The sequence below is a fragment of the Brachybacterium sp. p3-SID1565 genome (assembly GCF_025143785.1).
Lineage (GTDB): Bacteria > Actinomycetota > Actinomycetes > Actinomycetales > Dermabacteraceae > Brachybacterium > Brachybacterium epidermidis.
Genome location: NZ_JAMBDS010000024.1, coordinates 1 through 42,607, shown reverse-complemented (window position 1 = coordinate 42,607; position 42,607 = coordinate 1). Strand labels below are relative to the sequence as shown.

Here is a 42,607-nt window from a genome sequence, read left to right as displayed (position 1 = left end):
GGCGCTCACTGGGGGACCATCCTTAGTGCGGCCTTGTTCGGTAGGGTCGTGACCACTCGGTCCCGGTGGGTGCATGGCCTATGGTGCGTGCCGTTCGACGGCCAGCATGAGTTCTGCCAGCCCTGCCGGGCCGAGGCCATCTGAACGGCATCAGGAACATGCCCCTTCGAGGGCCGAGCAGTGAGCTTCCGGCAGGTGTCCTCTACCAAGTGGTGCTCCTTCGAGAGACCTGGAGTGCATGCATGTTTGTCGGATGGGACTGGGGCAACACCACCCACGCGGTCGCTGTCATCGACGGCCAGGGCCAGACGGTCGACCGTTGGCTCTGCCCCCATAGCGAGGACGGGCTGCGCGCCACGTTCGCTCGCCTCGCGGGCCACGGCGCGCCAGCTGAGCTGCCGGTAGCGATCGAGACCACGCGCGGGCTGGTCGTGGACCGGATTCTGGCGGCCGGGCATCCAGTCGTGGCCGTCCACCCCAATGCGTTCAACGCCGTTCGTCCCCGCTGGGGCGCGGCCCGCGCGAAGGACGATCCCGGCGACGCGTTCAAGCTCGCCGACTACCTCCGCACCGACGGTCGTCGCCTGCGGACCCTGCGCCCCACCGAGCAGGTCACTCTTGAGCTGCAGGCACTCGTTCGTGCCCGTGAGGACCAGGTCACCGCCCGCGTGACGGCGACCAACCAGCTCGCCGCGCTGCTGGCCGAGCACTGGCCCGGCGCCGGGATGGTCTTCGCCCGCCTGGACTCCGATATCGCCCTGGCGTTCTGCGACCGCTTCCCCGCCCCTGCGACGGCCAGACGACTGGCACCGGCGAGAATGCGGGACTGGCTGGCCCGCCAGCACTACTCCGGACGCAACGACCCGACAGTTTTGGTGGCCAAGCTCCGCGACGCTCCCGCACCTGCCTCCAGGCTCGGCGAGGAGACGATCACCGCGCTGGTCCGTGCTCAGGTCGCGGTCATCCGCGCCCTGAAGACCGCGATCGACGAGCTCGAGGCCCAGATCGACACGGCCCTGGCCGCCCATCCCTGGGCAGCGCTGATCAAGGACTTGCCCCGAGTCGGGACCGTCAACCTCGCCCAGCTCATCGGTGAGATCGGCCCCCTGCTGGAGCACACCGCCAGCGCGGACCAGCTCGCCGCCGAGGCCGGCGTCGTGCCCGTCACGCGCGCCTCGGGCAAGTCTCGCGCGGTCGTGTTCCGCTACGCCACCAACCGGCGAGCTCGCCAAGCCCTCGTCCGCTGGGCCGATAACTCCCGCCACGCCTCGCCCTGGGCGAGGAACATCTACGACACCGCCCGCGAACAAGGCAAACGACACCCCCACGCCGTGCGGATCCTCGCCCGTTCCTGGCTGCGGATCATCTACGCCTGCTGGCGCGACGGAACCTGCTACGACCCTGCCGCCCACGAACGGCGCAGAACCGAGAAAACGGACCACATCACCGCTCTCGCGGCCTAGAGGTTGACTCAGGGAACTCATGCGGTGGCCTCCTTCGCACCGGCGCCGCCGGCCAGGGCGTCCTCACGCAGCGACTCCCAGATGTGGGAGCGCAGGCGGGTGAACTCAGGGGTGGCCTCCACGCCGATCGAGCGGGGGCGGGCGAACGGCACCTCGATGTCCTCCTTGAGGCGGCCGGGGCGGGGGGTCATCACGATCACCCGGTCGCCCAGGATGAGTGCCTCGTCGATGTCGTGGGTGACCATCAGGACCGTCTTGCGCTCCTGCTCCCACAGCGTGACCAGCTCCTCCTGCATCAGCATGCGGGTCTGGGCGTCCAGGGCGCCCAGCGGCTCGTCCATCAGCAGCAGGGGGCTGCCGGTGGCGAAGGCGCGGGCGATCGCCACGCGCTGGCACATGCCGCCGGAGAGCTGGTGGGGGTAGGAGCGGGCGAAGTCCTGCAGGCGCACACGCCGCAGCCAGTCCTCAGCGATCCGGTCGCGCTCGGCGCGGGACGTGCCCATCATGCGCAGGCCGAAGGTGACGTTCTCCCGCACCGTCATCCAGGGGAACACGCCGTGCTCCTGGAACACGAAGGCCGAGGGGATGGGGTGCTCGGCTCCGGTGACCTCCACGGTGCCGACGGTGCGCTCCTCGAGCCCGCCCACGATCCGCAGGAAGGTGGACTTGCCGCAGCCGGAGGGGCCCACGACGCAGGTGAAGGAGCCCGGCTCCAGGGTCAGGGAGAAGTCCTCGAGCGCCCACACCGGGTCGGAGCCGGAGAAGAAGACCTTGGAGACGTCCTCGGCGACGACGGTGGCCCGGGCGGCATCGGCCTGCCGGGCCGTGTCGGAGTCCCGGCCGGCGCGGGAGTCGTCGGTGGGCGACGGAGCGGCTGCCATCGGAACTCCTCGGCAGGTCGTGACGGGATGATCGGGAGGATGACCGGGCGGGTCGATCGCCCCACTGTAGATCCGGGAAACGCCCCTGACCGCACCTGACCAGTCTGTGGACAAATATCCCAATAACCGGACAGAGGGGGTGGGGACCAATGCGGCACCGGAGCCGCGCCCATCCATGACATCTCTCATCGCCGGGTCGTGAGAAACGCACATGAGCTGGTGAAACAGCTCCCTACTGGAGAGGTGCGCGGCTCGGAAGAGTAGGGGCCATGAACACGACGAAGATGAGCCTGACCACCTCGACCCCCACACCGGCCACCTCGACCACCACACCGACCGCCCGGGAGTCCGCTCGCCCCGCACGCACCAGTCCCACCGCCGATCGCGGCGTGCTGGGCGATGTCATCGGCTTCCGCCCCTCGGCGACGCTGGGCCGCGAACTGTTCGCGATCGCGATCAACATCGTGATCGTGCTGGCCGTCGCCATCGCAGTGCAGCCCCCCGTGCTGGCCTGCATCGTGGGCGGAGTGATCGTGGCCGCGATCCTGGCGGCCCGCCTCGCGGCCGGCTTCGCCACCGAAGGCTACGCCGAGCAGCTGAAGGGAGGGCGCTGACATGACTGCCACGACGACCGCACGGGACCTCACCACCGTGCAGGACGCCACTGTCCATGGCGTCCATGGCGCGACCTCCGGCGCCGCCGCACCGCAGGAGACGGTGATCCGCGTCGAGGGCCTCGAGCGCCGCTACGGCCGGGGCCGCGACAGCCATCTGGCCGTGGCCGGGATCGATCTCGAGATCCGCCGCGGCGAGCTGTTCGCCCTGCTGGGCACCAACGGCGCCGGCAAGACCTCGACCCTCGAGGTGCTGGAGGGCCTTGCCCGGCCCACCGGCGGCACCGTGAGTGTGTTCGGCCTGGACCCGTACCGGGACCGCCGCCATGTGCGCCCCCGCCAGGGCCTGATGCTGCAGACCGGCGGGTTCCCCACCGATCTCACCACGGCGGAGGCACTGCGGATGTGGACCTCCACGCTGTCGGCCCCGCGCCCGGTGAGCGAGGTGCTGGCGCAGGTGGACCTCGCCGACCGCGCCGGGACCCGCATCTCCTCCCTCTCCGGTGGTGAGGTGCGCCGCCTGGACCTGGCCTGCGCCATCGCCGGTGAACCCGAGCTGCTGTTCCTGGACGAGCCCACCACCGGGCTGGACCCCGAGTCACGCGCCCGCGCCTGGGAGCTGATCCGGGCACTCAAGGAGAACGGCACCACGATCGTGCTGACCACGCACTACCTCGATGAGGCCGAGACCCTCGCCGACGAGCTGGCGATCATGCATCGCGGACACATCGTGCGACGCGGCACCGTCGAGGAGGTGGTGGCCGGCCACCCTGCGACCATCCGCGCGACCCTGCCGATCGACGCCCCGGCCGACGTCCCCGCTCTGCCCGTGATCCATGGCTCCAGCACCCGCGACCGCAAGGGCCGGCTGGAGATCACCACCGACCGTCTCGAGGATGACCTGCTGGCCCTGCTCAGCTGGAGCCGCGAGCAGGGCGTGGAGCTGTCCGGTCTCGACGCCCGCGCCGCGAGCCTGGAGTCCGTGTTCCTCGAGATCGCCGGATCCGGCTTGGAACCCGGCGAGACCCCGGCCGCCTGACATCCCGCCGCCCCCACGCCTGTGCGGTCAGCGCACCCGCAGGCGGTCCCACCTCCAGAAGGAACAGTCCCCATGAGCACCCCCACCCTCGACCCCGCGACCACCCCGTCCACGCCGACGGCCCAGCAGGCCGCCACCGCCCGGTCCCGAGCGACGAGCCCCCGCCGGGCCCCCCGCCTGCTGGGCCTGGCCCGCGCGGAGCTGACGCTGCTGCTGCGCAATCGCATGCAGCTGGTCACCGCGCTGCTGCTGCCCCTGTCGGTGCCGTTCCTCTACCTGCCGCTGGCGCGCCAGGGCGGCACCCGAGAGGCGATGGCCTCGGGCCTGGGCACCATGTTCGTGGTGGCGCTGCTGTTCGTCGTCTACTACAACCTGCTCAGCTCGTACGTGGCCCGCCGGCAGGACCTGGTCCTGAAGCGCCTGCGCACCGGTGAGGCCTCCGATGCGACGGTGCTGATCGCCACGGCGGTGCCGGCCCTGCTGATCGCCTTCGTGATGATCGGTGTGATGGGTGCGATCGCCGCTCCGCTGCTGGACCTGCCCCTTCCCGCTCGTCCCGGGGTGCTTGCGATCGGCCTGGTGCTGGGGGCGGCGGTGATGGTGCCGCTGGCGCTGGCCACGGCGAACATGACGCGCACCGTGGAGGCCGCCCAGGTGACCTGCCTGCCCCTGATGGCGGTGCTGGTGATCGGGGCGGGGGCCGCGATCCCGCTGCAGATGATGCCGGACTGGTTCGGCCGACTGGTCGCGCTGGTGCCCTCGGCCCCGATCACCGCGTTGGTGCGCCTGGGCTGGCTGGGCATCGATGCCGAGGGCGCTGCGCTGAGCACCGCCGAGGTGTGGACGCAGACCACCCAGCAGACCGGGATCCTGCTGGTGTGGCTGGTCCTCGGCATCCTGTTCGTGCGCAGCCACTTCCGCTGGGAGCCCCGTGGCTGACCTCCGGGTGCACGGCGGCACGAGGATGCGGCCGGTGCGCACCCGCCGCTCAGAAGGGCGGCGGCGCGCAGGACCTCATCCCTGTGCCCTCGTGCGGATCGGTGCAGTCCGGCCCGCAGTCCTCCTCGGGTTCATCCAGCAGCCCGCTGCGGAGGGCGGCCGCCATCTGCAGATCGGTGCGGTACGCCTCCCAGGACTCCTGGAGCGCCTGGGCCATCACCGGGGTGAGCAGATCCCGATTCGGGCAGATCGACACCCGCAGGCCGCTGCCGCGCAGTTCCCAGTGGGTGGTGCCGTCGGGACCGCGAACCGGGTCGATCAGGCCTTCCGTCTTGAGGCGATGATGGGTGAAGCACAGCAGGTGCAGGTTCTCCACGCAGGTGGCCCCGCCGTTCTCAGGATCGGCGTGGTCGTACTCCTGGATGTGGTCGGCCTCGCTGGCATCGAGCGTGGGGCGGGTGCAGCCGGGAACGGCGCACACCGGGTGCTGCAGGCGCAGGTGTTCGAGCATTCCCGCGGCGGGACGGTACGTGGTCGCCTCGATGGGCAGGTACCGGCCGTCGACCGGATCGGTGAGGATGCGGTGCCAGACGGGCTCGCCCGCAGCCAGCCGCCTGGCCATCTCCGCCGGGATCGGGGTGAGGCCGTCCAGCACTGCCGGGGTGTCGGAGAGGCCGAGCAGTGTCAGGAACGGGACGGTCACCTGCATCCGGAATCGCGGCGCGGGGACCTCGACCCCGCCGGTGTCCAGCACGCTGCGGGTGAGGATCGCGTAGCGCAGCTGTGCCAGGCTCAGGGGGCTGCCGGATTCGTCGGCGGCGCCATCGATGTCGAAGGGGATCGGTGCACCGGCGGCCAGGGCCTTCCGCTGTGCGTTCTGCACGGCGCGGGCGCCGTTGTCCAGGCGGCGCGCGAGCGCGAGGATCTCCGGGACCGGGCCGGTGATGCGCAGGCAGGCGGTGCCATCGTCGATGGGGGACCGCTCCAGGGCGACATCCCGCAGATCCTGAGGGCGGGCGACCCCCTCGCCCTCGCGGACCAGCCATGCAGCCAGCAGTCGCAGCTCGCGACGGAACCGTGCGACGGGGATGGAGGCGAGGTCCCATTCAGAGACCCGCGCGTCGACCTGCGCCTTCTGCTGGGGTGTGAAGTCCCGGACGGTGCGCAGTATCCGATCGAACCATTCCACCGGGAGATCGCCGCTCTCCAGGCGAGCGAGCAGCCGGGGCAGCTGATCGACCGCGGTGCGGGCGGCGCGCAGCAGGGAACTGGCCTTGTCCGTGGTGGTGCGCAGGGCGATCCCCACCAGGAGGCCTGCTTCCTCGCGCTCCCCCGGTGGCTCGCCCGGCTCCGGCTCCGTCCACATCGGCGCGATCTCGCGCAGCAGCCGGGCGTGCTCGGCGGATCTCCGGCGCTCCTGCGCGATCAGGCGGCCCGCCGCCGATGCCTGCGCCGAATCAGGGTCGATGCCGAGCCTGTCGGCCAGGGAGTCGGTGGTCAGGGGCTGGCGCGCTGTCACCCTCGCGCGCGGGGCCCGGGGCTCGTCGGGGACGCCGCGGACCCGACGCCCACGTGGAGCGCGGCGCGGCTCCTCGACCAGTCGGCCATTCTCCCAGCGATGCACCGGCACTGCGCTCCCCTCCCTTCCGACGTCGACGTCGAGCGATGTGAACCACGCTACGGAGGGGGTATGACAAACGAACCTCGCCGACCCGCTCCCCACGACGCACGCCGTCACCGCCATGGAAGGATCGACCCATGACCACCGCCTCCCGCCCGTCTTCGGTGTTCTTCTGGTACACCGCGACCTCGGCGCTGGTCCTGGTGGCGGGCATGCCGGTGTTCGCGCTGTTCGTCAGCTGGGTGGAGCCCCCCGATCTGCCTGACCACCCCTTGTCCGCCGCCCTTTTCGTGCTGCAGACGGCCCTCTCCACCGCCGCGGCTGCGTGGTGGCTGGTGCGCTGGCGCGACGGTCTGCGCGATCGGCCGCTGCCCTGGCGGGCGCACGTGGCCGCGGCCGCGCCCGCAGTGGTGGCCCTGGTGATGCTGCTGGCGCGCGCGATCTCTCCCGCGGCGCCCGACGAGCAGGACCCCGTGGTGATGATCAACCTGATCACCGTTCTGTCGGGTCTGGTCACCGTGCACATGGTGCTGCGCTGGTGGACCGCGATCCTCTCCGCGGCAGCCTTGACCGGCATCGCCGTGCTGGCCGGGCTCCCCGTGCCCGTCGCCGCCCCGATCGGATCGTTCATGCTGGCGATCGTCATCGGTCTGCGCAGCTCCCTGTGGCTGCTGGAGCTGGTGGACGGCATCGACCGCGCCCGGCAGATGGAGGGCCGGCTCGCACTGGCCGAGGAGCGCCTGCGCTTCAGCCGCGACCTGCACGACGTGATGGGCAGGGACCTCTCCTCGATCGCGGTGACCGCGGAGCTGGTCACCCAGCTGGCCGAGCGAGGTGACCCGCGCGCCGCCGAGCACGCCAGGTCCATCTCCGCGATGGCCCGCTCCTCCCTGGCCGACGTGCGCGCCCTGGTGCGCGGCTACCGCGACGTGGACCTCGCCTCTGAGCTGCAGGGCACTCTGTCGCTGCTGCGCTCGGCGGGGATCCGCACCCATCTGCGCGGCGAGGCGCAGGACGTCCCCGCCCAGCATGCGGAGGCCGCCACCTGGGTGCTGCGGGAGGCCGGCACCAACCTGCTGCGCCATGCCGACGCCACCGCGGTCACCATCGAACTGGGGGCCGATGGGCTGACCGTCACCAACGACGGCGCTTTGGCCGTTGCGCCCGATGGGGGCCAGCCCGCCACGGCAGGTGCCCAGCCCGTCACGGCAGGTGCCCAGCCCGTCACGGAGAATGCCCGGCCCGTCACCGAGGGCACCGGCCTGCGCGGCCTGCGTGAGCGCATCGGCCCCGCGCGTGCCCTCAGCGCGCGTCGGGAGGGCGAGTCCTTCACGCTGGCCCTGCACTTCGCGCCCGGGACCGGCACCGCATCGACGCCCGGCCCCATCGACCCGGGCGAGACCGCACCCACCCCGTCCGATGGAGGACCCCGATGACTCCCAGCACCCCGACCACCCCCGGCAGCCCGCTGCGCGTGGTGCTGATCGACGACGAGAACCTGATCCGCTCGGCGCTGGCCACCATGCTGAGCCTGGAGGAGGACATCGACGTCGTCGCCCAGGCGTCCTCGGCCGCCGAGGGCGTCCGCGCCACCTCGGAGCACACCCCGGACGTCGCCGTGGTGGACCTGCAGCTGCCCGACGGGGACGGCCTGGAGATCTGCGCGGCCATCGCGGAGCACTCCCCCGCCACACGGTGCATGATCCTCACCTCCCACGCCCGCCCCGGCTACCTCAAGCGGGCCCTCGAGCAGGGGATCCTGGGGTTCCTGCCCAAGACCACCTCGGCGCCCCAGCTGGCGGAGGCGGTGCGGGCGGTCGCCGCGGGCAGGCGGGCTATCGATCCGGAGCTGGCCGCGGAGACCATCTCCTCCGGCGACTCCCCGCTCACACCGCGTGAATCGGACGTGCTGGAGTACGCGGCCGACGGCGCCAGCATCGACCAGATCGCCCGGCGTGCGCATCTGGCCGAGGGCACGGTGCGCAACTACCTCTCCAACGCGCAGGCGAAGCTGCAGGCCTCCAACCGTCATGAGGCTGTGGCGATCGCCCGCAGGCACGGCTGGATCTGAGCACCGGGGGCGGGGCGACCGGCGGCCTCCCCGCCTGCGGGATCAGCCACGTCCCGCCTGCGGGATCAGCCGATGAAGATGCCGTTGCCCGGCCCCAGCGGAATGTCCAGGTAGAAGAAGACCGCCAGGATCGCGGCCCAGAAGATCCAGAACGGCACCACGAAGGGCAGCATGCGGGCCATCAGGGTGCCGAAGCCCGCCTCGGGCTGGTAGCGGCGCAGCATGCCCAGCAGCACGATCATGTACGGGTTCATCGGGGTGATCACCTGGGTGGCGGAGTCGCCCACGCGGAACGCGGCCTGGGTGAAGGCGGGCTCGTAGCCGATCAGCGCGAACATCGGCACGAACACCGCGGCCATGATCGCCCACATCGAGGAGCCCGAGATGATGAACAGGTTCAGGAAGCTCGCCAGCAGCATGAAGCCGACGATCGCGGGGAAGCCGGTCAGGTTCGCGCTCTCCAGGCCCGCGGCGCCGGTGACGGCGATCCAGGAGCCGATGCCGGACCAGTTGAACAGGGCGATGAACTGGCCCAGGATGAACGCCAGCACGAGGAACGGGAGCATGTCCTTCAGCGCGTTGGTCATCATCGCGACGGCATCCTTGGTGGTGCGCAGGGTGCCCACCACCCAGCCGTAGATCGCGCCGACCACCACGAAGTAGATGAACACGATGAACACGATGGAGTCCAGCAGCGGGGACTTCGGCAGGAAGCCGCCCTCCTCGTTGCGCCACGGCGAGCCGGAGGGCAGCACCGCCACCAGCAGCACCGCGGTGAGCACCACGGCCGCCAGCACCGCGATCAGCAGGCCCCTGTTCTCCTTCGGGTCGAGCTCGGCGCGCATCTGCTCGGCGTCGGCACGATCGGTGGCGTCGGAGTCGGTGGCGATCTCGTCGCGCGGGATGCCCTCACGGACGATGCGCGGCTCCAGGATGCGGTCGATGATGAAGCCGGCCACGATGCCCAGCACGATCGAGGAGGCGATGTTGAACCACCAGTTCGAGACCGGGTTCACCGGATCGAACTCGTAGCCGGGCAGGGCGCCCATCACGGAGGTGGTGATGCCGGCGAACAGCGCGTCCAAGCTGGTGGGGAACAGGTTGGTGGAGTAGCCCGCACCGGCTGCGGCGAAGCCGCCCAGCAGGCCGGCCACGGGATGACGGCCGGCTGCCTTGAACACCAGCGCGGCCAGCGGGGGCACCACCACGAAGGCGGAGTCGGCCATGATCGAGCTGACAACGCCCACCAGGCCCACCACGTACGGCAGCAGCCAGGCCGGGGAGGAGCCGAACAGCTTGCGCACCGCGGCCGAGAGCATGCCGGAGTGCTCGGCGATGCCGATCGCCAGCAGGATCGGCAGCACGGTCTTCAGCGGCGGGAACCCGACGTAGTTCTCCCCCAGGCTCGAGGTGAGCCAGGTCAGGCCCTCCCCGGTGAACAGGCCCTTGATGACCGTAGGCTCATCCGTGCCGGGCACGGTGACCGAGACGTCGGCGAGCGCCATGCCGGTGGACACCAGGCCCGTGATCAGGAACAGCACGAGGAACAGCATGAAGGGCTCGGGCAGCTTGTTGCCGAGCCTCTCGACACCGTTGAGGAGCCGGTCGCCGAGCCCGCGGGGGCCGGACGGCTGGGTGGTCGCCGTGCTCATAGGTTCTCCTGGGGGATGGGATGGGTCGGGGATGGGGGGAACCGTCGGCCCGGGGTGGGCCGGCAGGGAATGGTACGACGCCGGCGGCACCGGCCGGGTGTGTTCAGTCGAAGTAGCCGGGCACGTCGATCGCGCCGCCGGCCTCCTCGAACTCCTCGGTGACGGCCTTCGAGAGAGCGGGGTCGTGCAGCACGTCCAGCAGGGTCGCGGCCAGGCCGTAGGCACCGTCGGCCGCGGCGCTGCGGGCCAGGTCCGAGGTGGCGGCCTTCGCGAACTCGCGGGTGTGCAGGGCCGTGTCGGGGTCGGCGATGCGGATCATCGGGTGGATGCCGGGCAGGCGGAAGCTGACGTTGCCGAAGTCGGTGGAGGCGGCGAGGGTCTCGGAGACCACGCCGCGGGGCAGCGGGTCGCGGCCGCGGCGCCGCTGGGCCTCCACCCAGCGCCCGGTGAGGGTGGTGTTGGTGCGCACCGGCAGGGACGGGGGCTGCTTGTCCCAGGTGACGGTGACGCCGCAGCTGGTCATCAGGGCGGCGCCGCGGGCCACGTCCTCGATGCGCCGGGACAGGTCGCGCAGCGTCTCGGGGGCCAGGGACCGCACGTACAGGTCCAGTCGGGCCAGGTCGGGAATCACGCTGGCCCGGTCGCCGCCCTCGCGGATCACGGCGTGCACGCGGTCCGACGGCGGGATCTGCTGGCGAAGTAGTCCGATCCCCTGGTACATCAGGCTCGCGGCGTCCAGCGCGTTGCGGCCCATGAAGGGCTGGGCGGAGGCGTGGGCGGTGCGGCCGTGGAACTCGACGGTGAGGGTGCGGCGGCCCAGCCAGGCGGTGTCGGCCACATCGTGGCTGAAGGGGTGGGCCATCACGGCCATGTCGATGTCGTCCCACGCGCCGCCGGCGGCCATGACCTCCTTGCCGGAGTGGCCCTCCTCAGCGGGGGTGCCCAGGTAGACGATGCGACCGGGCACGGCCGACGGGTCCTTCTTCGCCAGCGCCGCGAGGGCCAGGAACGCCCCCAGCCCCATCACGGCGATCACGTTGTGGCCGCAGCCGTGGCCGACGACCGGCAGGGCGTCGTACTCGGAGAGCACCGCGAGGGTGGGGGCGCCGGGCGCGGCAGCCGCGTCACTCTCGGCCCCGGTGGCGCCTTCCGCATCGGACGCGGCGGCCCCGCGGATCTCGGCGCGGATGGCGGTCTCGACGCCGTGGGCGCCCAGCTCGGCCTCGATGCCGTGCTTGCGCAGCACCTCGACGATGGCCCTGCTGGACCGCACCTCCGCGAAGGCGACCTCGGGGTGCTCGTACAGGTCCAGCATCAGCTCGACCAGTTCGCCGTGAACGGCCTCGACCTCTGCCTCGAGCGCGTCGTGCAGCTGGGCGGGGGCGCCGGTGTGCTCGGAGCCCGCGTGACGACGGGTGCGCATCGCCGTGCGGGTCTGCGCCTCGAGCTGATCCACGTAGTCGGAGGACGGCGGGATCGGCTCGGCAGCGGGGAAGGTCGAGAGGTCCAGGAGGTCGCGGGGGTCACGGTCGGTCATTGCCGCAGGATAACGACCGGCCGTTGCGATCCGTGCCGGATGTCCGGGATCGACCGCTTCTGCGCGGGCGGCTCGCCGCCCCCGCTCAGGCCTGCCGCGAGCGCGTCGGCCTCGGCCCGGCGCGGGACTGAGCAGGCCCATCATCCGAGGTCAGCGGCGACCCCGGCGATGACCCCGGCCAGCTGCCGGGGTGCGCTCGCCATCGGCCAGTGCCCGCTGTCGAGATCCACGAAGCGCAGGTCCCGCACTGGCTCGAGCTCGGGCAGATCGCCGGCGGCCAGCCACTGACGGGCATCCTCGGGCGAGTACTCGGGGCACACCATCGCCACCGGCACCTCGTGTCGACGCGGGTCGGTGTAGTGCACGGGGGCGCGGGTGACGGACTCGGGCAAAGGGTGCATGCGGGCCTCGAGCCAGGCGCGGGCCCCGGCGTCGAGGTCGTCGCTGTCCGGCCCCGCGAATGCCTCCCAGCCGGGGAAGACGCTGACGCCGTCCGAGACCGGGGCGAAGCCCGCGTAGGCCTCTCCTTCGGGAGCGGGCATGCCGCCGATCATCACCACCGCGGCGACGTCGTCCACACGGCGGTCCGCCACCATCCAGGCGAGGGTGGAGGCCGCGGAGTGCCCCACTACCAGCACCCGGTCGTCGGCGGCGTCGATCGGGGCGAGGGCAGCCTCGAGCTGGTCGTCGAGGCCGGCGGCTGCCGCCGCGGGGGCCGCGCCGGGTGTGGCGGCACCCTGGCCGGGCAGGGTGAGGGGGAAGGGCCGGTGCAGGGCTTCGCGCAGCGGTCCCAGCACGGGCTCCCAGACGGAGCCGTCGAGCCACAGCCCGGGCAGCAGGATGATGTCCATGGAGGAAGTGTGCACCCCTTGACCAGCGGACGCCAGGGGCTCACGCTGGCTCCGCCGGCCCGACCAGTCGCGCCCATCCACCAGGAGCGGCCATGAACGAGGACGGTCCCCTCGCCACCGGCGTTCGCGATGCCGACGGCATGCGCGATTCCGGCGGGTGCGCTGTGCTCCTGACCGTCATCGGCGTGCGCGTGCCCGCAGTCAGCGCTTGCGCCGCGCGCGGAAGAAATCCCGCAGCAGGTCACCGCACTCCTGCCCTCGCACGCCCACGGTGACCTCGGCGCGGTGGTTCAGCCGGGGCTCGCGCAGCAGGTCGTAGAGGGATCCGGCGGCCCCGGCCTTCGGGTCCATCGCCCCGATGACCACGCGCTGGATACGGGCGAGCACGATCGCACCCGCACACATGGTGCACGGCTCGAGGGTGACCACGAGTGTGCAGCCGGTGAGGTTCCATCGCCCGGTCGCCCGGGCGGCCTCCCGCAGGGCCAGGATCTCGGCGTGAGCCGTCGGGTCCTCATCGGCCTCCCGGCGGTTGCCGGCTGCGGCCAGCACCTCACCGCCCGGTCCCAGCACGAGCGCGCCGATGGGGACGTCGGCGGGCTCGCGTGCGGCAGCGGCGCGGGCCTCGTCGATCGCCAGGCCCATCAGGTCGTCGTCGGTCACGGGCTCATTGTCCCGGTTCGTGGAGCGCACTGTCGCTGCTAACCCGCATCGCGCACAGCGACCAGGGCACTCACCAGATCCGTCGCAGTCCGCTGACCTGGTCGAACATGCGGTCCGAGCTGACCAGAGGGCATCCCCTGCGCAGCGCTTGAGACGCGAGCATGCGGTCGAACGGATCACGGTGCGCCCACGCCATGGTGCCTGCCAGGAGGGAGTCTGCACTGCTCACGGGAAGCTCTCGCGCCAACCACCGTTCGAGGTTGCGGACGTAGTCCAGGACGAGGTGCTCACCGCCGGGCAGCTTGCCAATGCGCACCTTCGTGGCCAGCTCCCACGCCGTTGCCGCGCTGACCAGGACGACGACATCGGGGTCGGCAAGAACCTCCGTGGCCGCGGAGGAGAGTCGCTCCGGCTGCGACAACCCCCAAATCAGCACATGGGTATCGACCAGCAGCTCCACTCACGCCTCCCACGCCGTGAGCTCATCCTCCGGCAGCTCGTCGAAGAAGCTCTCGGGGAGTGTGTAGGAGATGAACCCGAAGGGACGGGCCTCCAGATCAGAGCGCAGCGGTGCCAGGCGGGCGACCTGCCGGTCCCCCCGGGCGATCGTCACCTCGGCACCGCTCTCCACCTCCCGCAGCAGTGCAGACAGCTGCGTCTTCGCGTCCTGCACCTTCACCACGCGAGGGGCATCGTGATCTGCCGTGGCACCGGAACTCTCCGTTGCCCCCTTCTGCACTGCCCCACCCTGGACCCTCATCCTCCAAGGCTAAAAGCTCGAACCACCCTGGTCAACCGATCTGGTCAACTGCGGAATGCACACCCGCGGGAACTGGGCGACGAAGGGCGGTGCCCCACCGGACGCATCCGATGGGGCACCGCAGCAGGAAGGGCACAGCAGGTCAGGGGCGCATGCCCAACTCGAGCTCGTTCACGATCATTCCCACATGGGTGTAGTAGTTCAGCGCACCGAACAGCAGCAGGAACAGGCCCGCCGTTACAAGGAGAGCCACCACGAGCTTGGCCAGGCCCGGCACGACGGCCTGCTCGGTCGCAGCCGCGGCACGCGCGGCCTCGGCGTCGGACTCACGATCCGCAGCGCCGTCGGCGTCGGTCGCATGGGCACCGGCGGCGCGCTTGCCCGTGGAGGAGGCCTGGGTCACCACATGGGGGTAGCGGTGCGCATTGGCGTCGACCACGCCGTGCATGGCGAAGGGGAACAGCGCCGCGGCGATGCCGATGATCCCGTACAGGCCGGAGATGATCGCGGCCTCGAACCAGGGCCACTTGGCGAAGTAGCCGGAGATCGGCTCCCACTCGGGGGCGGCGAACAGGGTGTAGATGTTACCCACGAACAGGATGGCGATGCAGGCCAGGCCCATGCCCACGATGAACGGGGTGAGCGGGCGCAGTGTCTCGAAGAAGTCCCGCAGGGGGTTGGTGGAGGCGCGCAGCTCGTCGCGGCGGCGCCACAGGAAGAAGGCCAGTGCGGCCATCAGCAGGCCGAAGGCCAGGGCGGGCTCGCCGAAGATGATGTTGTCGAAGGGGAGCTCCTCCAGCGGCCACACCAGGGTCATGTGCAGGCCGGTGGTGATGAGCACGGCGGCCAGCACGCCGAAGCTGAGGGCCCAGCCGTCGTAGGCGACGGGGCGGAGGGCGCCGTCGGCCGCGGGCCTGCGCATGCCCAGCAGTTCCCGCAGGAAGAGGACCAGAGTGAGCAGGCCGGCGCCCGCGGCGATGGCCATGATGGTGTTGTAGATGATCACTCAATCAACATACCCGCGGCGGGTTCTCGGTAGGTCCGACGGTGGTGTCTGATCGCTCAACAGCGCGGCGCGAGACCCCGCCGTCTGCAGGAGCCCCGCACCGCCAGCGACCGTCGGTCCCGATCAGCTGCGGATCGAGCGGGTCAGCGCCGCTCCGGCACCGAGGATCATCAGCACGCCCAGGGCGATCACCCAGCCGACGTTGTGGACGAGCAGATCCGGAAGCACGGCCGCACCGTAGAAGGAGGCCGGGATCGCATCGGTCACGGGCCCCTCACCGAGCTGCAGCATGCCGGAGCGAACGGCATCGACGGCGGTGGCGGCCATGATCAGCGCGGCCAGCACGATCGTGGTCAGCAGACCGGCGGTGCGCAGGCCGTCGAAGGCGGGGGCAGGGCGGGCGCTCGGGGCGGTCTTCGTGGTGGGGGTGGTCATCGTCTTCCCTTCCTCTCAGGGGGCGTCGTTCGTCCGTACGGGAATCACTCTTCCGCGACTGCGGCCGTCCGGGCAGAGCGCTCTGTCACCACTGTCCCCTCACATATGTCACCGGTACCTCGGATCCGCTGCCGCTTGAGGACCCTCCGCGTCCTCGCATCCCCCAGGCCTCCGGTAGATTCGGGGCCATGCGCGTCCTCGAGATCGACCACCCGCTCGTCGCCCACAAACTGACGGTGCTGCGCGACCGCTCCACGCACTCCTCCGTGTTCCGCCAGCTCGCCGACGAACTGGTGACGCTGCTGGCCTACGAGGCCACCCGCAACGTGGCCGTGGCCCCGGTGCAGATCGAGACCCCGGTGACCGAGATGACCGGCACCAAGCTGTCCCGTCCCAAGCCCATGGTGGTGCCGATCCTGCGCGCGGGCCTGGGCATGCTGGACGGGCTCACCCGCCTGCTGCCCACCGCCGAGGTGGGCTTCCTGGGCATGGTGCGCAACGAGCAGACCCTCGAGGTCACCACCTACGCCAACCGCCTGCCCGAGGACCTCTCCGGCCGCCAGTGCTTCGTGCTGGACCCGATGCTGGCCACCGGCCACACCCTGATCGCCGCGTGCGAGTACATCCACGAGCGGGGCGCCCGGGACATCACGTGCGTGACCCTGCTGGCCGCCCCGGAGGGGCTGAAGGCCATGCAGGAAGCGGTGGATCCGTCCATCGACCTCACCATCGTCACCGCCGCGATCGACGAGAAGCTCAACGAGAAGGGCTACATCGTCCCCGGTCTGGGCGATGCAGGCGACCGCCTCTTCGGCGTGGTCGACTGACACCCCCGCTCGGACCCAGCCCCTGTCCCGCTCCGCGATCCTGCGCCGCGCCGCCGGCGGTGTCGCGCCGGGCGGGCGCCTGGTGCTGCGCCGCTGCAGCTGATCCGCCTGGGCTCCGATTCGCCCTGCCTCCGTTTCGCACCGTCTCCGTTTCACAGTGTGAACACTGTCTTGCCCTTCAAGCGTCCCGGGTGCATGATCGCCGCATGACATCGATCGCCGTTCGCGTCGAGGCCGCCATCCGGGTGGCCTCCGCCATGATGCGCTCGATGATGATGATGATGCAGATGATGCAGCGTCAGCCGAGCCTCTGAGCGCTCGAGACACCTCCGGGGTCGGCTGACAGGAGCCGGCCGGAAGGCGCGGGTTCCAGGTGCCACCGGGAGCACACCCCACAGATCCGCCACCGTGCGTCGATCACCGGGATCCCGGGTCCACCATCCGCCGCGCCCACCGCGCCGCACCCCGGAGAACTTGCATCATGACCATCGCACTGGACCGCACCACCTCTCACCCCCTGCCCACCCGTGGGGCGACCGCCTCCCACGACCTGCGCCTGTCGACCCCCTCTTCCCCGCGCACCGACCGCGGCGGCCGGCCCTCCCCGGCGCCCGCCCACGCCCGGGCCCTGCCCTCCGGCGAGAACGGCGTGACCATCACCGTCTCGGTCACCCTGCCCTCCGGCACCGGTGACGTCGAGGCCGCCCTGCTGGCCGACAACCTGCGCGCTCAGGCCACCCGCCTCACCTCGGCCCGCCGCGGGCTCACCACGGTGACGGTGACCAGCCCGCGCCCCTTCGTGGCCGCGCCCCGCAGCGAGAAGGCGCTGCCTCCCACTCGTCAGCAGGCCGCGATCAGCCCGCTGCGCCCCCGCCGCACCGGCACCGTCTCCCCCACCTCCCCGGCCCGTCGGGATGCGGAGAACGCACGCCGACGCGCCTTCGCGGCGACCGCCGTCAGCCCCTCGAGCCCCTCCGCCCCGGGGGACAGCGCCCTGGTGCTGGACCTGTACGGCAGGCGCGTGCGGATCGACGGCCAGGACGTGGACCTCACCTACAAGGAGTTCGAGCTGCTGGCCCACCTGGCGCGCAATGCCCGTCGCACCGTCTCCCGCGAGGAGCTCATGACCACCGTGTGGTCCGACGCCCCCGCCGAGACCGGTGAGCGCACCGTGGACGTGCACGTACGGCGGCTGCGCACCAAGCTGGGCCGCTACCGCAAGCTGGTCTCCACCGTGCGCGGTACCGGGTACCGCCTGGACCCGGGCAGCGACGTGGCCATCCTGGGCTGAGGCTCAGGAGCGCCCCTGCTCAGCGGCTCTCCTGCTCAGGGGCCGTCCTGGCCGTCCAGCAGCACCGCGCCCCCGACGCGCGCCAGGTCACGGCCGGTGATGAGGAAGCGGTGGTACTCCTCGGTGGGTACGAAGTCGAAGAGGCCGGTGCGCTCGCTGCCGTCCCGCAGGGTGATGCTCCACCGCCCGCGGGTGCCCCCGACGTTCATCACGGTGGCGCGCGATCCCTCGGGCAGGGCGTCCAGCGGGGTCTCCGCCGCACGCAGCAGGTCGATGCGGTCGATCTGCTGCCAGGGGATCGTGGGCCCGTCGGCCGCGGTGGCCCCGGTGTGGTCCAGGCGCAGGTGCGGGTCGCCTGATCGCAGCGCCTTCTGGCCGCGGCGGGGGCGGGACCACAGTGCCCGCGTCCCGGCGGCCAGGACCACGGCGGGGATCAGCAGAAGCAGGCCCCAGCGGGTGCCGAACCAGCCGATGTACAGCGCGGCGAAGGCGAAGAACGCGCCGATCAGCAGCAGGAGCAGCGCTGGTCCGCGGGACAGCCGACGCACGGCGTCGACCCGACCGGCCTCGGGGCTCAGGGAGACGTTCACCCCGCCATGGTCTCAGGCGCAGCCGCCTCGCCTCAGGCGCGGCGCATCCCCCTGGAACGGGACGAGCGGCCCGGAGCTCTGCGCCGACAGTGTCGGGGGCTCACGGACCGCTCGTCATGCCTGTCGTCCGTCAGGGGTGGGTGCGGGCGAACAGGCTGGACGGGCTGCCAAAGGTGGGGGGAACCTGGCGTAGTGCCCATCCGGCCGCTCCCCGTGAGGGGGGTCTCGAGAAGCGGCACATCTATGAAGTTGTCAGGTGCATGAAACCCGCGGTTTCAGGAGCACGACGGGGACACTATCAGGCCCACCGGGAAGTTTCCCCTTCAAACACTGTCTACCCCACCACACCTCTGGATCCGGCTCTCAAGCATGCGGTGCGCACCCGTTCCCCAGCCGCAGCCACAGATCGCGCGAGGATCGTGCGAGCACTGCGCACACGGTCGAGTCTAGACCGCAGGACCCCGGCTGTAAACGCTCACGGGACGATTGTTCCCGCAGGTAGAAGCGGGGCTGACGATCCTGCACCGGGGTCTCGAATGCGGCAAGGGATGGTCAATTCTCCGCCAAGCACGGCGCGCCTTCCCCACCGCGCCGCCACATCCCCCGGGTAGAGGTCAGCGGATGCGCCACCTCTCCGCTCACCGGCGGTGCCGTGGCTCACCAGCGCAGGGTGAGCGCGGTCGCGTCGTCGTGGATCTTGCGGGGACGCCGCGCGGGGTCGAGAGCACGCTCAGCGGCCCGCAGCTGCTCGAGCAGTTCCTCCGGCGCGGTGAGCAGGGTCTCGCTGAGAGAAGCGGGCGTGTGCAGGCCCAGCCGGTCGATCGCACGCGTGATGCCATCGCTGACCAGGTGCACGGCCCGCAGGTCCGCGAGGGGCACGCTGCCGGTCAGGGCCTCGTCGGCGGCCTCCGGCTCGTGCCGGGCCAGCCAGAAGCCGCCGGGGGCGTTGCGCATCGCCTCGACGGAGGGCGCCGAGTGGTCGGCGAGGACCAGGTGGTCGACCCGGTCGTCGGTGATGCGGCGCACGGTGCCGTCGCAGTGGTGCAGCAGCAGGGAGGAGTCGCACAGCACCAGGTGCTCGAGCCGGTCCTCACGCCGGCGCACGGCCACCACGGTGGCCGACGGCGACCCGGCGTCCAGATCACACTGGTCGGCGTGCAGGTCCCGCACCGCGGTGATGGCATCGGCGAGGGCCTCGCGCAGGGTGCGTGCGGGATCGCAGGCGCGCAGCAGCAGGTGAGCGGCCAGGGTGTGGGAGTACCAGGCCACCGAGTGGTGACAGCCGGCACGGAACCGCTGCGGGACCCCGGCCCCGTCGAGCACCACGGCGACCTCGCCCAGCACACCGGCGGCGTCCTCGTCGGCGCCCGGGAGGGCCTCGTCGGTGAGCAGATGAGCGCGCACGCTGCCACTGTAGGTGCACGAATGCCGCAGGTCGACCGTAGAGTGGTGCGGTCACCGAGCACACCGCATCGGGGACGGATCCGGGCCCACGCGGGCCGCAGTCGTGGAAGGGACCGATCGATGATCGCGCAGGCGCGCATCACCTCCGACACCCGTGCGAGCGTGCACCTCGACAACGAGGTGGTGGAGGTCGAGGGAGCCGATCTGTCCGAGCTGCGGGCGAACGTGAAGCAGGTGTTCATCACCGCCTCGCAGATCGAGGACTCCGCCCTGGACGTGGTGATCCTCGAGCCCGGGGCGCGTCACTTCCTGCGGGTGGAGCCCAACGGGCAGATCTCCCCGCGCGAGGCGGGCCCTGAGGACGAGGACCTGCCTCCGCTCCCCACCGGCGAGCGCCCCTCCTCCTCCCTGCAGCCCTCCGGGGGCGCGGCCGCCACGCCCTCCGGTCGGCCCGGTGACCCCACGGCCTCCCCCTGGGACGCCCCGTCCTCGGCGCCCACGTACACCGGGGAACTGCCGGTGGCACGCACGCATCGCGCGGGCCGCCGTCGTGCGCACGGCGCCCACGCCTCGGCGCACTCCGCAGCGTCGGTCGCCTCCGCGCCGTCCGCGAGCTCGGCGACCTCCGCGGTCTCGGCCGCCTCCGCCGCGCCCGCGCCGAGCTCCACCCCGGGCTCGCCCCCGTCGGCTCCGCCGGCTACTTCCGCGCCGTCGAGCGCCGGGGAGACGTGGCGTGCCCGCACGGCCGACGACGATGCCGCCGAGGCCGGAACGGCCGGGCCCCGCACGAGTGAGCCGGTGCGGCAGCGACCCGACGACGACGGCCGCCCCACCCTGAAGGACCTGCAGGCCACCACGGCCCGCAAGCCCAAGGCGAAGGCCGCCAAGGGCTGGCAGGGCTTCCTCACCCGCGCCACCGGCGGCGTGATCTCCCCGCGCCCCGGCAGGCGTGAGCAGTACGAGATCGACCGCCTGGAGCGGATCCGCCGCCCCCTGGACGGCCCGCGCAACATCGTGGTGGTGAACCTCAAGGGCGGCGCCCACAAGACCACCGCCTCACTGATGATCGCGGCCACGCTGGGCGTGACCCGCGGCGGCAACGTGCTGGCATGGGACAACAACGAGACCCGCGGCACCCTGGGCTGGCGGGGCATCCCCACCGATCACACCCGCACCGCCGTGGACCTGCTGCACGACCTTGACCGCATGAAGGCCCCGCAGGCCAGCGCCGCGGACCTGGATCCGTTCATGCGGCCGCAGGGAGCGATGCGCTTCGACATCCTGGCCTCCGACGAGGACCCGGGATCGGCCGCCTCGATCGACGCTGAGGCGTTCACCGAGCTGAACGACACCCTCTCCCGCTTCTACCGGATCAAGGTGATCGACACCGGCAACAACGTGCGGGCGTCGAACTGGATGGCTGCGGTGCGCAGCGCCGACCAGCTGGTGATCATCTCCACCGTGCGCGAGGACACCTTCAACGCCGCCGCCTGGATGATCGACGAGCTGCGGGCCACCGGCCTGCAGACGCAGGTGGAGCACGCCGTGACGATCCTCTCCCACTCCTCGAAGGGGAAGTTCGACCCGGTGCTGCGCACCCGCCTGATGAACCACTTCGGTGCGCACACCCGCGCGGTCACCGAGGTGCCCTACGAGCACCAGTTCGTGGACGGCTCCCACCTGGACTGGAACCGTGTCTCCTCCGCCACCAAGGAGGCATGGCTGGACGCCACCGCCCTGATCATCGACGGCATGTGAGCACCTGCGGAGCGCTGCACGTGTGCGGCCATGCCGCGCGTCGTCCACAGCGACGGCGGCAGGCCGCCCGATGTCGGTGCCGCGATCTAGTCTGAGCAGATGCCCACCCGCCGCCTGCACCTCGTCGTCGACGACGACCTCGGCCCCGCGCTGTGGGTACGGGAGCAGGTCGCTCCGGGGCGCTCGCGCGCGCTCAGCGAGCTCGCACCCGTGCACGCACACTCCCCGCACGCTCTCGCCGAGGTGCTCGCGGCGGCCCCGGCCACACTGCGGCACCGGGTGCGGATCCCCGGGGCCCCCGGCACCCCTGATCGCCGCGTCCCGGCCCTGCCCCTGGACGGGCCGGCGCTGATCGACCTGGTCGCGGCAGTGAGGGAGGGCTTGGGCGAGCGCTTCGGCGCCGATGCCGTCGAACAGCTGTCACAGCTGGTCACCGAGGGTGCGGCGGTGCGGCTGGCCTCCGAGGGCCCGGCCTCCGAGCTCACCGTGATGCCGGATCTGCTGGCCGCGACAGTGCTGGACGTCGAGGCGCGCGCGCTGGTGGCGGCGCGGGACCTGCGGGTCGATGTGCAGTGGCATCACGGGCGGGCGCTGCTGCGGTGGCAGGCTCCCACCGAGCGTCGCCCGAGTCTGCTGCACGCCCTGGTCGACGCCCATGCCCGGCAGGCCTTCGCCGCGCACCTCGCGCAGTGCTCCCCCACCCCTGCAGCCCCCGGCGCGGACCGGTACGGCGTGCTGGCAGCGCTGGCCGGGGAGACGGAGCTGGAGGCCGAGGTGCCCGAGCAGCGAGCGATCGTGAGGGCGTTCGCGGCGTACCGCGACTCGGGCCGCATAGGGGTGCAGCTGACCTCCACCGACAGCGAGCTGGTGGTGCGCCTGCACGAACCCCCGGTGGGCACGGCCTGGCCGCTGCAGACGTGCCTGCGGCAGAGCGACGGCACCGTGCTCCCGGTGGCCGATCTGCGCGCGGTGGGCGACGTGACCGCGGCGGGGGCGGCGGAGGCCACCGCCGAGGTGATGCGCCTGGCTCCCACGGTGCGGCAGGCCGCGATGGACGACACCGGCGTGGACTGGCTGCTGACCACCGCCGAGGCCGGCACGTTCCTGGCCCACGACGCCCCGGGGCTGGAGCAGGCGGGTGTGACGGTGCTGCTGCCGCGCGACTGGACCAAGCAGGCGGCCACCCTGCGGCCCCAGGTCACCGAGGAGCCCGCCGGGGAGCGCGAGTCCTCCGTGGGACTGGGACAGGTGACCCAGTTCCGCTGGCGGATGGCCGTGGGCGAGACGGACCTGACCGACGAGGAGATGGCCGAGATCCTGGCCGCACAGTCGGAGCTGGTGCAGCTGCGCGGCCGGTGGGTGCGGCTGGATGCGACCACCCTGCGCGCCGCAGAACGGTTCCTGGACGAGTTCACCGATCGCGCCAAGCGCTTCCGGCGCCTGGCGGCCGAGCGGGCGGCTCGCCTCGCGGGCCTTCCGGAGCAGGAGGGGGGCGCGGCCGCCGAGGACCCCGGCGCCCCCGGCGCACCCGCGTCCGGGAAGGCCGGTGCGTCGGCCGCTGACGATCACCCGATGCCGGTGCTCACGTCCCTGTTCCCGGTGCCGGACACGGTGCCCGGATCACTGAGCGGGGTGCTGCCGTGGGCCGAACTGTTCTCCCTGGTGCTGTCCCCGCACGCCGCGGAGCTGCACCTGGGGGCAGCGGCTCTGCAGGATGCCGACAGGGCCGGCATCGCGCGCCTGCTGCCCGGCGGGCCCGGACCCCGCACCCTCCCGCAGCCGGCGACTCTGCAGGCCACCCTGCGGCCCTACCAGCAGGCGGGACTGGACTGGATGTGGGAGCTGAACCAGCTGGGGCTGGGCGGGATCCTCGCCGATGACATGGGGCTGGGCAAGACCATGCAGGTCCTCGCCCTGCTGTGCCGCGAGCGAGAGCAGGAGCCGGGCCGCAGCGGGCGCACGAGCCGCGGTGAGGTCTGCCCCGTCGGCCCCACCCTGCTGGTGTGCCCGATGTCGGTGGTGGGCGCCTGGCAGCGGGAGGCGCGGGCCTTCGCCCCCCACCTGGCGGTGCACGTCCACCACGGCGGGGATCGCGTCCGCGATGAGTCCTTCGCCGCCGGCGCGGCCGACATGGACCTGGTGATCACCACCTACGCCCTGCTGGCGAGGGACCTGCCCGTGCTGCAGCGGGTGGACTGGCATCGCGTGGTGTACGACGAGGCGCAGCACCTGAAGAACGCCCACACGCAGGTGAGCCGGGCGGCACGGAGGCTGCGGCCCCCGCACCGCCTGGCCCTGACCGGCACCCCGGTGGAGAACCGTCTGGAGGACCTCCACTCGTTGATGGAGGTGGTGGAGCCGGGACTGCTGGGCAAGGCCGCCGATTTCAGCGAGCACGTGGCCTCCCCGATCTCCAAGGAGGCCGATCCCGGGGCGCTGGCCCGGCTGAAGCTGGTGACCTCCCCGTTCGTGCTGCGCCGCGTGAAGACGGACCGGGCGATCATCGCGGACCTACCGGAGAAGCGGGAGCTGACCCGCACCGTCACCCTCACCCCCGAGCAGGCGGGCCTGTACCAGGCACTGGTGGAGGATCTGAAGGACCAGCTGGACACCGCCACCCAGAAGCAGCGGCGCTCGGTGGTGGTCTCGACCCTGACCCGGCTGAAGCAGGTGTGCAACCATCCCGCGCACTACCTGGGGGACGGCTCCCCGATGCTGCGGGAGGGGCACCACCGCTCCGGGAAGCTCGAGCTGGTGGACGACCTGCTGGAGACGGCCTTCGCCGACGGCGAGAAGGTGCTGCTGTTCACGCAGTTCACCACCTTCGGACACCTGCTGGTGCCGTACTGGACCGAGCGCTTCGGGCTGCCGGTGCCTTTCCTGCACGGCGGGGTGGCGAAGAAGGACCGCGACCAGATGGTGGCACAGTTCCAGGCGCAGCGGGACCAGCCCGGGCTGATGCTGCTGAGCCTGCGCGCCGGTGGCACGGGCCTGACCCTCACTGCCGCCAACCACGTCGTGCACCTGGACCGCTGGTGGAACCCGGCGGTGGAGAACCAGGCCACCGACCGGGCGTTCCGCATCGGGCAGCGGCGGGACGTGCAGGTGCACAAGCTGGTCAGCGCAGGCACCATCGAGGAGCGCATCGACACCGTGCTGCTGGACAAGCAGTCCCTGGCCGATCTCACCATCGCCCCCGGTGAGGACTGGCTCGCCCAGCTGGACGACGACTCCCTGCTGGAGCTGCTGTCGCTGTCGGAGGAGGAGAAGGGCGGTGGTCCGGAATGAACATCCAGCTGCGGTCCCGGCGCGGGCCGATCGGCAAGGGCTGGCACGCGGTCGCCCTGCGCAATGCCATGGAGACCATCCTCGGGGTGGGCAGGGCCTCGGGCGGCCGGGCGGATGCCCGCTCGGGCCGCGTGGCCTGGATCGATGTCACCACCGGCACTGCCCGCGGCGCGGTGCAGGACTCCGACGGGGAGCTGTACCGCCCGCAGCTGGACCTGCCGGCGTTCTCCGCTGCGGACACAGAGGCGTTCCTGGTCGTGGCCCGCGCCCACCCCGGGCTGCCGGCCACCATGGCCGCCGGGGAGTACCCGCAGCTGGTGGAGAAGGAGCTGTCCGCGCACGAGGTGTCCCTGCTGCCGCGCGGCCCCTCCGAGCTGTCCCACGACTGCTCCTGCCTGGACTGGCCCGGGCCCTGCCGTCACGTCGCGGCGCTGGCGTACGTGCTGGTCGAGGCGGTGGACGAGAAGCCGCTGCTGCTGCTCACCCTGCGCGGACTGCGCATCGAGGACCTGGTGGCCCCCGTGAGCACGGGTCCGGTCCCGGCTGACGACGCATCGGCACCGGAACCCGACGGGCCCGGCTCGGGCGGCGCCGCTGCCCCCGACGGTTCGGGCGACGCCGCCGCTTCCGGCGGCTCGGGCGACGCCGCTGCCCCCGACGGCTCCGACGCAGGTTCTGCCCGCCGCTCCCCCGGCTTCGACCCCCGACGGGCGGATCCCGCCCTGGTGGCCGAGGTGATGGGCGAGCACGTCGCCGCGGTGATCGCAGCGTTCTACCGGGACGGATCACCGGGGAACGTCGACAACCATCCGGACGGCCGCGCGTAGTTCCCGAGAAAGCAGTCGTCGACCGCGCACTGGCGGCGGTCGTCGTTTCCTGCGGGCGGCACCCTCCCCGTCGGCTCGCAGCCCACGGCTGTGCTGTGCACCCGCCGCCACGCCGCGACTGCGGCCATGCCGGCTCCCTGGTCCACCCGATACGGTAACAGGCATGCAGCACACAGCACCCGGCCCCGCCGCTCCCGCCCCCGCCGTTCCCCAGCAGGCCATCGACGAGATCGCCGCACTGTACGAGAAGACCATCACCGACCATCAGATCGCCGGCGTGACCTGGGCGATCGTCGGGGGTCACGGTCACGACGAGGCGGTGCTGGCACACGGTGCGGCCGGGCACCGCGAGCTGGAGGACGGCGAGCCCACCCCGGGCTCCACACCGATGGGGCGCGGCAGCATCTCCCGCATCGCCTCGCTGACCAAGTCCTTCACCGCCGCGACCATCCTGGCGCTGCGCGACGAGGGCAGGCTGCGCCTGGACGATCCCGTCGAGCAGCACCTGCCGGAGGCCGCCGGCGCCTTCGATTCCCCCGCCGATGCCCGCCCCGTCACCCTGCGCGACCTGCTGTCGATGAACTCCGGCCTGGTCACCGACAACCCGTGGGGTGACCGCCAGGAGTCGATGACCCGCGAGGCCTTCGCCCAGCTGCTGCAGGGCGGCCTGGGCCGCTCGAACACCCCCGGCACCCGCTACGAGTACTCCAACACCGGCTTCGCGATGCTGGGCCGGGTGATCGACGAGATCACCGGTCGGGACTACACCGTCGAGATCCACGAGCGCTTCCTGGACCCGCTGGGCATGGTGGACACCGCCTTCGAGACCTCCGGCCTGGACCTCGCGCGCCTGGCCACGGGCCACCGCCTCAACGAGCGCAGCGACGCCACGCGCTTCGAGGCGGTGCCCTTCGACCAGCCCGGTGTGTACGGGGCGATGGCGGGCCTGTACTCCACCGTGGACGACATCGCCACCTGGGTGCGGTTCCTCGCCGCGGCCGATGCTCCTGATGCCGCGGGCCGCTCCCAGGACCTGCTGTCCACCGGATCACGGCGCGAGATGCAGCAGATCCACCGTCACCATGTGCTGCCGCCCCTGCCCGCAGGCACGGACGGCACCTCCCCCGGATTCGACCGCATCCGCGGCTACGGCTACGGCCTGGCGGTGGACGTGCTGCCGGACCTCGGGGAGCTGGTCTCCCACTCCGGTGGATACCCGGGGTACGGGGCGTTCATGCAGTGGCACCGCGACTCCGGTGTAGGTGTGGTGGCGCTGGCCAACAGCAAGTACGCACCGCTGGGAGTGCTGTCGGTGCAGGCACTGCAGATCCTCGCGAAGCACGAGCCGCGGCTGCTGGCCGACCGCATCCCCACCCCGGCCCCGCGCACCCTGCAGGCTGCCGGTGCGGCCCTGGACTGGCTGCGAGGAGCGGGCGACGCGCTGGCCGACACCTGGTTCGCCGACAACATGGACCTGGACATCCCCCGCGCCGAGCGGCGACGCCGCCTGGAGCAGGCCCTCGAGCAGGCGGGCCTGGAGCTGGGCGCGCTGGGCTCCCTCACCCCCGAGGGCGCCGTGCCTCTCAGCCAGACCCACCTGCGCTGGACCGTTCCCGGCGCGCAGCAGGAGGAGGAGTCGTCCGAGCCCACCCAGGCTCCGCGTCGGCCGGGCGCTCCTGGCGACCAGGCCAAGCACGGATCAGCGGACGGTGCACGTGACGGTGGGGACGGGGCGAAGGATCTGCGGATCGACCTGCAGATGGACCCGCGGCGCGAGGCCCTGGTCCAGGGACTGGACACCGTGGCGGTGCCGCGCGCCTGAGGGCTGGTCCTCAGCCGAAGGCGGGGCCGTCGGCGGTGGGCGCGCAGGAGAGGTAGTGGCCGTCCTCGGTCAGCCCGATCACGCCCACGTCCTCCGGGACGCATTCCTGGCCCACGGTGACCAGGGCGTACGCCGAGTCGATGCTGCTGGTGGCCCCGGCGCTGCCGGAGCTGTCGAAGATCATCACCAGCACCACCGCCACGATGATCCCCAGGACCACTGCGGCGATCGCCCCCAGCGCCACCGCCATCAACGTGCTGCGGTTGCGGCCGGCATCGGGTCCGGTGCCGGTGAGCGTGCTGGTGATGGTGCCGGTGATGCCCTGGGAGCGGGTGCCCTGCTGCGTGCTCGTGCGGGTGCCGGCAGCAGTGTGGGTGCCCACGCGCGAGGAGCCCTGCGGGCCGTGGCCGCCCGGCGCGCTGCCCTTCGGCCCGCCGCCGTGACCACCGGTGGCGCGCCCGCCGGGACCGCCCGTCTGACCACCGGCCCACTGCGGGCCCGTCTGCGGGGAGGCGGATCCGGCGGAGAACCCCTGCTGGACGCGCCCTGCGCGGATCGCCTCCATCGAGGAGGCGGAGACCCCGGGAGCGGGGCGCTCAGGCCTGCGCGCACCCGGAGCGTTCGGGGGCAGCGGCGGCAGCGTGTCGGTGAACTCCAGCGGGGTGCCGTCGGCCAGGGTGAGGGGGTAGCCCCGCGGTACGCGGGGCAGATCCCGGCGCACGCTCTGGGCGTCCTGGTAGCGCTCCTCGGGCTGGGCCGCGAGCAACTTGCGGATCACGGCCGACAGCTTCGGTGTGACTCCGCGCAGGTACTGGTTCAGCTCATCGGGCCGGAAGGCGCCGTCGTGCAGCTTGATGGGGCCGTTCAGCGCCACCAGCGCCACCACGCCCGCGGCGTACAGGTCGTGGGAGGGCGTGGGCTCGGCCATCGCGAACAGCTCCGGGGCCATGTAGCCGGGGGTCCCGTTGACCATGCCCACGTGGGTGAAGCGCACATCGGTCTCGTGCACGGCGATGCCGAAGTCGGCCAGGCGCGAATGCGGCCAGGCGCGGCCTCTGGGTTCGAACATGATGTTGGCGGGCTTGACGTCGCGATGGATCCAGCCCTCGGAGTGGATGTGGGCCAGGCCGTCCAGCAGCTGCTCCAGCACCACCACCACGGCGGGCTCGGCGAGCTTGCCCTGCTTCTTGACCACCGACTCGAGGGTGCCGCCGGAGACCAGCGGCATCGCGATCACCACGTGCTCGTCCTCGGCACCCCAGCCGTAGGGGGTCAGCAGGTGGGGGTGGTCGAAGCTGACGCCCTTCTCCCGCACGAACCGCATGAGGTCCGCGGAGTCGCGCTGGCGCAGCACCTTGGCCGCGCAGATCTCCTGCGTCTTCTGATCCCAGGCACGCCAGACGGACCCGGATCCCCCCTTGGCGATCAGGTCTATCAGCGCGAAGCGCCCGACGATCACGTCTGCCATAGCCCGGCCAGCATATCCGCGATGGGGACCGGCAGTTATGCTGACGGTATCGGGGACGGGCCGCAGAGCACGAAGGGGGGACCCGTGATCGCTCCGGAGCTGCTGATCGCCGCCCCTCTGGGGGACGACTCCTTCTGGGATCCGGTGAAGGCGAACTGGTCGCTGTTCGGGATCCTGCTGGCCGGCACCGCGGTGCTGACCATAGCCTTCGTGGTGTGGCTGGTGATCCAGCCCGAGGAGCCCGATCACGACACCAAGGAGCTGGTGGACCGCGCCGTGGACCGCGACCACGACCGGGCCCGCACCATCTCGCGCCGCATGGACGCCGATGCGGGCCGGGCCGACACCTCCGAGCCCGAGCTGCGATGACACCGGGGCCTCCCCGGCCCGGGATGCCGCCCACGGGGTCGCTTCCGGCCGGGCGTGCCGCACGTGCACTGCTGCCCCGGCGCCGTCTCACCGCGACGGTGCTGGGGATCGGCCTGCTGGCTCCCGCCGCCTGCTCCCCCGGCGCCCAGCCCGTGGCCACCGACCCCGAGCTGGCGCGCGACCCCCTGGCCACCGTCGATCAGTCCGCCTGGGACGCCCGTGAGGCGGGTGCGCTCACCGGCCTGCCGATCGAGGGCGACCTCGCCGACTTCGCGAGCTGGGAGGAGGCGGGCCTGGACGACTCCTCCGTCGCCCCGACGCGGCAGCAGCTGGTGGACTTCCTGGGCGCCGTCTACCTGAGCCCGTCGAGCTTCGCGGGGCTCTCCGATGCCGAGACCCGCTCCCGGGTCGACGAGGTGACCCCGGACTTCTGGAAGGACGATCTTGCCGAGGCCTGGGACGACGGGAACCGCCACTTCTACGCCTTCGCCCTGGCCGATCCCTTCGCACCGGTGGGGGCACCGCGGATCGCCGCGAACTGGTACCGGGCCGAGGAGGGCTCGGTCCCGCAGCTGATGACCACCGGTACCTTCGCCCACACGGTGATCGACACGAGCTCGCGCGAGGTGGGGGTGGTCGCCCAGCGCTTCGCCATGCGGGTGGACCTCGGGGCTCAGGGGGAGGCGGTGCGCGGCATGCACCAGGTGACCCTGCACGGGCTCGACCTGTGCGCCACCGGGGAGGCAGGCGGCCTTCACGTACCGGCCATCAGCACCGCCCGCGGGCATCAGGACGTGCAGAGCGCCACCATGGACCAGGTGATCGCCTCCCCACGGGTACCGCGCACCGCACTGGACAGCGGCTCCGAGGATGCCCGGCAGGGCGATCGGGAGACCGTCCTGTTCTGCGACTGAGCCTCCCGGTTCGACGACGGGGACGCGCACCCCGACCGGACTTCGTCGGCTGTTCACCTGGCCGTGGCCGCCCGGTCACCGCGGGATTCCACGTGGGAAATCCTGTCCTCGTACGTTCGTGCTGCTGCCGGCGCGGGACGATGAGGGGGGTGCACCGTGGACCAGGGCCGCACCCTTGTGATCGCTGTCGATGGGCTCGATGCCGCCGACCTGGCCGACGGGCCGCTCACCGATCCGGGATCGCCGCTGCGCGACGCCCTGCTCCGCCATGCCGTTCCTCTGGAGATCCGAACCGGCGGTCCCTCCGAGCCCTCACCGGCCCTGGTGAGCCTGATGACCGGCGCCTCGGTGGGGCACACCGGTGTGGCGATGGAGCTCGCCTTCGATCCGGCCGAGCCGGCCGTGGGGGGCGTGTGGTACCACGACGACCTGCGGATCCCCACCCTGCTGGAGGTGGCGCGGTCCCGGGGGGCGGTGACCTGCGCGCTCCAGTGGCCGGCCACAGCCGGGAGCGGGGTCGACCTGTGCCTGCCCCTGGTGGAGGACCTGCGCCGCTATCGCGACCGCTGGAGCATGGCTGAGCAGACCAGCTCCCCGCGGATGGTGGCCGAGCACCTGCGGCACCGACGGGAGGCCGGGCTGCACCTGTCCCAGATCGAGCCCGACTCCCTGGTGGGGCAGGTGGGTGAGGAGGCTCTGTCCGGCGGCCGGGTGGACCTGGCGATGGTCCGGCTCAGCGGGCTGGGCCGGGCACGGCGCCGCGAGGGGCGCACCTCCTCCGCCGCGAGGCGGGCCCTGGCGGTCACGGTGGAGGCCCTGGACCGCCTGGTGGTCGCGTTCGCCGCCACCGAGGAGGATCGAATCGTGCTGGTGCCGGGGCGTCCCCTGGTGCCCGTGGAGCTGCTGGTCCACCCCAATGCCGTGCTGGAGCGCCATGGCCTGGTGCGCACCGACGGCCCACGGCTGGCCGGCTTCCGGGCACTGGTGTGGCCCGACGGCCCGCGCGGGGTGCTCCACGTGCGGCGCGGCGAGAGTCCCTCCGTCGGCCGCGCGGCGATGGAGGCCCTCGCCGAGGTCGCCGCGCACTACCGGCTGAGGCTGCGGCCGGTCGACGACGGGGTGGGGGCCACCGCTCAGACCGACGTGATCGCGGTGCTGGAGGGGACCCCGGGCACCGTGTTCGGCCTGTCCCCCACGCACCGCCCCCTGGTCGAGGGCGATGACCCGTACTACGCGGGGCCGCGTGCCGTGGCCGATCCCACCGCGTCCACCACGGTGCTGGGGAGCGGTCCGGGCCTGCCCGGCACGAGGGTGGAGGGCGGCTGGGCCGATCTGGGCGTGACCCTGGCGGAGTCGATGGGGCTCGTCCTTCCCGCGGCGACGGCCTCCGGGATGCGCCCGGCCGCACTCGCCCAGGCCTGAGACCCCGGTCAGCGGATCCGGCGCAGCAGATCCATCAGCGCGCCCCATCCGCGCTGCAGCGGGCCGACGGTCTCCTCGGCGAGGCGGTCGCGCAGGTCCTCGAGCGCGGGGGCATGGCGGGCGATGTGGTGGTCACCGTCGTGGACCGCGTCGTCCACGTCCCCTCCCTGCACCTCTCGCGGGGACACGACGAGCGCGAGGGCGATGCCCACCCGGTCGGTGCCATCGGCGTCCAGCACCACCTCGATGGCGTCGACATCGGGCAGGCCGTCCTCCGCGAGGTCCCGTCGCAGCATCGCGAAGGCCTCGTCGAGCGCGGCGGCCCGGCCCTGATCGGCGCGGACCGCCTGACGCAGCGGCACCGCCACCAGGTTCCCGTCGACGTCCGCCACGGAGGAGATCACCTCGTGCTCACCGGCGGGCCGGCCCTGGTCGTGCAGGGCGATCCTCTGCACCACCAGGCGCAGCACGCCGCTGGGGGCGCAGGGGCCGAGCACGTCCCGCAGCCGCCCCGGAGCGGCGGTGCGGCCCTGCCACAGCACGTACTGTCCGGGGGCAGGTTCCTGGCTGGTCACGGGCACATGGTAGCTGGCCGTCCGATGTCTCAGTCGGTGGGTTCGCAGCTCGTCGTACAGGGCCGTGCGGTGGGTGGGCGCCTCCTGGTCGTGCACCAGGACGCGGTAGTAGTCGTTGAGCTTCTGGTTACGCATTGTTCGTGTCGCAAAGTTCTGCTTATACATGCAGGTCCCCGGCCATAAGAACCCACTTCATCGGCGATCACGGTTTCGCAGGAGCGGTGCTGCGCGTTTCCTGTCATGATGAGAAGTCCGTTCACCGCCGCGCACCGCGCCCCGCCCTCGAAGGAGACACCCGTGCCCCTGGCTCAGAGCCTGGATGCGATCACCGTGGATCACCTGCGCTCGACCGGGGCGCTCAAGTGGAGCCTGCCCGATGAGGTCACCGGCGCCTTCGTGGCGGAGATGGACTACGGCACCTCACCGGCGATCGTGGCCGCCCTGGAACAGGCGGTGCAGGTGGGGTGCTTCGGCTACCCCACCCCGGAGCTGGCCCAGGAGCTCCAGGAGGCCACCGCCCGACGGCTCGCCGGCGCGCACGGCTGGGAGGTGGCGCCCGAGGACGTCCACCCCGTCCCGGACGTGATCTCGGTGCTCGAGAAGGCGATCACGCTGACCACGGACCCGGGCACGCCGGTGGTGGTCCCCACCCCGGCCTACATGAACTTCTTCAACACCATCCGGGGCCTGGACCGCGAGGTCATCGAGGTGCCCATGGTGCTCGACGAACAGGGCCTGTTCCGCATGGACCTGCCCGCCATCCGGGCGGCCATCACCGGCAGCGGGGCGCAGCTGGTGACGCTGTGCAACCCCCACAACCCCACCGGGCGGGTCTTCACGCGCCAGGAGCTCGCGGAGCTCTCCGAGGTGATCGAGCAGACCGGTGCCCGGGTGTTCGCCGACGAGATCTGGGCGCCCCTGGTGTTCTCGGGCCACACCCACCTCCCCTACGCCTCCCTGAGCCCCCGCACTGCCGCGCACACGATCACGGCCGTGTCCGCGTCGAAGGGCTGGAACATCCCCGGCCTCAAGTGCGCCCAGGCGGTGCTGAGCAGCGACAGGGATCGGGAGGCGTGGGCGCGGATCCAGCCGCCGAGCTGGCACCGGGTCGCCCCGTTGGGCATGGTGGGCACCATCGCGGCCTACCGCGATCGCTCGGGGTGGATCGAGGAGGTCACCGCGTACATCGAGGACTGCACCGCGATGGTGGCCGATGCCCTGGCCCGGAGTGCGCCGGCCGCGCGGATGAGCAGGCCCCAGGCGACCTACGTGTGCTGGATCGACCTGAGCGCCCTCGAGGTGCCCGCCCCGGCCTCCGCACACCTCCAGCAGGCCGCTCGCCTGCTGCCCACGGACGGCGCTTCCTGCGGGGAGGTGGGGCGCGACCACATCCGGCTGATCGCCGCGATGCCGCGCCCTGTGCTGCGCGAGTCCCTGGAGCGCATGACCCGGGAGCTGGCGCTCAGATCCCGCTGAGCTCGCCCGGGAGCACGGAGGAGCCGCTCAGCAGCAGCTCGGCGTCCGTGACGGTGCCGGTCAGGATCTTGGCGCGCGAGGAGAGGATCGATGTGCGGGTGATCTCGCGCGCGCGCTCCACGGAGTGACGGGTGAGCGCCGGGGCGCTCAGGCGCGGGGTATGGCCCGCTCGAGGTCGAGGGCTCGGCGCACCGCGCTGATCTGGGAGCGGCGGGCGGCCTGGGCCACCGGGCCCACCTGCTGCAGGGGGTAGCTGTGCCCGCCCTCGACGGCCTCGTGGATCTCGAGCTCCACCCCGGCGGCGCGCAGCTTCTCACTGAGCCTCCGTGAATCGGCCAGCAGCGGGTCGCTGCCGCCGACGCTCAGATGCACGGGCGGCAGCCCCTCCATGGGGCCGCGCAGCGGGTTCAGGCGCGGGTCGTCGCGATCAGCGCCGTCGGCGTACAGCTCGGCGGCCTCACGCAGCTCGGGCCGCAGCAGCCGCTCCTCGGTGAGGTCCAGCCAGGGGGTGGTGAGCATCAGCAGGGCGGGCTGGGCGCCCCCGTGCTCGCGTAGCGCCTGGGCCACGGCGAGCGCGAGGCCGCCGCCGGCACCGTCGCCGGAGAGCACCCAGTGGCCCGGCCGCACCTCGGCCTTGCGGGTCAGGGACAGGACGGCCTGGAGGGCGTCGTCGAAGGCGTGCGGGAAGGGGTGGCGCGGAGGCACGCGGTAGTGCACCATTGCGGCGGCCACGTCGGAGCGTCGCCGCACGTCCTCCAGCCACTCCCAGGTCTTCTGGTCCGCACCGCGCAGGAAGGCACCGCCGTGCAGGTGCACGATGGCCGCGCCACCCGCGCCACCCGCGCGATCCGGGTCGATCCAGGTGGTGGGCACGTGGTGGTGCCGTCGGCGCTCCACCAGGCGGCGGTCCACGAGGTCGCGAGCCGGCTTGGACGGTCCCTGGGCCCACAGATGGCTAAGCGCGCGCACGATGCTCATGCCCTGCATCCTCCCATGTCCGCCGCCGCCGCGCCCGGACGGAACTACCATCAGCCATGGCCACTCACCAGCTCCGCCTCAGCCGCCAGATCCCCGCCACCGCCGAGCAGGTGTGGGCGGTGATCGCCGACATCAAAGCCGCGCCCCACACCCTCCGCGACGTGCTCGCGGTGGACCTGCAGACCCAGGGTCCCTACGGCGTGGGCACCCGCTGGATCGAGACGCGGAAGATGTTCGGCTTCGAGGGCAGCCAGGAGATGCAGGTGGTCGAGGCCGATGCGCCCCGCCGCACCGTCGTGGTGGCCGAGGCCGGCGGTGCCGACTACCGCACGGAGTTCATCCTCTCCCCGATCTCCGGCTCGCCGGATACGACCCAGCTGACGATGGTGTTCAGCGCCGTCCCGCAGTCCCGCGGCGGCCTGAAGGGGAAGCTGATGGGTGTGATGGCGAAGGTCGGATTGAAGGCCACCCGCAGGGCGATGGAGCAGGACCTCGAGGACATCGCCGCGGCGGCTGCCCGGCGCTGATCAGCGGTGCCAGCGCCGTCGACCCTGATCCGTGCTGTCAGCGCTGAGCAGGGCTATGAGCGCGCCGTGCACCCCATCTCGTCGTCGACGAAGGCGGGCCTGGCGGCGCGGAAGCCGACCACACCCAGGGCGAGTCCGGTCACGGCCATCATCGTGAGCATGGTGTGCGCGGAGCCGGTGGCGTCCAGCACCACTCCCGCGGTGATCGAGCCGGCGGCGGCGATCAGGTACCCCACCGGCTGCACCATCCCGGACAGCCTCGCGGTCACCAGCGGGTCGCGGCTCCGGGCGGGGATGAGCGCGATCGCGGTGGGGAAGGCGAAGCCGCCGACGCCCAGCACGGCCGCCCACAGCAGTGCGCCTGCGGCGGGGGCCAGGATCAGTCCGATGTACCCGGCGGCGGTCAGCAGGCCCATGCCCAGGGCGATCAGCGGCAGGTGGCGGGAGCGCTCGATCACCGTGGGCATGACGAGCCCGCCCAGGATGCCCCAGGCCGCGACGGATCCGGTCACGAGGCCGGCATCGGCCGCGCTCATGCCGCCCTGGGTGAGGATCTGGGGCAGCAGGCCGATCTGCGTGTAGGCGTTCATGGACTGCAGACCGAACATCGCGGTGAGCGCCACCGCGGTGGGCGAGCGCAGGACGGAGGTTCGCAGCTCGCCCTGGGCGGCGTCGGGGGGGAAGTCGTGGCCGGTGCGGGCCAGCACGATCGTCCACACCACCACCGGCACCACGGCCAGCAGGCCCCAGAACCGCAGCGAGTCCTGCCAGCCCAGGGCCTCGTCCGTGATCAGGGGGACGGCGAAGGCGGAACCGCTGGCCCCGCCCACGCCCAGCAGGGTCGAGTACAGGGTCATCAGCGCCACGGTGCGGCGCCCGCCGTACTGCTTGATCCACGCCGGGACGATCACGTTGCCCAGCGCCGGTCCCACCAGGGCCAGCAGCGACAGCAGCGTGAACATCACGAAGGTGCTCGCCTGGGGGCGCAGCAGCAGGCCGGCCACCACCAGCACGAAGGACGCCACCACGGTGCCGGTCAGACCCACCCGCTTGGAGATCGGCACCGCCAGCGCACCCAGCACCCCGAAGGCCAGGCACGGCAGCGCGGTCAGCAGGCCCATCGCGAGCCCGCCCTGGCCGTGGAAGGCCACCACGTCCTCCAGCAGCGGGCCCAGGGACGTGGCACCGGGCCGCAGGTTCAGCGACACGGTGGCCACCGCGATCACGGCGAGCACGGCACCGATGGCGGGTGCTCCGGCAGCGGGGCCGCCCCGCCGTTCGGACCGGTGCGTGCGCGTCAGCCGACGCGGGCGCTCAGCCCTGGGCATGCGCTCGGGCCGGGGCGAGTGCTCAGCGCTGGGCAGGTGCTCTGGCCGGGCGGGGTCCTCGAGCCTAACCGGGGGCTCAGGCCGGGGCGCAGGGGTATCGGTCACCGCTCCCTTCTACACCCCGCCGGCCGGTGTCTCCACATCTGAGGGCACACATCACCGAGCCGCCCACCCTGCTCGGCCGCCCGCCCTCTCCGGCGGTTACGGGTGGGTACGTTCCAGGATCTGGAAGCGGGCGGCACAGTGCGGTCGCCGGGAACCGCCCCGCCACCGCGTACTGTCGTCCCATGGCCAGGACGATCTACGTGACCGGGGAGGCGAAGTCGCCGAGCAACAATCCGATCACCTCCCAGTACGGGTTGTTCTTCGTGGGCCTCGTGGTCGACACTGAGACCCACGCCATCCTCCGGGCCGACTGCACCGCGGCGCTCGCTCTCACCGTGGAGTTCGTGCGCGGACTGCTCGAGGGCAGGAGTCTGCTGGAGGAGGACGCGCTGGTGGAGACCATCATCGATCGGTACCACGGGTCCTCTCAGCGGGCCATGACCGCCGCCGTGCGGAGCGCCGCTGCGAAGTACCGCGACCTGGTCGACGGCTCTGCCAGGACAACTGCATAACCCTGTCGCTCGCCGTCAGCCCGGTACCTGACCGCACCGGATCCCGTCGGAAGCGCCCGGACAGGGCATCGACGCGCCGCCCCTCGTGGGCAGGCGCGAGGCGTGTCGCCGTCGGCGGCCGCGCTGGTCGCCGCACCCCAGGAGGGCGGCCGTCCGCGATGCCCGTGCCGCCCCGCGGCAGGTCCGGTGCGCTTCCGATTTCTCTTTGCCCGGTCAGCGGGGTGTCGGCCCTTCCCGAAGGAGAACCGTTGATCACCGACGGCCTGCTCATGCTCGGCGTCCTGCTGGGCCTCTCATGCCTGCTCATCGTGCTGGAACGCACCACGGGCTGGAAGTTCTTCACGTTCGTGCCGGGCATGGTGCTGATGTACCTGCTCTGCGCCACCCTGAACTCCCTGGGCATGTTCGGCGACGCCGAGGAGACCCGCGCCCCCATAGCCGCGGTGAAGGACGTGGCCCTGCCGGCGATGATCTTCCTGTTCCTGTTCGGCTGCGACATCCGCAAGATCATCAAGCTGGGCCCGAAGCTGCTGCTGACCATGTTCGTGGCCGCCGCCTCACTCGCCGTGGGCATGGTGGCGGTGTACGCCGTGTTCCAGAGCGCCCTGCACGAGGAGTCCTGGAAGGCCCTGGGCGCCCTGCTGGCCTCCTGGACCGGCGGCAGCGCCAACATGGTCGCGGTGCAGGACATCCTGCAGGCACCGGAGAACATCTTCGGCTACGCCCTGATCACCGACACCATCGTGTACTCGGTGTGGCTCATGGCGATGTTCTCCTCGGTGGCGGTCTCCGATCGCTTCAACCGCTTCACCAAGGCCAACACCTCCTATCTGGAATCCCACGCCAGCGCCGACCTCGCTGAGGAGAAGCGGGAGATCACCGTGACCTCCCTGGCGATCGTTGCCTTCGGCTCGATCTTCGTCTCCACCGTGGCGATCTGGATCGGTGGTCAGCTGCCCGAGCTGGGCGACGTGGTCAACGGCACCGCCTGGACCATCCTCATCGTGTCGTTGCTGGGCCTGATCGTGGCGCACACACCGCTGGGCAAGGTGGCCGGCTCGATGGAGGTGGGCACCCTTATGCTGTTCATCGTGATCGGCCAGATCGCCTCCGGCTCCGACTTCTCCGCCCTCACCCAGGCACCGCTGTACCTGCTGATCGGCTTCCTGGTGCTGCTGGTGCACGCCGTGATCATGGTTATCTACGCGAAGCTCACCCGCACCGAGCTGTTCTCGCTGGCCGTGGCCTCCACCGCGAACATCGGCGGTATCGCTTCCGCACCCGTAGTGGCCAGTGCCTTCAACCGGCAGCTGGTGCCGGTGGGCGTGCTGTTCGCGCTGATCGGCTCCTTCGCGGGCACGTGGATCGGCCTGGGTGCCGCTCAGCTGATGAGCATGCTGTGACCGGCCGCCCCGCTCCCCGCACCCCCGGCGGCACGCCTGAGCCCGCCTTGCCCGTCAGCGCCGTGGCGCTGGAGCTGGAGGTGGCGGCAGTGCGCATGCATCGCCACGCCGCTCCCCTGCTGCGTCCCTTCGTCACCGCCGCTCGGCGCACCGAGGCCGTGGAGTACCTGGCCATCGAGGTGGAGCTGCGCGCCGGAGTGATCGGGCAGGGAACCGCGGCCGACACCAAGCCCGTCACCGGGGAGGACCTGGCCTCGATCACCACTGCGGTGGAGGGACCGATCACCGCCGCCCTCACCGGGGCCCGTGGCACCATCGCCGAGCTGAGCGCCCTGCTGGCGCAATCGGTCCAGAGAGCCAGCAGTGCGCGCGCCGCGGTGGACGTGGCTCTGCACGACGCCTGGGGCAAGGCCGCAGGCCGCCCCCTGGTGGAACTGCTGGGTGGTGCGGTGCACACCCGCATCGAGTCGGACATGACCGTCTCCCTCGAGGAGCCGGAGGTGATGGCCCAGCACGCCCGCGCGGCCGCTGCTGAGGGCTACCGGGTGCTGAAGATCAAGCTGGGCAGGGACGTGGAGGAGGACCGTCGGCGCTTGGATGCCGTGCTCGAAGCGGTCCCCGGGGCCCGCCTGCGATTGGACGCCAACCAGGGCTGGAGCGTGCAGCAGGCCATCGAGATCATCGGCGCCTTCGAGGCCGACGGGCTCCCCGTGGACCTCGTGGAGCAGCCCGTCGCGGCCGCCGACCTGGAGGGCATGGCGCAGGTGCGCCGCGCCGTCAGCACTCCGATCATGGCGGACGAGTCCGTGTGGACCGCCGCCGATGCCCGCCGCATCGCAGAGCTCGGCGCCGCCGACATGCTCAACATCAAACTGGCCAAGACCGGCGGAATCCCCGAGGCGATGGCCATCGCCGATGTGGCCCAGCACGCGGGCCTCACCTGCATGGTGGGGGCGATGATGGAGCCGAGCATCACGATCACGGGCGCCGCGCACGTGGCGCTGGCGCACCCGGCTATCACCATGGTGGACCTGGACTCCCCCGACTGGCTCACCACCCGCCACCCTTCCGGCGGCTACAAGGTCCAGGAGGGCTGGCTGGCGCTGACCGGCGGGCCCGGCCTGGGCATGGAGCTGCTGCACCCCGACCAGGACCCGCCCCGGTAGGCCCGCACCGTCCTTGAGGAGAGACCGATGAACGCTTCGAACCCCACCCCTGACCCCGGCAGCCGCGCGGGCCACGCCGCGGGATCCGCACCCCGCCCCGGGGATACCGCATTCGTCCAGGTCGCCGTGGCCACCGTGTGGGTGCGGCCGGGCCTGGAGCGTGCGGGGATCGATGATCCCTCGCTGACCGTACCGGTGGACCTGGATGCCTGGAACTCCGCCATGGACGCGACCGAGACGCTGCGCTGGCTGACCGGCCGCCTGGAGACCCAGGCCCTGCTGGGCGCTCGCGTGATCGTCGATGAGGTCGACGGGCAGTGGGCACGCATCGTCGTCACCGATCAGCTCTGCCCGCGTGATCCCCGCGGTTACCCGGGGTGGGTGCCGCTGGCCCAGCTGAGTGTCGACCCGGGCTTCGCGCAGGCTGCGGCATCGTCCCCGACGGCGACGGTCACCGCCTCCCGCTCCCGTCTCATGGAGGACACAGAGGGGACATCCCCCGGGATCGAGGTCTCCTTCGGGACCGTGCTGCCAGTGCTGGGACGCACGGGGACTGTGGTGGAGCTGGCGGTCCCCGGAGGCGGCACCCAGTACCTGCCCGAGGCCGACGTGGTGGTCCGGGAGCCGGGCGAGGTGCCCCCCACCCCGACGGTGGAGGAGGTGATCGCCACCGGCGAGCGCTTCCTGGGGCTGAGGTACCTGTGGTCGGGCATGAGTGCATGGGGCTTCGACTGCTCGGGTTTCACCCACTCGGTGTTCCGTCACCACGGGATCACGATCCCCCGCGACGCCGGCCCGCAGATGAACGGCTCCGGCTTCCCCCGGGTGGAGCGCGAGGAACTGCGCCGCGGCGATCTGGTGTTCTTCTCCGAGGGGCCCGGCAGTCCTGAGATCCGGCACGTGGCCCTGTACCTGGGCGATGACCTGATCATCCACGCGCCCAATGCCCCACGCACGATCGCTGTCGAGTCGCTCAGCGGGTACGACGTCAAGGGCGAGTACGCCGGGGCGGTGCGGGTGATCCAGCAGTGAGTTGAGGGCGGGTGGATGCCTGCGCGATCGGGAGGGAGTCCTCCACGGCGCGCACCTTCCGACCCCGCTCCGGCAGAGTGTCCGTGCCGGCAGCGAGCGTCCCTGGTGAAGCGGTGGTCAGCGGGCCAGGTCTGGCAGCAGTTCCCGAACCCGCGCTCGGATCACCTCGTCGGCCTCGGCCTTGACCATGCCCGCGGTCATCACGGCCAGGTAGCGGACCTCGGGCCCGTAGGGATCCCCGATGAACGCCACGTCATGCCGGTAGCCGTCCACCCAACCGGACTTCGAGCCCACCGGCACCTCGGGCCGCAGGGCGCTGGAGATGATGGGGATGCGCTGGGCGGACATCGCTTCGCGGGTGAGCACGCGGTGATCGGGCTGCAGGTTCGAGGAGGGGCCCACCATGGCGCGCACGGTGCGCACCAGGTCCGCAGGGGTGGTCTCGAGGGTTAACCCCTGGTCGATGGCGGCCGCGTCGCCGATCAGTCGCTCCGCGCGGGTGGCGGTCAGGCCCAGCCCGTCGATGGCGGTGGCCACGGCCGGCAGTCCCACGAGCTCGATGAGGTGATCGGTGCCCTCGTTGCTGGAACGGTCGATCATTCGCACCGCGAGCTCGCGCACCGTGATCGGCTGCCCGTCGGCGGGGTGCGTGGGGTCCAGGTGGTCGCCGAACAGAGTGAACGGAACACCGTCGACCCCGGTGAAGGTGCGCCTGGCCAGCTCGGTGCGGTCCAGGTCGAGGTGCCCGGCATCGACTGCGTTCAGCACTGCCATCAGCACGTGGAGCTTGATGGTGCTGGCCGCGTAGAAGGGGCGGTCCGGGTCCTGGCTGTGGAGGAGGGAACCGTCGGCCCCGGCGAGGGCGATCGCAACGTGACGCTCGGTGGGCGGGGCGGCGGTGCTCAGGCTCATCCCCCCACACTAGCCGGGCGGTCAGGGGCTGCGCGCCACCGGCCAGTAGCCCGAGCCCCGTGGCCCCGCCGTAGAATCGCGGCCATGAGGCCACTGCAGCAGCGCATCATCGACGAGACAGGCGTGAAGCCCACCATCGACCCCGCCGAGGAGGTGGAGTCCCGGGTGCAGTTCCTGGTGGACTACCTCGCGGCGACCCGCGCGAAGGGCTACGTGCTGGGTATCTCCGGGGGCGTGGACTCCACGGCCGCGGGGCGCCTCGCGCAGCTCGCGGTGGAGCGCGTGCGGGAGCAGGGCGGTGAAGCCCTGTTCGTGGGCGTGCGCCTGCCCTACGGGGTCCAGCACGACGAGGACGACGCCCAGGCGGCCCTCGACTTCATCGCCGCGGACCGCGAGGTCACCATCAACGTCTCCGGCGGGGTGGACGGCCTGTCCGAGGGGTACGCCGCGGGAATGGGCGAGGAGCTCACCGACTTCACCAAGGGCAACGCCAAGGCCCGGCTGCGGATGAGCGCCCAGTATGCGATCGGCGGCGACCTGGGCCTGTTGGTGCTCGGCACCGACCAGGCGGCCGAGAACATCACCGGGTTCTTCACCAAGTTCGGCGACGGCGGCGCAGACCTGCTGCCCCTGTCGGGCCTGAACAAGCGCCAGGTACGGAGCCTGCTCCAGGAGCTCGGTGCTGCGGAGAGGCTGTGGGAGAAGGTCCCCACCGCGGACCTGCTGGACGGCACCCCCGGCCAGACCGACGAAGCAGAGCTGGGCCTGCGCTACGAGGACATCGACGACTACCTCGAGGGACGTGAGATCGACCAGGCCGCGGCGGAGAAGCTCGAGACGATCTTCCTGCGCACCCGCCACAAGCGCGCCCTGCCGGTCACGGTGCATGACACCTGGTGGCGGGAGTGACCTGGACTCAGTCCAGGATGCTGCAGTACCGGTAGGCGTGGTACTCGGGCGGGCTTGAGCTCGCCCGCCCGATCACCTGGTCACGGGTGATGGGCTCGTTGAAGCCGGGGGTGGGCGAGGGCTCCGGATCGTGCGCTGGAGCCTGGTCCGCGGTCCCACACGGGCCGACGGC

40 protein-coding genes are annotated in these 42,607 nt (G+C 71.9%); 22 read left to right on the top strand and 18 right to left on the bottom strand.

Translation table 11 applies throughout. The features are described 5' to 3' along the window. Positions 1-242: 242 nt before the first annotated feature. A complete protein-coding gene (locus M4D54_RS07570) occupies positions 243-1,463 on the top strand; it encodes an IS110 family transposase (protein WP_193865801.1) in 1,221 nt (406 codons plus the stop codon). A 17-nt stretch (positions 1,464-1,480) separates the two neighbouring features. Here the strand turns inward: M4D54_RS07570 and M4D54_RS07565 are convergent, their stop codons facing one another. Continuing rightward, positions 1,481-2,344, bottom strand: coding sequence for an ABC transporter ATP-binding protein (locus tag M4D54_RS07565; protein ID WP_259890870.1), 864 nt, complete (start codon positions 2,342-2,344; stop codon positions 1,481-1,483). Between the two features lie 269 nt (positions 2,345-2,613). On the opposite strand from M4D54_RS07565, the gene M4D54_RS07560 reads away from it, so the two are divergent. The 3 genes from M4D54_RS07560 (at position 2,614) to M4D54_RS07550 (ending at position 4,936) form a co-directional block, all read left to right on the top strand. Next, positions 2,614-2,958: a hypothetical protein gene (locus M4D54_RS07560; RefSeq protein ID WP_259890869.1), complete on the top strand. Its 345-nt coding sequence runs from the start codon at positions 2,614-2,616 to the stop codon at positions 2,956-2,958. Between the two features lies 1 nt (position 2,959). Beyond that, positions 2,960-3,997, top strand: a complete 1,038-nt coding sequence (locus M4D54_RS07555) for an ABC transporter ATP-binding protein (protein WP_259890868.1) — start codon at positions 2,960-2,962, stop codon at positions 3,995-3,997. A 72-nt stretch (positions 3,998-4,069) separates the two neighbouring features. Next, a complete protein-coding gene (locus M4D54_RS07550) occupies positions 4,070-4,936 on the top strand; it encodes an ABC transporter permease (protein WP_259789948.1) in 867 nt (288 codons plus the stop codon). 49 nt (positions 4,937-4,985) lie between these two features. Here the strand turns inward: M4D54_RS07550 and M4D54_RS07545 are convergent, their stop codons facing one another. Next, on the bottom strand, positions 4,986-6,455 hold the full coding sequence (locus tag M4D54_RS07545; protein WP_259890867.1) for an HNH endonuclease signature motif containing protein: 1,470 nt from the start codon (positions 6,453-6,455) through the stop codon (positions 4,986-4,988). 239 nt (positions 6,456-6,694) lie between these two features. Between M4D54_RS07545 and M4D54_RS07540 the strand changes: the two genes are divergently transcribed. Next, entirely contained in the window at positions 6,695-7,993 is a 1,299-nt protein-coding gene (locus tag M4D54_RS07540; protein ID WP_259890866.1) for a sensor histidine kinase, read from the top strand. Then, positions 7,990-8,628: a response regulator transcription factor gene (locus tag M4D54_RS07535; RefSeq protein ID WP_259890865.1), complete on the top strand. Its 639-nt coding sequence runs from the start codon at positions 7,990-7,992 to the stop codon at positions 8,626-8,628. Before M4D54_RS07540 ends, M4D54_RS07535 begins: the two co-directional genes overlap by 4 nt. A 65-nt stretch (positions 8,629-8,693) precedes the next feature. On the opposite strand, the gene M4D54_RS07530 is transcribed toward M4D54_RS07535, so the two are convergent. The 8 genes from M4D54_RS07530 to M4D54_RS07495 all read right to left on the bottom strand — a co-directional run bounded on the left by M4D54_RS07530 (position 8,694) and on the right by M4D54_RS07495 (position 15,532). Continuing rightward, the gene (locus M4D54_RS07530; RefSeq protein WP_259890864.1) at positions 8,694-10,280 is read right to left on the bottom strand and encodes an AbgT family transporter; all 1,587 of its coding nucleotides are present in this window, start codon (positions 10,278-10,280) and stop codon (positions 8,694-8,696) included. 103 nt (positions 10,281-10,383) lie between these two features. Further along, the gene (locus M4D54_RS07525) at positions 10,384-11,817 is read right to left on the bottom strand and encodes a M20 family metallopeptidase (RefSeq protein ID WP_193865675.1); all 1,434 of its coding nucleotides are present in this window, start codon (positions 11,815-11,817) and stop codon (positions 10,384-10,386) included. Positions 11,818-11,957: 140 nt separating this feature from the next. Then, the gene (locus M4D54_RS07520) at positions 11,958-12,668 is read right to left on the bottom strand and encodes an alpha/beta fold hydrolase (RefSeq protein ID WP_259890863.1); all 711 of its coding nucleotides are present in this window, start codon (positions 12,666-12,668) and stop codon (positions 11,958-11,960) included. 201 nt (positions 12,669-12,869) lie between these two features. Beyond that, positions 12,870-13,331 carry a nucleoside deaminase gene (locus M4D54_RS07515; protein WP_348981910.1) on the bottom strand — a complete coding sequence of 154 codons (462 nt, stop codon included), beginning with the start codon at positions 13,329-13,331 and terminating at the stop codon, positions 12,870-12,872. A 70-nt stretch (positions 13,332-13,401) separates the two neighbouring features. Beyond that, positions 13,402-13,791, bottom strand: coding sequence for a type II toxin-antitoxin system VapC family toxin (locus M4D54_RS07510; RefSeq protein ID WP_193865677.1), 390 nt, complete (start codon positions 13,789-13,791; stop codon positions 13,402-13,404). Then, positions 13,792-14,091, bottom strand: coding sequence for a type II toxin-antitoxin system Phd/YefM family antitoxin (locus M4D54_RS07505; protein ID WP_193865678.1), 300 nt, complete (start codon positions 14,089-14,091; stop codon positions 13,792-13,794). A gap of 142 nt (positions 14,092-14,233) precedes the next feature. Then, positions 14,234-15,097 carry a DUF981 domain-containing protein gene (locus tag M4D54_RS07500; protein WP_259789960.1) on the bottom strand — a complete coding sequence of 288 codons (864 nt, stop codon included), beginning with the start codon at positions 15,095-15,097 and terminating at the stop codon, positions 14,234-14,236. Between the two features lie 123 nt (positions 15,098-15,220). Further along, positions 15,221-15,532, bottom strand: coding sequence for a hypothetical protein (locus M4D54_RS07495; protein ID WP_193865680.1), 312 nt, complete (start codon positions 15,530-15,532; stop codon positions 15,221-15,223). Positions 15,533-15,720: 188 nt separating this feature from the next. Here M4D54_RS07495 and upp point away from each other — a divergent pair, with 188 nt between their 5' ends. Together upp and M4D54_RS07485 are read left to right on the top strand one after the other, a co-directional pair. After that, positions 15,721-16,359, top strand: coding sequence for a uracil phosphoribosyltransferase (gene upp / locus M4D54_RS07490; protein ID WP_193865681.1), 639 nt, complete (start codon positions 15,721-15,723; stop codon positions 16,357-16,359). A gap of 481 nt (positions 16,360-16,840) precedes the next feature. Beyond that, positions 16,841-17,650 carry a winged helix-turn-helix domain-containing protein gene (locus tag M4D54_RS07485; protein WP_259789962.1) on the top strand — a complete coding sequence of 270 codons (810 nt, stop codon included), beginning with the start codon at positions 16,841-16,843 and terminating at the stop codon, positions 17,648-17,650. Positions 17,651-17,685: 35 nt separating this feature from the next. On the opposite strand, the gene M4D54_RS07480 is transcribed toward M4D54_RS07485, so the two are convergent. Then, complete coding sequence (locus M4D54_RS07480) at positions 17,686-18,240, bottom strand: hypothetical protein (RefSeq protein ID WP_193865682.1); 555 nt, start codon at positions 18,238-18,240, stop codon at positions 17,686-17,688. A gap of 657 nt (positions 18,241-18,897) precedes the next feature. Then, the gene (locus M4D54_RS07475; RefSeq protein WP_259890862.1) at positions 18,898-19,644 is read right to left on the bottom strand and encodes a protein phosphatase 2C domain-containing protein; all 747 of its coding nucleotides are present in this window, start codon (positions 19,642-19,644) and stop codon (positions 18,898-18,900) included. A gap of 120 nt (positions 19,645-19,764) precedes the next feature. Here M4D54_RS07475 and M4D54_RS07470 point away from each other — a divergent pair, with 120 nt between their 5' ends. From M4D54_RS07470 to M4D54_RS07455, 4 genes are all read left to right on the top strand, one after another. Further along, positions 19,765-21,402, top strand: a complete 1,638-nt coding sequence (locus M4D54_RS07470) for a chromosome partitioning protein (RefSeq protein WP_259890861.1) — start codon at positions 19,765-19,767, stop codon at positions 21,400-21,402. A 99-nt stretch (positions 21,403-21,501) separates the two neighbouring features. Next, entirely contained in the window at positions 21,502-24,690 is a 3,189-nt protein-coding gene (locus M4D54_RS07465) for a DEAD/DEAH box helicase (protein ID WP_259890860.1), read from the top strand. Then, a complete protein-coding gene (locus M4D54_RS07460) occupies positions 24,687-25,517 on the top strand; it encodes an SWIM zinc finger family protein (RefSeq protein ID WP_259890859.1) in 831 nt (276 codons plus the stop codon). Before M4D54_RS07465 ends, M4D54_RS07460 begins: the two co-directional genes overlap by 4 nt. 163 nt (positions 25,518-25,680) lie before the next feature. Then, a complete protein-coding gene (locus M4D54_RS07455) occupies positions 25,681-27,339 on the top strand; it encodes a serine hydrolase (protein WP_259890855.1) in 1,659 nt (552 codons plus the stop codon). Positions 27,340-27,349: 10 nt separating this feature from the next. On the opposite strand, the gene M4D54_RS07450 is transcribed toward M4D54_RS07455, so the two are convergent. Further along, positions 27,350-28,807: a serine/threonine-protein kinase gene (locus tag M4D54_RS07450; RefSeq protein WP_259890854.1), complete on the bottom strand. Its 1,458-nt coding sequence runs from the start codon at positions 28,805-28,807 to the stop codon at positions 27,350-27,352. Between the two features lie 84 nt (positions 28,808-28,891). Here M4D54_RS07450 and M4D54_RS07445 point away from each other — a divergent pair, with 84 nt between their 5' ends. The 3 genes from M4D54_RS07445 (at position 28,892) to M4D54_RS07435 (ending at position 31,512) form a co-directional block, all read left to right on the top strand. After that, the gene (locus M4D54_RS07445; RefSeq protein ID WP_193865687.1) at positions 28,892-29,176 is read left to right on the top strand and encodes a hypothetical protein; all 285 of its coding nucleotides are present in this window, start codon (positions 28,892-28,894) and stop codon (positions 29,174-29,176) included. 23 nt (positions 29,177-29,199) lie between these two features. After that, complete coding sequence (locus tag M4D54_RS07440; protein ID WP_259890853.1) at positions 29,200-30,090, top strand: hypothetical protein; 891 nt, start codon at positions 29,200-29,202, stop codon at positions 30,088-30,090. Between the two features lie 156 nt (positions 30,091-30,246). Further along, entirely contained in the window at positions 30,247-31,512 is a 1,266-nt protein-coding gene (locus M4D54_RS07435; protein WP_259890852.1) for an alkaline phosphatase family protein, read from the top strand. A gap of 8 nt (positions 31,513-31,520) precedes the next feature. On the opposite strand, the gene M4D54_RS07430 is transcribed toward M4D54_RS07435, so the two are convergent. After that, positions 31,521-32,222: a hypothetical protein gene (locus tag M4D54_RS07430; protein ID WP_259890851.1), complete on the bottom strand. Its 702-nt coding sequence runs from the start codon at positions 32,220-32,222 to the stop codon at positions 31,521-31,523. 108 nt (positions 32,223-32,330) lie between these two features. Between M4D54_RS07430 and M4D54_RS07425 the strand changes: the two genes are divergently transcribed. Next, a complete protein-coding gene (locus tag M4D54_RS07425; RefSeq protein ID WP_259890850.1) occupies positions 32,331-33,563 on the top strand; it encodes a MalY/PatB family protein in 1,233 nt (410 codons plus the stop codon). Here the strand turns inward: M4D54_RS07425 and M4D54_RS07420 are convergent. Together M4D54_RS07420 and M4D54_RS07415 are read right to left on the bottom strand one after the other, a co-directional pair. Continuing rightward, the gene (locus M4D54_RS07420; RefSeq protein ID WP_259789984.1) at positions 33,550-33,684 is read right to left on the bottom strand and encodes a hypothetical protein; all 135 of its coding nucleotides are present in this window, start codon (positions 33,682-33,684) and stop codon (positions 33,550-33,552) included. The genes M4D54_RS07425 and M4D54_RS07420 overlap by 14 nt on opposite strands. 26 nt (positions 33,685-33,710) lie before the next feature. After that, positions 33,711-34,541 (bottom strand): alpha/beta hydrolase fold domain-containing protein, encoded by an 831-nt coding sequence (locus tag M4D54_RS07415; RefSeq protein ID WP_193865693.1) that lies wholly within the window; start codon positions 34,539-34,541, stop codon positions 33,711-33,713. A gap of 56 nt (positions 34,542-34,597) precedes the next feature. Between M4D54_RS07415 and M4D54_RS07410 the strand changes: the two genes are divergently transcribed. Next, positions 34,598-35,068: an SRPBCC family protein gene (locus M4D54_RS07410; RefSeq protein WP_259890849.1), complete on the top strand. Its 471-nt coding sequence runs from the start codon at positions 34,598-34,600 to the stop codon at positions 35,066-35,068. A 53-nt stretch (positions 35,069-35,121) separates the two neighbouring features. On the opposite strand, the gene M4D54_RS07405 is transcribed toward M4D54_RS07410, so the two are convergent. Next, a complete protein-coding gene (locus M4D54_RS07405; RefSeq protein ID WP_259890848.1) occupies positions 35,122-36,501 on the bottom strand; it encodes an MFS transporter in 1,380 nt (459 codons plus the stop codon). Between the two features lie 182 nt (positions 36,502-36,683). Between M4D54_RS07405 and M4D54_RS07400 the strand changes: the two genes are divergently transcribed. The 4 genes from M4D54_RS07400 (at position 36,684) to M4D54_RS07385 (ending at position 40,614) form a co-directional block, all read left to right on the top strand. Continuing rightward, on the top strand, positions 36,684-37,013 hold the full coding sequence (locus M4D54_RS07400; protein ID WP_259789989.1) for a DUF3870 domain-containing protein: 330 nt from the start codon (positions 36,684-36,686) through the stop codon (positions 37,011-37,013). Between the two features lie 248 nt (positions 37,014-37,261). Continuing rightward, a complete protein-coding gene (locus M4D54_RS07395; protein ID WP_259890847.1) occupies positions 37,262-38,416 on the top strand; it encodes a DUF819 domain-containing protein in 1,155 nt (384 codons plus the stop codon). After that, positions 38,413-39,582 carry a dipeptide epimerase gene (locus M4D54_RS07390; RefSeq protein WP_259890846.1) on the top strand — a complete coding sequence of 390 codons (1,170 nt, stop codon included), beginning with the start codon at positions 38,413-38,415 and terminating at the stop codon, positions 39,580-39,582. The genes M4D54_RS07395 and M4D54_RS07390 overlap by 4 nt, the downstream gene beginning before the upstream one ends. A 27-nt stretch (positions 39,583-39,609) precedes the next feature. Continuing rightward, positions 39,610-40,614, top strand: a complete 1,005-nt coding sequence (locus M4D54_RS07385) for a C40 family peptidase (RefSeq protein ID WP_259890845.1) — start codon at positions 39,610-39,612, stop codon at positions 40,612-40,614. 117 nt (positions 40,615-40,731) lie between these two features. Here the strand turns inward: M4D54_RS07385 and M4D54_RS07380 are convergent, their stop codons facing one another. Then, the gene (locus tag M4D54_RS07380; protein WP_259890844.1) at positions 40,732-41,526 is read right to left on the bottom strand and encodes a serine hydrolase; all 795 of its coding nucleotides are present in this window, start codon (positions 41,524-41,526) and stop codon (positions 40,732-40,734) included. Positions 41,527-41,610: 84 nt separating this feature from the next. Here M4D54_RS07380 and nadE point away from each other — a divergent pair, with 84 nt between their 5' ends. Next, entirely contained in the window at positions 41,611-42,435 is an 825-nt protein-coding gene (nadE, locus tag M4D54_RS07375) for an ammonia-dependent NAD(+) synthetase (RefSeq protein ID WP_259890843.1), read from the top strand. Positions 42,436-42,607 lie beyond the last annotated feature (172 nt).

What these genes read in the sequence shown, in the direction of transcription:
- M4D54_RS07570 (WP_193865801.1), top strand. Translation starts at nt 243, where the DNA reads ATGTTTGTCGGATGGGACTGGGGCAACACCACCCACGCGGTCGCTGTC.
- M4D54_RS07565 (WP_259890870.1), bottom strand. Translation starts at nt 2,344, where the DNA reads ATGGCAGCCGCTCCGTCGCCCACCGACGACTCCCGCGCCGGCCGGGAC.
- M4D54_RS07560 (WP_259890869.1), top strand. Translation starts at nt 2,614, where the DNA reads ATGAACACGACGAAGATGAGCCTGACCACCTCGACCCCCACACCGGCC.
- M4D54_RS07555 (WP_259890868.1), top strand. Translation starts at nt 2,960, where the DNA reads ATGACTGCCACGACGACCGCACGGGACCTCACCACCGTGCAGGACGCC.
- M4D54_RS07550 (WP_259789948.1), top strand. Translation starts at nt 4,070, where the DNA reads ATGAGCACCCCCACCCTCGACCCCGCGACCACCCCGTCCACGCCGACG.
- M4D54_RS07540 (WP_259890866.1), top strand. Translation starts at nt 6,695, where the DNA reads ATGACCACCGCCTCCCGCCCGTCTTCGGTGTTCTTCTGGTACACCGCG.
- M4D54_RS07535 (WP_259890865.1), top strand. Translation starts at nt 7,990, where the DNA reads ATGACTCCCAGCACCCCGACCACCCCCGGCAGCCCGCTGCGCGTGGTG.
- M4D54_RS07530 (WP_259890864.1), bottom strand. Translation starts at nt 10,280, where the DNA reads ATGAGCACGGCGACCACCCAGCCGTCCGGCCCCCGCGGGCTCGGCGAC.
- M4D54_RS07525 (WP_193865675.1), bottom strand. Translation starts at nt 11,817, where the DNA reads ATGACCGACCGTGACCCCCGCGACCTCCTGGACCTCTCGACCTTCCCC.
- M4D54_RS07520 (WP_259890863.1), bottom strand. Translation starts at nt 12,668, where the DNA reads ATGGACATCATCCTGCTGCCCGGGCTGTGGCTCGACGGCTCCGTCTGG.
- M4D54_RS07505 (WP_193865678.1), bottom strand. Translation starts at nt 14,091, where the DNA reads ATGAGGGTCCAGGGTGGGGCAGTGCAGAAGGGGGCAACGGAGAGTTCC.
- M4D54_RS07495 (WP_193865680.1), bottom strand. Translation starts at nt 15,532, where the DNA reads ATGACCACCCCCACCACGAAGACCGCCCCGAGCGCCCGCCCTGCCCCC.
- upp (WP_193865681.1), top strand. Translation starts at nt 15,721, where the DNA reads ATGCGCGTCCTCGAGATCGACCACCCGCTCGTCGCCCACAAACTGACG.
- M4D54_RS07485 (WP_259789962.1), top strand. Translation starts at nt 16,841, where the DNA reads ATGACCATCGCACTGGACCGCACCACCTCTCACCCCCTGCCCACCCGT.
- M4D54_RS07470 (WP_259890861.1), top strand. Translation starts at nt 19,765, where the DNA reads ATGATCGCGCAGGCGCGCATCACCTCCGACACCCGTGCGAGCGTGCAC.
- M4D54_RS07465 (WP_259890860.1), top strand. Translation starts at nt 21,502, where the DNA reads ATGCCCACCCGCCGCCTGCACCTCGTCGTCGACGACGACCTCGGCCCC.
- M4D54_RS07460 (WP_259890859.1), top strand. Translation starts at nt 24,687, where the DNA reads ATGAACATCCAGCTGCGGTCCCGGCGCGGGCCGATCGGCAAGGGCTGG.
- M4D54_RS07455 (WP_259890855.1), top strand. Translation starts at nt 25,681, where the DNA reads ATGCAGCACACAGCACCCGGCCCCGCCGCTCCCGCCCCCGCCGTTCCC.
- M4D54_RS07450 (WP_259890854.1), bottom strand. Translation starts at nt 28,807, where the DNA reads ATGGCAGACGTGATCGTCGGGCGCTTCGCGCTGATAGACCTGATCGCC.
- M4D54_RS07440 (WP_259890853.1), top strand. Translation starts at nt 29,200, where the DNA reads ATGCCGCCCACGGGGTCGCTTCCGGCCGGGCGTGCCGCACGTGCACTG.
- M4D54_RS07430 (WP_259890851.1), bottom strand. Translation starts at nt 32,222, where the DNA reads ATGCGTAACCAGAAGCTCAACGACTACTACCGCGTCCTGGTGCACGAC.
- M4D54_RS07425 (WP_259890850.1), top strand. Translation starts at nt 32,331, where the DNA reads ATGAGAAGTCCGTTCACCGCCGCGCACCGCGCCCCGCCCTCGAAGGAG.
- M4D54_RS07415 (WP_193865693.1), bottom strand. Translation starts at nt 34,541, where the DNA reads ATGAGCATCGTGCGCGCGCTTAGCCATCTGTGGGCCCAGGGACCGTCC.
- M4D54_RS07410 (WP_259890849.1), top strand. Translation starts at nt 34,598, where the DNA reads ATGGCCACTCACCAGCTCCGCCTCAGCCGCCAGATCCCCGCCACCGCC.
- M4D54_RS07400 (WP_259789989.1), top strand. Translation starts at nt 36,684, where the DNA reads ATGGCCAGGACGATCTACGTGACCGGGGAGGCGAAGTCGCCGAGCAAC.
- M4D54_RS07385 (WP_259890845.1), top strand. Translation starts at nt 39,610, where the DNA reads ATGAACGCTTCGAACCCCACCCCTGACCCCGGCAGCCGCGCGGGCCAC.
- M4D54_RS07380 (WP_259890844.1), bottom strand. Translation starts at nt 41,526, where the DNA reads ATGAGCCTGAGCACCGCCGCCCCGCCCACCGAGCGTCACGTTGCGATC.
- nadE (WP_259890843.1), top strand. Translation starts at nt 41,611, where the DNA reads ATGAGGCCACTGCAGCAGCGCATCATCGACGAGACAGGCGTGAAGCCC.